This window comes from Anaerocolumna chitinilytica (assembly GCF_014218355.1).
Taxonomy (GTDB): domain Bacteria; phylum Bacillota; class Clostridia; order Lachnospirales; family Lachnospiraceae; genus Anaerocolumna; species Anaerocolumna chitinilytica.
The window spans coordinates 3,383,577-3,441,247 of sequence record NZ_AP023368.1 but is presented as its reverse complement, the minus strand read 5'-3'; the positions used below and the strand labels follow the sequence as shown (position 1 = coordinate 3,441,247).

The window sequence follows — 57,671 nt, the reverse complement described above, 5'->3', positions numbered from 1 at the left end:
AGGCGGTGGGGGTATCTCCTACCAATTACAACAGGGGAATTCTATAGAATAATATTTTCTTCTTTTAAGCAATTGCCTGTTACGGTAAGGACAGCGGCTCCTTCTTCCGGGACAACCGCATATACTAGGAGTTTTCCATTGTATACACGGCGCTCTGAGGAACTGTATTCCCTTAAATCCGACAGATTGCCATTGTCTAGGCCAAGGAGAGTACCACCTTTTATACTTACTGATAAAAGGGTGCTGTCAGAATGGCAAGGATATCCTTCTCCGTCCACAACCGTTATTTCGATCTGTTTTAATAGCAGACCGTCATAAGAAAGGATAGAAGAGATGTAATCCTTATTGAAAGTGAGAAGCTTTTCCTCCGGGGACCAGCACTTAAGCTCCAGTCCGCAGGGAGCACCGTTAGTATGTAAGAAATCGGAAGCGCTCTCCTTATGAGCCTCGGCATCTGTGTAGGCATAAGCTTTTAATTCACCTGCTTCAAAGGGAAGGGTAAATGGAATATATCCAAGGTTGTCATTATATGCCTTTCTTCCAAGACTCTTGTTGTTTACAAATAGTTCAGCAAAGGGCAGATTCGTATAACATCTGATTTCAATACTCTCACCGGGAATATAGTGGTAGCTGCGGTGCATTTCTTTCCATTCGCGTTCATGCTTATTGGCTTCGGAGAAAGGTTCCTTGTCTTCTCTGGCAGTGGAAATATATACAAAAGGCGTAAGTGACCAAAAACTTTTTCTTCTGAAATAAGAAGTTTTCTCAAAGCCTGCGGTTGTAAGTATTCCGGCGGAGGAACCTCTTACCGGCCAGCCATGAGCTTCGCCCAGATAATCAATTCCGGTCCAAAGATATTGACCGGATATATATTCCAGATCTCTGACAGCCTTCCATGCACTTAAGGAATGACTGTTTTCACTTCCAAGAAAGGGCTTATCAGGAAAGCGCTTATGGTCTTGTTCATACCATTGTTCTTTATAGTTATAGCCTACTACATCAAAAGGATCGATATAGCCAATATAGGTAGAAAGTTCCGGAAAAGCTACAGCAGCAGTAACAGGCCTTGTAGGATCTGATTGTTTTACAATTCCAGTCAGGTGTGCACTAAGGACGGACAGTCTTTCGGCATTTGGCTTGCTTGGGTTATACATTCTCTCGGCAGCAGGTTTGTTCTTATCATTGTTTCCTGTCATGCTTTCAAATAAAGGATGGCAGTAGGGGTCATTGGGATAATCTATTTCATTTCCGATACTCCACATAATGATGCTTGGGTGATTACGGTCCCTTAGAATCAGGTCGGTAAGGTCTTTTTCATGCCAAAGGGGAAAGTCCTCTGCATATCCCTGGTGTCTTGGCGGATAAACATTATGTCCGGTCCACCATTTGTTTTTGGGATTTTCCCATTCATCAAAGGCTTCATCCATGACCAGAAAGCCCATAGCGTCACAAAGGTCGTAGAGCTCCGGCATATGAGGGTTATGGCTCATACGGATGGAATTACAACCCATTTCCTTCAGGCGTTCCAGCCTTCTAAGCCATACGGAGGGCAGAACGGCAGCGCCAAGGCAGCCGGCATCATGATGTACACAGACACCCTTAAGCTTTAAGGATTCACCATTGAGAAAAAATCCCTTATCCGGTGTAAAGAGGATACTTCTTATACCTACCATAGTCTCATAACGCTGCAGGCTCTCATAGGAATCCTCTGCAGATATTGCCTTTATCTCCGTTACAAGCTGATAAAGACTGGGTTCTTCCACGGACCAGAGCTTTGGAGAAAGAAGATTGCCCTCTGAGGTTACCTGCTTTTTTTCACCGGCAGATAGACTATGAAAGGTATTAAGGGTAAGATAGGTCTTGCCGTCATACCTAAGGTGATGGCTTAAGGTAATTTCTGCTTTTTGAGAAGATTCATTTAACAGGGTAGTGTGAATAAGAATGTCCGCATTATCTTTATCCACTTTTGGAGCAGTAAAGAAAACTCCGTTATAGTCTGCATGAACGGATTCTTCTGCTGTTATGGTAACCTTTCTTGTAATTCCGGAGCCTGTAAACCATCTGGAATCGGAAATATCCCAGTGATCGACTTTTACGGAAATAACATTGACCTGATCTCCGAATACTGCTTGAGAAGTAATATCATACCGAAAAGTGGCATAACCGAAGGGACGTTTGCCAAGGTGATAACTGTTACACCAGACCTGGCTGTTTTTGTAAACACCGTCAAAGGTAATATAGATTCTCTTATTCTTTAGTTCTTCCGGCAGATAGAACTCTGTCCGATACCAGCCTATCCCCCCGGCCAGATATCCGGTTCCGCTGGAATATTCTTTGGAAAAGGGCATATGAACGGACCAATCGTGTGGAACAGTTACCTCTTCACAGCTGCAGTCGTCAAAATCCTTATACCAGGCATCAGGGCAGTCATTATAATGGAATTTCCATTTGCTTAAGCGTATATCATTCATTTTAACCTCTTTCCTGAATATCCAATCTTTGATTGGATATTCGTTGATCTGTAGTTGAAAAACAGCTTTTTGTTTTTTGTTTTTGTTGTTCAACCTTATAACCTTCATATAGCATTAATTAAAAATAAAATAAGCAATATTTGATTTATATCTTTTGAAACTATTATATAAAATTCATAGGTATATACAATGGCTTATAAAAGCAAAAGTTGTAATATAGCGACTTTTATGAAATTAATTTATTAAATTGAATATATGGTTACATAAAAGGAAAAAACCAATATTCTAAAACAATGAATTCGGTTTCAGAACTGTTCTGAGAAAGGGATTTCAGAACCAGGCTTAAAAAGGATAATTTGTCTATTTTGAATAATAATCGAAAGGGAAAGAAAGGGATAAATTTATAGACATATACTGTATTTTGCAATATAATTATCTGAGCATCAAAGCCTTGCTTCTCTAGATTACTGTTCCAACAAAAAGAATGACCCTTGATGCTTTTACCATGTCTTAATCAGAAGTTATACCATTTAGTAGAATATTATCAGATACAAACCGGGAGGAAGGAGTTATGACGGAAGAAACTAAAAGGGGAATGATTGGTTTTGTAACAGCGGAACTGCTGCTGTATCTGATATTTATGACAGGAGATATCTTCGGATATCCGGGTTTGGATACTGTGACCTTGGTAAAATATTGCTCCATTCTCTTATGCAATGTTTTTACATTAACTTATGCTCTAAAATACAGACGCAGGGAGAACTTTATTCTTTCCGGCGGATTGTTCTTTACCGCAGTATCCGATTATTTTCTACTATTTACAGATAATTTTACTTTTGGAATGCTTACCTTTTGTGCTGTACAGATTTTGTATCTGGTATACCTTTACTTCCTGGGTGAGAGAAGAAGGGGAGTCGCAGGAAGGCTTCTTGTGAATATTCTTTTGTGGGCAGCTGCGCTGCTTATCCTTTTAATCCTACAGCTACCGGTTAGTTTACTCTTAATAACTGCAGCCTTTTATTTTATCTCTATTCTCCATAATGTAATTACAGCAGTGGGGAATGTAAGACATAAGTTCAGCAATAGAAATCTTATATTTGCAGTGGGAATGATCTTGTTTCTCCTTTGCGATATCAATGTCGGAATCTATAATATGGACGGCTTTATAACGGTAGAAAGTATGACTTTTCAGAAGCTATATCATTTCTCGGAAATAGCCATGTGGATGTTTTATCTTCCGGCACAGGTATGTATTTCTATCAGTGGAATTTTCAAAGAGTAGGTGAAACAGATAAGACTGGCAAACTTCAGTTTCTCCTTTGGGTAAAAAAATACACTATTTCATCGTGACTTAGCGATAAAATAATGTATTTCTAATCGTAGAATTTTCTAAAATTAATTAAATTCATTTTTAAGGTTATAAGTATAGATTTCGGAGCTTGTTTCCCTCCCTTGCTACACAATTTCTAAAGAAAGTGAATCTACTACTTTATGTTAAAGGATTCCTGTTCTTTTTTATGATAGCATACATTATTGTAGGAAAGTCTGGCTCGATTGCTGTAATACCACTGTTGAACACAGTTAAGTTGTTTTCTCTAATCTCCTTTGACAGGGTATTAAAACCGACCACTCTACATGATGTTCCTGCAATAAATAGTTCTTTACCTGTTGCTTCATGTGTTCTTTTTTGTAAATCAAAAGCCTGAGATATATCAGTTTTTCTTTCTTCTATTCCATCACCTATAGAACATATTAAAGCAATTCCTGTTTCACTTAAATGGTTATAAATAAATTCGTAAAAGGATTGTCTATCTTCATCTTGTACCAACATATGAACAACTGCAATGGCATAGATAAAATCAAATTTAACTTGTAGGTTATCGGTCAAGCAATCTAACACTTTAAAACAATCTTCATTGTTTGGATGTTTTTTTTTGCAATAATCTATCGCTGTTGATGAAATATCAGTTGCTAACACCTCATAACCTTCTTTGAGTAAGTAATGAGCATCTCGACCTTCCCCACAGCCAATTTCAAGTATCTTAATTTTTTGATTGTTGAAATAATGGTTAATAGTATCAATTACAATTTTAGAATTGTTATCAGAAAACCATGTAATGGACTCTTTGTGGACTTGTTTGTATCTATCATCATATGCTTCATAATACTTCTTTGCTTTTTCCGTAACTATCCCTCCTGCTTGAAACATATATTATTACTACATTTTTGTAATAATAGCATACCAAATACATGGTAATATTATACATTATATAAATGCATAAAATCAATGTATTTGTCATTCACACCTAAATTAAGAGAGGATAGAAAATAAAGCCTTATTCATAAGGGGAGTGCTTATAAACACTGAAGTTGATGCCATCATCCAATATCACCTTTATATAAGATAGAAGTATAACTATTGAAATATCTGTAAGTATCTGTTATAATTACATAACAGTTCTAGTTTTTTTCTTCTAATTTAACACTTCACAAAACACATCACAAACAAAATCGAATTTATATCCAGTATTAATATCTAATCATCATTTCTTCCAAAGAATAAACTATCATAAAATGAGTCTTATATTTCCATGTATTCAATTGAATTCTTTATTTTCTTTGTCTCATTTATTACCCTATTGTAAACCTTATTATTTAGCTGAATTTTATCTTTTTTTCCATTAAGAAATATGTAGAAGTTACATAGTAGTAACTTTATAGCACCAGGTACAAACTTCATTTACGTTATAAGTATACGTAAAAATGAGGTGTAGTATAAAATAGCCATAGTGCAAAAAAGGAGTAAGTATGCGGATGAATCCCAAAATGAAAGGTAAGGAAAGAACAGATTCAAATTATTTTATGAGTTATGAGAAGGTAAAACAGAATATATTTTACCGCGTTGTGAATTATGAGAAGAACATAGGAACATTAGAAGGTAAACCTTTTCTACCTTTTTTTGATTTGGCAGTTACCTTTTACTGCCTTATAGAAAGTAAGGAGGAAAACATATATTCAATACATCTTACAAATGAACACTTAACACACATAGGAATTAATATTAAAACGTTAACCGATTGGGCGTCAGAAAACACTCCACGGTTATTTCCGGTTAAAATCAATACTATGGAAGAGGCTTTAGGTGGAATTGTCACCGGAACGAAGGATATAAATACTTCACTTGAGCTTAGTGAGTCCATCTATGTAATTACCAATGACAAGGGGATAAACGGAGCAAGCTGCCTTCTCTATCAGACTGCCGTCAAATATCTTGCCGATCAGATTGAAGCTAACCTCTACATTCTTCCCAGCAGTATCCACGAAATCATAGCTCTAAGAGATAATGGAAACATGGATAAAGCTGCGCTAAGAAGAATGGTAGCAGAAGTGAATTCCACTCAGGTAACAGAGGAGGAGTTTCTTTCTAATAATATTTATTTTTATAACCGAGAGGAGGAAAAAATCCTGGAGGTATTATAAAACTACTTTTTTACGATTAAAAGGAACGGCTATAAGGCCAAATACAGCAATGATACCTGATATAAAGAAACATTTATTAAAAACCTTATAGCTTTCTTTTGTCTTTACAGCCAGAGTATGTGCCAAAATAGAGTTTAATTCAGACTCCTGTTTTTGAAAGCTATCTTTAACTGCCGCCTGCTTATTTTGTGGATACGTAGATAGGACGCTCTTTTCTTTTTGCGCCAGAAGAGTATGGAGCATTTCTTTTGATGAGTCCAGGTTGGAAGACACCGCTGATCCGGCAGGTCCGCTGACAGCTTTGACAACCTCATCTTTTACATTTTGGTTCAGGACATCACTGTCATTTACTTCCTGAATCATAGCTGCTTTTGTGTGAGTCACTGCTTCAAGGGTATAGTGGCTGCTTAAAGTAGATACGAGAGCAATCGCTATGCAAGCGGTCAACTGGCGCAGACTGTTTTGAACTCCTGAGGCAATTCCATTCTTATCATTGGATACTTCTTCGTAAGCTGTCTGATATAATATCGTTGTCACTCTGACACCAATACCCATAATTACAAAGGAAATACAGATAATTACCATATAGTTGGAGCTGTTCATAAAAGCCAGCAGTAAATTTCCGGTTACTGCAATAAGAATACTAAGGAAGGAGATCATCCTGGATGACAATCTCTTAGACAGGAAAGGCATTAAAGGTGTTGCAAGTAATGCTGTAAGACTTGGAATGCCCATCATCAATCCTGCTTTTAAAACAGAATATCCCAGAGTATTTTCAAAGAAAAAGTTAATCAGATAAGAAATAGGCATATAAGCATAGAAAAATACGGCAATTAAAATGATGGAAGAGGAAAATGATTGAATATGAAAGAGCTTAAAATCAATCATTGGATTTTTTGATTTCATTTCCAATACTGTAAATAAAACGGCTGAAAGTACGCATAAGCAAATCAGACCAAGAATTCGCTTACTTCCCCAGCCATATTCATTTCCTTTCACTAGGAGAAAAGTCAGGCTGCCAAGTGACAGGAACAACAGAATACAGCCGAGGATATCAACTTTTTTCTCAATGGTTCCGTCATAGCACTCCTTTACATAAAGAGCTGCAAGAATTAAGGCAACAATTACAAATGGAATATTAACATAGAAGATTGCTCTGTATGTAAAGAATTCATTTAATAGACCTCCTATAACTGGACCGGAGGCGGCTGAAATGGATATGGTTAATCCGATAATCACAGATAATTTTCCCAAAGTTTCTTTCCCAAAAAGCTCAACGCCAAGAGGTATTGACAAGGGAGTAAGAATGGCTGCTCCGACACCTTGTAGGATCCGAAAGAGAATCAGTAAGGAAAGGGAATCAGCCAGGCCGCATAGAGCAGAAGAGATTCCGAATATAAAAAGACCAATCAGGAATAGTTTCTTTCTGCCGAAGATATCTGCGATTTTGGAAAAGTTTATCAGTAAGGATGAAAATGCTATCAAATAAGCAGTACTTACCCAGGAGATGCCGGTTGTAGTTGTGTTAAAATATCTTGCCATATTTGGCAAAGATACATTTACAATGGTGCTGTCAAGGACAGTAAGAAAGCATGCAATATCAATAGCGATAAATGCTAATAACCTTTTTTGTGAAGTAGTCATAAGTGTCTCCTTTAAATATTTATTAGGTTTCATTACTAAAAATTTATAAAGCTTGTTGCTATAAAATGTGAAATCAATTTCATGTTCATATAATAATTCGATTGAACTAAAATGTCAATACTAAATATGAAATTGATTTCATATTATTGACTTTCTCACTGAGAGATATTATAGTAATCTAAAGAAGCATTCATAAGGGAATTTAAAGAAAATACAGCAGGTTGACGTAGCCTGAAAATATATTATATGGAGGAGTAAATTGGATAGAAAAACAAGAATGCCATCCCAGAAACGATCGATTGAAAAATATGAGAATATATTAAAAGCCGCTTTTACACTTTTTAATGAAAGAGGCTATTATAATATTACAACCGCTGATATCGCAAAAGAGGCTGGAGTTGCTACGGGTTCTATATATTCTTATTTTGAGGACAAGAAGGATATCTTTATAGAAATCATGAAAAGGATTAATAATAAGTTCTTTAGTCCTACCCATGATTTCTGGACAGATAAGGGAACAATAGAACTAAAAGACGAAGAGAGCATAAAACAGATTTTTAAGATGTTCATCAAATTAATGATGGAATATCATAATTTCTCGAAACTTTTTCATGACGATATGATGGCTCTCGAGCTATTGGATGAGGATATTGCCGTTATCAGAAAGGAAAATCTAAAACAGCGGGAGCAAAATACAAGAGATGTATTTGAGATAATTCAAATTCCTTTTAAGAATGAAGAAGCATCAAAAGTATTTTTACACTACTGCAATCTTCTGATTGAAGATGTCTGTCATGAAATTCTCTATGATAAAACCATAAAAGATATTGATATTTATATCGAACAGACAGTTGATTTACTCTATAAGGCATTGCAGAATCTGACAGAGCTGTAACCTGTTTGATGGGATTAGACGGCCTCATAGTTTTTTGTATTTTTTAATAAAATAAAATTATAAATAATATTTAACAGACCTTTTTCATAAATTCCAGGCATTTGTACATCCTATAATTTGAATTCAATCCCCAGGAGGAATAAAGTTATGGAACTTGTGAAAATTGCAGTTTTATCCTTAAGCTCAGTCGTCGTTTTATTTATATTGACAAAACTAATGGGTGACCGTGAGATGTCGGAGCTTAGTATGTTTGACTATATAACCAGTATAACCATAGGCTCTATAGCAGCGGAGATGGCCACATCCCTGGAAGAAGATTATCGAAGACCGCTTTTAGCTATGGTGATTTATGCTGCCGTTTGCATCATTATATCCGTATTAACCTGCAAATCCATTAAGATGCGAAGGTTCTTTGAAGGGCACTCACTTATCTTGTATCAAAACGGTAAGATTTATGAAAAAAATATGTTGAAAGCTAAAATAGATGTGGACGAGTTTCTTTCCATGTGCAGAGTATGCGGTTATTTTGATTTAAGTGAAGTGCATACGGCTATTCTGGAGTCAAACGGTAAATTAAGCATTCTGCCTATGGTTAAGAACAGACCGCTAACACCGGAAGATATGAACCTGAATCCGCAGCAGAGCTTCCCCATGGCTAACGTTATTATAGACGGAAAAATAATGAAAGAAAACCTGAACTGGGCAGGCAAGAACGAAACCTGGCTGGAAAAGCAAATGCATGCCCAGGGAATCAAAGATATTAAAGAGGTTATGCTTGCAACCTGTGATAGCAGCGATAACCAGTTAAATATCTATGTAAAGGTTCAAACCGCCTCGAAAAATGATATGTTCCAGTAATACCTGCGTGTTCAGTTCTTACCTGCATGTTCTGCTTCATCTATATGTTTTGCTTATGTGCATACACTGCTTCACAAAGATTGATGCCGCTTGCATTATTATATACCAGTAGATATAATTAGGTAGTGTGCCTGAGAAATTCCACAGTACAAACTAGCGGTGTGCTTATCAGAGCATGAATATGTATGTAAATGATTGAAAACCATTTATATTATATAAGATAACAGGGAAAGCAGAGTGGAGGAAGTATGTCAAAATTATATTTTAAATATGGCTGTATGAACAGCAGTAAGTCAGCGAATCTGTTAATGATTAAGCACAATTATGAGGAGCAGGGGTTCCGGGTGCTGTTAATTAAGCCTAAGGTTGATGATAGGGATGGTGACTCCATTATTAGATCCAGAGTGGGAATTCAAAGTGATTGCATTACACTGGATGAATTCAGCTCCGTGTACTCCTGCTTTGATATAGAAAAAACAGATGTGGTAATGGTAGATGAAGCTCAATTCTTAAGTGTAGAACAGGTAAATGAATTATATCAGATATCTTTTAAAGTCCCTGTGATGTGTTTTGGACTATTAATAGATTTTACTCAACAACTTTTTCCGGGAAGTAAAAGGCTGGTGGAACTTGCAGAGAGTATACAGGAGATAAAAACTGTATGTAAATGCGGAAAAAAAGCCACAATTAATGCCAGGTTTGACCAGAACGGCAGGGTAATTACAGTGGGTGAACAGATAGACATCGGCGGAAATGAGAAATACAGGGCATTATGTAAAGAGTGTTACGAGAAATTAAAAGCATCTGCAAAAGAGTAATCTTCCTAAAAAAGGCAACAAAAAATGCACCTAAAGGGACTCGAACCCCCGACACGAAGCTTCGGAAGCTTCTGCTCTATCCACTGAGCTATAGATGCATAAACACATTTTACAATAAATTTTCTGTTTGAGCAAGTAATTTTTTATATTTTTCAGAAAATAGAGAAAATGCCATATTGTTCCAACAATTGTTACGTAATTATTAAATATGTTACAAAAAATAAAATTAATGTATTGCAAAATCCTTTAATGTCTGCTATTATATATCATAGTTGATATGTACTATTGATTGGGACTATTTAAAGGAGATTACAATGAAACTTAGATATAAAAAGATAATTGCCATGGTTACTGTATGTACGATGGGAATTGGAATGGTTACATTTTCCATAACCAGACAAGAACAGGATAAAACTACCGCAGTAGAAAGGCAGGTACAAACTTTAACTGCATTTGGTGCTACGGATGATTCCAAGGGGACTGATGAAAGTACTGACAAAGAAGCCGGAACTATGGCGAAAGCAGCAGTTTCTGATGCGTCTATACTTCCAACAGATACTCCGTCAGTAAATGGCGATGCTACTGGAAGCTATCCGGATGAAGCTAGTCTACTCACGGTAGATAAAAACCCTCTGGTAAAGAATACCAACACGGAGATAGATAAGCTTATATCCGATTATTTCAAAGCAAAATTAAGCGGTAAAATAGAAAAGTTTGAAAGTCTGGTAGACAATACAGATCTTTTAAATATCAAAGATATTAATCGTAAGACAAAATACATTGATAAGTATTCTGATATTGAGTGCTATACCAAAAAGGGATTAGAAGAAGGCTCTTATGTAGTTTATGTATCTTATGGACTGAAACTGTCCAGTATTGACACACCTGCACCTGGAATGAACAGTTATTATGTGAAGACTAACAGTGATGGAAAACTTTATATCTATCTTGGTGAAGGCGATAAAAAAACAGATGATTTCTTAACAAAGCTGAACAGCACTTCTGATGTGGAAGACCTTATATTTCAAGTGAATGAGAAGCTCAAAACTGCTATGAATAAGGATGCAGCTTTATCAGAATTCTATGCTAAGCTGGAAGAATCTGCCAAGAATGTTTCTATGAACGAATAACAGACATAGGATTAGAATATTATTTTGAATTTAATAAGCGAGATGCTTTGACAGAAGAGAATTCTTCAAAGTATCTCGCTATTTTTAGGTATAAAATAATATCAGGTGTATATTGCATTCACGAATGAGCTTTTCTTGATAAGCCGGAGTGTTTCCTTTAAGATGCTTGTACTTTTAGAGCGGCACTGTTATAATAATTAAACATAGGTTTTATTATCCAAGTTTAATAAAAATTTTAACAATAGCAAAAGATATTACTAATTTTAGAATAGAATGGAGCCAAGATGGCAAAAAGAACTAAGAAATTATTGCAATTAGATGAAAACATGGAAAACAGCGAGGAGAGCGTAAGGCTTAATCGTTTTTTAAGCGATTCGGGAGCGTGTTCCAGAAGAGAGGCTGATAAGCTGATAGAAGAAGGTCATGTAACCGTAGACGGAGAAAAGGCTACGGTGGGTATGAAAGTCTCTAAAGGCCAGGAAGTGCTGCTAAAGGGTAAGCCCGTGAACCGAGAGGAAAGCCTGGTATTTATTGCCTTAAATAAACCCAGAGGAATCGTATGTACCACGGACAGACGTGAGAAAGATAACATAATTGATTTTCTTAAATTTGATAAAAGAATATATCCAATAGGGAGACTTGACAAGGAATCCGAAGGTTTAATTTTACTGACAAATGACGGCAGTATCGTAAACAAAATACTGCGTGCCGGGAATTATCACGAAAAAGAATACATCGTCACTCTGGATAAACCCATAACAGCTGAATTTCTAAAAGGGATGGCAGAAGGTGTTCCAATATTGGACACTGTTACGAGGCCTTGCACAATAAAGGCGTTGGATAAATTCACCTTTCAGATAATCCTTACCCAGGGGTTGAACCGCCAGATAAGACGTATGTGTGAATATTTTGATTATAAGGTGCTAACGTTAAAAAGAATTCGTATTATGAATATTCAGCTTGGGTATCTGCAGTTAGGCGGATATAGGAATGTAACAGAGAGAGAAATTGCAACTCTGACAGAGGCAATAAAAGATTCTTCTAACGAAGCCTCAGTTGATGAAAACTACGTTGTAAAGCAGACTGCAACAAAGGACGCAAATAGCAGTTATAATAAGAATACTCGAAAAGGATCTCAAAACCTTAAAAGTCGTAGGATAACGGATAACAGAAAAAGCAAAAAGGAAACTTCTAATAGAAGTACCGCTGCTGATAACAAGGCAGTCTATGGTAAAAAGACCGGGTACGATACCAAATCCTATCGTGATAGGAAAACCGATCTTACGGAAAAATCAGACTTCAAAGAAAAATCAGATTTCAGAGGAAAGCCAGAAGCTAAGAACAGGAATGACTTCAAAGACAAATCAGACTTTAGAGGAAAGTCAGAAGCTATGCGCAGGAAAGACTTTCAAGAAAAGTCAGGTTTTAAAGAAAAGACTGACTTAAGAAACAAAGCAGATTCCAAAGACAGTTCAGAATTCAGAGGAAGGTCAGATAATAAAAATAAAACAGACTTTAAAAGCAAGCCAGATTTCAGAGATAAATCAGATTACAGGGGCAGGTCTGATACGAAAAGCAGGATTGATGATAGAGCCAAGCCTGATTTTAAGAGTAAGTCAGACTTTAGATCTAAGAGAGATTTCAAGGATAGTAGAAACTTTAAAGATAATTCAGACTTTAAAGCCGGAACTGATGTTAAAGGCAAGACGGGTTTTAAAGGTAAGACCGAATCTAAAGCCAGGACAGCCTTTCCTGCAAAAACAGATTATAATAAACGAACATCTGATAACCGCACCAAAGTATACAATCATAAAGAAAACACTGCCGCTACTGGAAAGATGCGGGGCAGAACCGCAAAATAAGAACGAACTTGAAAGGGTAATAAAGGGATATGAAGGAGAAACTGGAGAGACAAAAAGAACTGGTAAAGCTGTTAAGTGAAGCTGGAAGAGTATATGAGCAGGAAGACCGCGAAATTATGAGTAATTTCGAATATGATAAGCTTTATAATGAACTTCTTATGCTGGAGCAGGAGACAAAAACAGTATTAACCGGAAGCCCCACGATAAAAGTAGGATACGAAGTACTAAGCGAACTTCCCAAAATGAGGCATGAGTCACCAATGCTATCCCTTGACAAAACAAAGGAAGTAGAAACCCTAAAGGATTGGCTGGGGAATCAGAAAGGTCTTCTTTCCTGGAAAATGGATGGACTTACCATCGTTTTGACTTACAGAGATGGAAAGCTGTATCAGGCAGTCACAAGAGGAAATGGAGAGATCGGAGAGGTAGTAACCAACAATGCCAAGGTATTTAAAAATCTGCCTCATTCAATTCCTTATACCGGCGAGCTGGTATTGCGTGGAGAAGCAGTAATCCGTTATTCTGATTTTGAAAAAATGAATCAGGAAATCCCGGAAACAGAAGCCAAATATAAGAATCCCAGAAATCTTTGCAGTGGAAGTGTCAGACAGTTAAATAATGAAATAACAGCAAAGCGAAATGTACGCTACTATGCATTTACCCTTGTAAAAGCAGGTAGTTCTGAAGGTTTTGGAAATTCCAGAGAAGAGCAGCAGGCCTGGCTTCAAAGCCTTGGTTTTGAAACGGTGGAAAGCAAGGAGGTAACAAGAGAAACCCTTGAAGAGACAGTTGCCTGGTTTGCGGAACAGATACCCTCTATGGATGTGCCTTCCGATGGACTTGTTCTTACCTTTGATGATATTGCTTATGGAATCTCACTAGGTTCTACAGCAAAATTTCCAAGGGACTCTATTGCATTTAAATGGCGAGATGAAATCAAAGATACTACCTTAAAGGAAATTGAGTGGAGTGCTTCCAGAACGGGGCTTATTAATCCAATTGCTGTATTTGAACCGGTGGAATTAGAGGGTACAACCGTCAGTCGTGCCAGCCTCCACAACATCAGTATTATGGAGGGGCTAAAACTTGGTATCGGGGATACCATTCGTGTATATAAAGCAAATATGATTATACCCCAGGTGGCAGAGAATGTAACCCAGAGCGGAAATGTTACAATACCTGAGAGCTGTCCGGTATGCGGCGGTAAAACCAGCCTGAAAGAAGAAAATGATGTTAAGGTTCTTGTCTGTACCAACGAAGAATGTCTAGCCAAGAAAATTAAATCCCTTACTCATTTTGTAAGCAGGGATGCAATGAATATAGAAGGACTTTCAGAAGCCACCATTGAGAAATTCCTGGGAATGGGGATTATTCATGAGGTAGCCGATCTTTTTCATCTGGAGGGCTATAAGGAAACCATCACAGAGATGGAAGGGTTCGGAGAGAAATCCTATCAAAAGTTAATTGCATCTGTTAATAAAGCAAGAAATACCACAGTAGCCAGATTCTTATATAGCTTGGGAATACCGGGAATTGGGCTGTCAACAGCCAAATTAATCTGCCGTGAGTATCAGAACAATTTTGATAATATCAAGGCTGCGGCAACGGAACGTCTTACTGAGATAAGCGGAGTAGGAGATGTTATAGCAGCGGCTTTCATAGACTTTATGAATAAAGAGAGTAATCAAAAAATGATAGAAGACTTGCTGCCAGAGCTTGTCTTTGAAGTGACAGAAAGTGAGAGTGCTCCTTCTGTGCTTACCGGTAAAACCTTCGTAATTACAGGTTCTCTGGAACATTTTGAGAATCGAAACGCGCTGAAAGACTATCTGGAAGAGAGAGGAGCTAAGGTAACCGGTTCGGTAACTGCTAAAACCGATTACCTCATCAATAACGACAACCTATCCTCTTCTACAAAGAACAAAAAGGCAAAAGAGCTTGGAATTGAGATAATTACAGAAGAAATGTTATTAGATATGGTAAAACAGGGGGAATAGCATTCTGCTATTAATTTAGATATGCGCCAGAAAGCGCAGGGAGGGTTAGTATGCCAATTAAGGTACAAAGTGAGCTACCGGCTAAACGAGTGCTGGAAGATGAAAATATATTTATTATGGATGAGACCAGGGCTATCCATCAGGATATTCGTCCCTTACGCATAGCCATCCTTAATCTTATGCCATTAAAGGAAGATACGGAAGTACAAATTCTAAGAAGCTTATCCAATACGCCGCTTCAGGTTGATGTAACCCTACTGGCTACTGCATCCTATGTCGGCAAGAATACTGCCTCCAGCCATCTGGACCAGTTCTATCTTACCTTTGACGAGGTAAAACATTTAAAATTCGATGGTCTAATCATTACCGGAGCACCGGTGGAGCAAATGGAATTTGAAGAGGTCACATACTGGGAGGAACTTAAGATAATTATGGAATGGTCCAAAACCCATGTAACCTCAACCTTTCATATATGCTGGGGAGCCCAAGCAGGTCTCTATTACCATTTTGGTATTCCTAAGATAAACCTGAAGGACAAATTATTTGGTGTCTATCCCCATCATGTATTAAACCGCAAGATTCCTTTGGTAAGGGGGTTCGATGATGTGTTCTTAGCTCCTCACTCCAGGTATACCACCGTATCCAAAGAAGAGATTGTAAAGAATCCGGAGCTTACCATTCTTGCGGAATCCAAGGAAGCAGGTGTCTTTATTGTGATAGCAGGGGACGGCAAGCAGATCTTCGTTACCGGGCACCCTGAATATGACAGGATTACATTGGATAAAGAGTATAAGAGAGATGTGGATAAGGGCTTGGAAATTGAGCTGCCGGAGAATTACTATCCTGATGGGCTTACTTATGTAAGACCGGAACTTACCTGGCGAGCACATGCGAATGCTTTATATACGAATTGGTTGAATTATTATGTGTATCAGGTTACACCTTATGAACTCTAAAATGACTTTAAATACTAGGGTCAGAGGTACTTTGTGAAAAATCAAAAGTATCATAAATTATCACTATTTGACACCAATTATCATATCATTGGTGTCAGATTGGTGTCAGGTTTTTAAGAAACAGATTAATAAAATTAATGTGCAGTATAGTAAACAATTGACCTTTTAAATACCTTTTTAATCATAAATAAAGCATTTAATCATTAACGATTGAGTGTTTTATTTTTTTGTAATAAAAAATATTGGACATAAACGACTGTAGTAAAGGCTATATAAGATGTAGGTAATAGAAAAGAAACTTAAAATATTAAAAACAATGTAGTTCGAGGGAGTGATATTAAAAGAAGAACTCGCAGACAGTACCACTAACCATCTTTATGTCTAAGACAAGTTGGGTAGTCTGTATACAATGAGTTCAAAGCAACATTGAAATAAAATTAAGGAGGGGGAATATCAATATGATATTACAAGACTTATACACAAAAGTAGCTTCAAGAATGTTAAATATATATGGGTATCCTATAGACTGATTAAGAACGTGAAAATGAGTGATTTGGATGAAATCCTACCAAACCTAAGGATAACAGATTTTACTCATAATACTCTGAATGTTGTGATAGCGGGGCATATCTAAACGATATACCCCGCTATCTCTTTGAATAATCTGACGCAAGGGGTAATGATGAGCTTGTCTTCTTATTTTAGTAAAGCAAAAGCAAATCAAATTGTAATTATTCTTTAAATACTGGGTTTGATTATAGTTGTAAAATGTAAAATATAGTATTGTTAATAGGGTGGGTTAATTGTATACTGGAAGAAATAGGTCGAAGAATAGAGAAAGGTATTAAAGAATATGGGAAATGCAGAACATACTGAAATCAGAATACCTTGTGACAGCGAAGGTTTTATCTTGTTAAAATGTCCGATATGTGGGGCACTTTTCAAATTAGATGCTAATGTTTTGGATGATGATTCAATTTTTGATATATATTGTCCTGAGTGTGGTTTGGTGAGTGACAGCTATATAACGGAGGATGTTCTTGAATTAGCTTTGATAATGGCAGGAAATTATCTTGATGATATGATGATGAACGAATTTAGAAAACTAGAACGTGATACTAGAAATAGTCCGTTAAAATTCAAGGTTACTGGTAACTTACAGAAAGAAAAGGAACATCCAATTAAGCTGACTGTAGAAGCTCTTGAACGAAAAGTATATAGGTGTTGTAAAAAAGAAGCAAAGATTAAACCAATAATAAAAATGAGTGGCAGTTATTGCCCATATTGTGGGGTGCAAGATTATGGAATTGAATAGAAGAGAATTGAAAAAAATATCACATAGCTTTAATAGTATATCTAGTAGAATAATGAGGGCTCCTTTTGATGAGTATAAATATATTCTTAGGAAGTTCATTGATTTTATTGATGGTAACGAAATTATTATGGGTTATATTAATATGGGTTTATCTACTGAATATAATTCAGCTGAGGACTGGAATAGAATGGTACATGAAGATGGGTATTTATTTGATTTTGGTCCTACTGTAGAAGAGGAAAGTTATCAAATATATTCTGTTTTAAAGTACATATTAGATATAGATAGAGTCGAATATATGTTTTATAGAATTTATAATAAGCCAGATTATCAAGATGGTGTAAAAGAATTTAATGATAGAGTTGTATTAGTACTGATACAGAATATCGAAGGATATTTAACGAGAGTGGGGATAGATATGGGTTTAGATGAAGAAACAAAATTTGTTGTATATGGTGGACAAGTTAATGTATCAAATGGTAGTTCAACAATAAATGCAACTCAAAATAACGGTATCAATGTAAGTGAATTAAATTCTCTTATTTCTGAAATAAAGGGTAATCTATCAGGTCTGTCGCCAGAGGATGCGGCTACAATAAAGGATTCAGTAGAAATGATTCATGAGGAACTAGTTAAGCCTGAACCCAAGAAATCTATATTAAACAGTGGGGTAAAGTTAATCGCTCCTATGATTGGTATAGCTAATGGTATGCCAATCTTAGTTGGGAATTTACAAAAGCTGATAGATTTTGTAACACCTTTTATCCAGTAGTTATGTGAGGCCTTAATATGGAAGAAAAAACGAAAGTATATAATGGGTATGAAGAATTTTATATGACCGGTACCGAGATAAAAGGAGCATTTCATAGGGTATTATGAGTGCTTTGGCAGGCACCATGAGAAAGTATCAAGTAAACAGATTAATATGAATGCCTAATATAAAGATATAAAGGATATGTCACATACCGGGTATTCTTAAACGATAATTTTTGCAGAGTTATGCATTGTGAAACCGAGGCCCTGATATATTTCTTTGGTTACACAAGGGTAAAGCCAAAATGTGCGAAAGATTAATCTATATGTTAGGAGAGAATTAGGTATTAAGTATGAGAAAAGTAAAAGAATTCTTTTTTGGAGAATTGCTTGAGGATGAAGAAGATAAAAAGAAAAGGATTAAAAGAAATATTCTTTGTATATGTGTCCCAACTCTAGTAATCCTTTTATTAGTGAGTATACCTTTGATAAATAGGTATTTACATCAGATTAAGGGACAAATAGATAATGACGAAAGCAATATAATTCTTTCAATGGGTAGTACTGAGCTAACAGAACCAGTTAAAGTTCCAGTTGATAAGTATATAATTGCATATCATCAGGAATGGAGTATCTCAGATGCAGTAAGTGAAGTGTTTTCAGCGAACAAATACTACGAAATGATTAATACTTTGCATAGCCTTGCAACTGATATATCTTATGAAAATTCTTTAAAGAAAATAAATGAGATAATAATCCCTCAAGAAGCAACCTATGTATCAGTTAATAAAAAAGCCTCAAATGACTTTGAATATTATACAGATTTGGGTAGTGGGTTGAACTTTGATTTATTAAACTGGAATGTAGAAATGTATGGGTGGCATGAGGACTATATAAATAATATGAATACAGCCTTTGCAAATGAGTATATAGTTTTTATAGTGAATGAAGATATGCTGGTAGGCAGGATTTATAAAGTAGGAAATACAAAAAGAGGAATGGAAGTAATCATATATCACATCAGCAAATAAGGTAGACTAAACTTAATATACATTTTTAGATTGGTTATCGGAGGGTAAAATTGAAAATCAATTATGATAAAGAAAATAGGAAGTATTTAGATGTTATCAAAGGATATCGTGAAGTAACAGCAAAAGTAATTGCTAAGGAAACAGCCGAACAATTACAGCGCAAAGGTAATAAAAAACTACCTGAGGAAACTGAACATGAAGTACTCTTCATGGATGTTAAACTTAATAATTTGGATTGGAGTAAAGACCCATTAGAACTACCAAACAAAACATATTCTTTTGTAACCTTTACAGATACAAAACTGGGTAAGACTGCAGTTCTATCTGAAAATGAAATGTATGAGCAGAATGCTACATTTTGGAATGTCACATTTACTAATTGTGAATTCCAGAATATAAAATTTATAAATTGTAGATTTTTTGGATGCAAGTTTATTAACTGCAAGACAAAAGAGTTAGGTATCATCTTTGAGGATTGCTATTTTTGTAAAACTACTGTAGGTCATAACGGTAAGGGTGAGTTTGAAACAGAGATGGTATCTTCTCAGTTTATTGATTGTTGGATAACGGCAAAGTTCAAGAACTGTAAATTAGAATATGTACTATGGGAAAACTGTTCATTGATTCTTACTTCATTTAATGATTGTTCATTAATAAATAGTGTATTTACAGAATGCGGTTTTTATGATGTTGTATCCAATGATTCTGACATAGCTGGGGTTAGTATTCTAAAAATGAAGAAAGCAGATATTGAGTTTTATGGACAGTATGCAGATAGTGAATTTCATAGGAGCACATACATAGATTTAATGAGTTATAAGAACAAATCACCAAGAAAGAAAGAAAACTCACTTGATATTAAGAAGATGAATAGAGAAGACGCAGCAGATTTATCAAAGCTGTATTATACTCTAGTAAATAGCTTACATTCAAAAAATGGCGATATAGACTTTATAAGTGAATATAAATATCAATACCAAAAACATCATATGATAGCAAAAGAAAAATGGTATCTACAAATATGGGATAGAATAAGCTGGGCGCTATGTGGCTTTGGAGAAAAGATTTTTAGATTTATACTTTGGTTTGCTGGAATTATAATTGCTTTTGCAATTATCTATCTTTTCTCAGGTCTCCAGTTACCAAACAGGGAAATACAGTATGTAATAATTGGTGGTAATCCATTTGATTTAATGCAATTGCTAAAAGATTTTGGCTTAGGTATTCATTTTAGTGTTGTAACACTCTCGACAGTAGGGTATGGAAACATAACACCTTTGGGTTGGGTTAGTACAGCGTTATGTACTCTTCAAATATTATTGGGATTATTATTTGTAGCTACATTTACATCCATAATAATCAAGAAAATTATTCGCGAATAGTAAGTAAGAATCTAAGACAGGAGAGATATATGGAAAAGAAACCGAAGAAAGACAGGTCATTACTTATATTGCTGCTTTTTTGACAATTCGTCCTTCACTTCTTACATGAAAATGTATAGCATCCATGAATACCACTGCATAGATTTCTTCCAGTGGCCGTTCCTGCCATTCTTTCACGATAGGGAGTATTTTATCTGTGATTCGGCTGATAGTACTGTCTGAAATATCTACACCATAAAGTTCCTGCATATGGCTCTCAATATCTCCAGTTGTCATTCCTTTGGCATACATGGAAATGATTTTTTCCTCCATGTCCTGGGTCAGAGTATTTTGATATTTCTTAACGATTTTAGGCTCAAACTCCCCAATTCGGTCACGGGGAACGTCCAGTTCCCTGTCGCCATAACTGGTATGTTATGTTTTTGAGTTATAGCCATTTCTGCTGTTATCTGTTTCTTTGTTCCGGAAATCATACTTAGAGTAACCCAGTTCCTCATCCATTTCGCCATCTAGGCTTCCTTCTAGGATAACAGACATCATTTCTCTCATGAGAGCATTGACGTCTGTTCCATTCTTGACCGGATTTTCTTTCAGATACCCATTAACCATTTCTCGTAGTGCTTGTCTTTCGGGAGATTCGTCCCTTCTTCTCTTTGCCATAAAATAAAACCTCCAAACTGAGTAATTTTATTTTACATCAGTTTGGAGGTTTACACAAACTTTGGGTACTCCCTCTAAGCCCCGGCTCTCTCTGGGTCAATCGAGGCTTTTTTATCTATAGCAGTATAAAAAGAAGGATATTGGGAGTGGAAATTAAGATCGTGTATAATTCGTGTTGTATCCAATACCATATCACATGGGCTAAAACTTGGCCATCCTCCACTAGGAGGTACCTGTTCTGGAAAACGATTAAGTCTAAGAAGTTCGCCAATAGATATGGGAGCATCATCAGCAACGTTATATACTCTACTGTTAACATCTTGTGTAGTAGCCGCAAGCATTAATGCTTGACTCACATCCTCATGATGTACTAGCGACATTTGAAGGGATGGATTCCATTTACTCATAATTGGAGAAAATTCTTCAATATGAGGGTCATGATCGCCATAAACAAAGGCAAATCTTAAAATACGTAAATCCAAACCCTCTTCTCTATAGAGTTTAAGTAGAGCTTGTTCAGCAGCTACTTTTGTTCTTGGGTAGGGTAAAACTGGCTGAAGAACATCGTCTTCGCTACATGGGTTAATTCTACTGATACCTCCGTATACCAAACTTGTACTACTAAAAACAAACCTTGTAACCCCTGCATCAAGAGCTGCTTTTGCTAATATTATGCTGGCATCTATATTGGATACTCGTGCTATTTCTTCGCTGACACCACGAAACTGAGCAGCTAGATGCACCACGGCATCAACACCTCGTATAGCTTCAGCGAGATTCTCATTATCCAAAAGATCACCAACCACAACTTCTGCACCTTGTTCTTTCAAGGGAAGTGCCCTCTCAGTACTTCTTACAAGAATACGAACGTCATATCCTCGCTTAAGTAAATAGGGTACGAACCGACTCCCAACCTTTCCCGTTGCTCCAGTTACAAATATCTTCATAAATTAATTCACTCCTATTCAAATTGTTTGATTGTATTTTTTATATTGCAATAGTAATTATATCAGTGTTAAAATAACAGAGCCACACTGTGGTTATCGTAGGATTGAGAGTAGTAGGATAGGGGTGATAACATATGAATAATTTTATAACTCAGAATTCACTGGGTGAATTTTTGCGTGCCTGTAGACAACGACTTACACCAGAACAGGTTGGAATGTTCACAAATACCCGCCGCCGTACCCCCGGGCTTCGTCGCGAAGAGGTGGCTCAGCTTGCTAACATTGGTGTTTCTTGGTACACATCTATAGAGCAAGGTAAAGATGTACATCCCTCCAATCAAGTATTGGAGAGTTTGGCTAAAGCTTTAAAATTATCCGATGACGAGCGACGATATCTTTTTTTGTTATCTAAATCAGATGAAATGGAAGAATCAGAAGTATATAAAGAATTAAGTATTGGATTAGAAAGAACTGTTTTTGCATTAGAGCCTAATCCTGCATATGTAATAGATAAATACTGGGACCTACTAATATGGAATCCTGCAGCAGAATTTTTATTTAGATTCCCTTCATATTCCGCGGGCATAAATCCAAAACTAAATTTATTACATCAATTTTTAACAGATCCCTTTAAAAAAGAAATTAACTCAGATTGGGAAGAAAAAGCTAAAATCATGATTGCCAGATTTAGGGCCGACTGTGCCAGGTATCCTCAAGATGACAGGTTAAACGATATGATTGAAAAGTTTAAAGCGGAAAGTGAATTATTTCGTCTATGGTGGCCTCGTTATGAAGTTAAAACTATTACTGATTGTCACAAACTATGGAATTACCCTCAAATTGGAGAATTGGAGTTTGAACATGTAAATTTGCAGTTATCAGACTATCCCGATTTGAAATTAATGATATATACTGCCTCGCCTTCTACTGCAGAAAAAATTAGACAAAAAATATAACCATGTTTGACTGAAATCTTTTTCGTGAATATACAGATATACTGATTTCTGAAGATCCAAATATCGAGAAAATATTACAATTTATTAAATAATATATAACTAATTCCTAAAATTAACAGGGCTTCTTAAAGCTACCCTGTTTTTTTAATACCCTTCTTTAGAGATTCATACAGTAGGAAAGGGTAGGTAAAGTTTGCAGTACTTACCCTTTTCTATTTACATATATTATCTGACTGACAATCTATCTTTTTTATTGTATTGGCAAAGAATTTAAGACAATTCCGCAGGAGTTCTATTTAAAAAGGATGATACGATAGGATATGAAAGGGATAAATTTAAATATCTTTTGTAGAATTAGGCAATGATTTGCTACGAATAGGCTACCGGGTTTTTAAATATATAATATATAATAGTGGAGTGATATAGTAATCGGAAAGCTCCTATAAGGGCAGATATGGTTACTTAAGATGTTAATTAGATACAAGTTGATTTTATCATTTATACAAGGAGATTTTTATTATGGAAAGTATTCACAAACAGAGAGTTGCTATTGTTACAGGTGGATCACGTGGCATTGGACGGGCAATTGCAGAAAGACTGGCGGCAGATGGACAGGCTATAGTGATTGCTTATTCAAGCAACAGTGATGAAGCAAATAAAACGGTGCAGGAAATTACTGAAAAAAAAGGTTGTGCCATTGCGTTTCAGGCTGATGTTGCCGATGAGGCTGCGGTGAGCCGTCTGTTCGATAAGGCGGAGGAAGTATTCGGAGGTATTGATGTTGTAGTTAATTCTGCAGGCATCATGATTCTGGATACGGTGGCCAATTTCGATCTGGATAAGTTGGATCGTATGCATCGCACGAATATTCGAGGAACTTTTGTGGTCAACCAGCAGGCAGCCAGACGAGTTCGTTCCGGTGGTGCTATTATCAATCTTTCGACATCGGTAAAAAAGATTGCATTGCCTACCTATGCGGCGTATGCTGCCAGTAAGGGAGCTGTTGATGCTATCAGCCTCATCCTGGCAAAGGAACTTCGGGGACGCGATATTACTGTAAATGCCGTGGCTCCCGGGCCTACGGCGACAGAATTGTTTTTACAGGGAAAGGATACTGAAACTATTGAACATATGTCTAAGATGAATCCAATTGAGCGATTAGGTAGACCGGAGGATATTTCAGAAGTTGTTTCATTTCTTGCGGGACCGGCAAGATGGATTAACGGCCAGACGATTTATGCAAATGGTGGTATGGTTTAAAGTTGCTAGCACAGGAATATTCCGCCATGAGTTTTAAATTGAATCGGTTTGGCGATCTGCTTATTGTTAATCGGATACCTGCCGGTGCTTGTGTATTGGTTTTAAGCAGATATTTTTATTTTGTACTTATGCAGACAGGAGTGGAATTCCGATGAATAATGAAATTTTAGAGAATAAAATGAAAGAGTGTCAGAAGGATTTAATACTATTATTGAATCGCCTTGTAAAGACAGATGGTATACATTCCACAGCAATACCGGCATTGGATATCATACGTGCATCAGGTGAATCGGAACCGCTGCCTGTTATTTATGAGCCTTCCTTATTGGTTATTGTACAAGGTGCTAAAATGGTAACATTAGCGAATGAGAGTTATAGGTATGATCCGACGTCTTATCTGGTAACCTCTGTTCATCTGCCGGTTTACAGCCGAATCATACAGGCGGATGCTCAGGAACCTTATTTGTGTATCAAATTAAGCTTTCATATAAATCAAATAATTGATATTGTTGCAGAATCAAATAAATACTTAAAGGAAGGAAAAGATTCTAAACGAAGTTTGGTGATTAAAAGGACAAATTACGATTTACTTGATGCTATGTTAAGGCTTGTGCGTCTTTTAGAAACCGATGAGGATATTAAAGTGATTTCGCCTCTTATTATACGGGAAATACTATACCGGATTTTAAAAGAGGATCAAGGAGCGGTCACACAGTTTGCAATGATTGGGAACAATGCAAGTCGTATTTCAAAGGTGATTGGATGGATTAATGAAGAATTTGCAAAGCCGATGAAAATAGAAAACATGGCAGCTAAAGTAAATATGAGTACCTCTGCATTGTATAATCAATTTAAAAAGGTTACATCAATGAGTCCTCTCCAATATCAAAAACTAATCAGATTACAGGCGGCAAGACGCTTGCTGCTGGCAGAAGAATCAGAAGCGGCTACTGTCTGCTTTCAGGTTGGTTATGAAAGCCCATCGCAATTCAGCCGGGAATATACCCGTTTATTTGGACTTCCACCGATCAGTGATATGAAACGCCTGCGTTCTTCTACGGGTATAAATTCTTATAATATAGACCAAATCTGATGCAAACAAGATTTACAATAGCATAATCTAAAAGTAAATTTAGGAAAAGTATCCGAATACTATCAACGAAGCCTATTACTTAGTGATACAAATCTTTTCGAGGTATTGTATCTAGCTGCTTATGAGGCAGCCAAGAAATGAACTATGCCAATACAAAACTGGAAAAAATTTTACGAGAGTTAATTATCATGCATGATGGACGATTAAGATATCCTTAATATTTAATTCTATCAGATAAATATATTGCTGTTATACAAGTACATAATGTATAATATTACCATATAAAGGCTTCGCAATAATATCCATTGTGAAGCAATGTCGAGGGTAAGGTGTGTAATGTTCCAGTTTATTAAAAAAATTATCTATCAGAAAAAAGGTTGATAATAAATATTATGGATATTTTTAAGTTCTACAGCGTTTGCGATATTTTTTTGCCGCTTAGGACTTAATTCGCGTATAAGTTTATGTGTAATTATCTTAGTTGTAAGTCTGTTCATTGTTAGAGCGGCTATGTCAGTCTATTGTATAATTAAATTTACTTTAGGAAATAACCCGAAATGATTCATCTTCGTTATCAAATTCGGTCTGAAGATTATTTATATACTGTTCAGGATATCAAAGAAAGAAAAGGTATTTTAATGAAAAATATAAAAAAGATTTTATTGTTTACCTTGATACCAATTCTATTTATAGGTATTTTAGTATATATACATTTTATTTTTAGAGAAAAACCGATTATAAGTAGCCCTTATACTGTTGCAGAAGTTACTAGAACCGTAACAGAAGGCGGTTCTACATGTGAGGTTAAATCTACAAGCGATAATTGGGTGGCTCTAACGGATGTTTCATACGAAGGCAAAGATATTACAGATAAAGTAGATGCAAACGAGTTTATCAAACTTTTAAGCACAAGTATGTGTAAACGCACATTGAAAACATATTCGCCTTACAATGGTTCTGATGTAACATGGGAAATTGATTTGATTTGGAACAATAACCCTATGCATATTCTTTTAGGTAATATTAATATTTGGTATGAGTCCGCCAATAAAGGTTATTATGAAATATTAAATGCAGATTTATTAAAACAGGTTCTTGAAAAAATGGTTTCTCAAAACTAACACTGCGTTATATCATAGTGTTTCAAAGTATACAACGCAGGATGGGGCAGTTCTACTTCACAGTTTTGAAATACCAATGAAATAATTTTAAATATTGTCACTTGTTTTCATTAGATGTGTACTTTGTGAGTATAATAAACTAAACGATATCTGATGAGGAACCTTACTTATGGGATACTATATTACCGTTGCAGATGATGTAAATATATATGTAGAAGATCTTAATCCTCAGTGTAAAAAAACGATTCTGTTCGTACATGGCTGGCCAGGAGATCACAATTTGTTTGAATATCAGTTTAACCAGCTTCCTAAACTGGGTTATAGGTGTATTGGAATTGATGTCAGAGGATTCGGTAAATCAGACAGACCTTTTTACGGCTATGATTTTGGTACCATGGCAGATGATGTGAGGTCTGTGGTTGAAGCATTGCATTTATATGACTTTACGTTAGCCGGACATTCCAATGGAGGTGCAATATCAGTAAAATACATGGGGCGCCATAAAGGCTACGGAGTATCTAAACTGGCACTTTTTGCAGCAGCAGCTCCCAGCCTGATAAAACTTCCTGATTTTCCATATGGGGTGGATAAAGAGGATGTTATACAAATGATTGAAGAAACCTATAATGACCGTCCACAAATGCTTCGGGATTTTGGAAACAGGTTTTTCTTTCAGCACATTACGGAAGCTCTTTCCGATTGGTTTTTTCAATTGGGGCTGGCAGCTGCGGGCTGGGCGACTGCTTCCGTAGAAGAAACATGGATTAAAGAAGTATTATTCACTGATTTGGAAGCCATCCACGTGCCCACTTTAATCATTCATGGAATACATGATAAAGTGGTTCCATTCCAACTAGGCGAAATACAAAATAAAATGATTCCAGGTTCTAAGCTTATTCCATTTGAGTTCTCCGGTCATGCAGCCTTTTATGACCAAAAGGATTAATTCAATGAAGTATTAGTGAATTTCATTGAGAATGCATAGTAGTAAAAACAACATACCTTTCGCACGGCACTATGCAATTGATAATCGGATGGAAGCATTACAAGCTAAGCGTTTGATTAAAGAATCTTCCTGCGTGTTTCTTATGGGCGGTCACCCCGGATTACAATTTCAACTAATACGAGATAAGGGCTTGGATGCTGCGATTTGTGATTCTGCCGCAGCGGTGTTGGGAGTCAGTGTCGGTGCAATCAACATGGCCAAACGCTCCCTTGACACGAAGGAATCTCCAGTCCCATATGATGGACTGGGTCTGGCTGACATTATCGTCAAGCCACACTTTAAGCTTGAAGATCAGCAGGTATTATCAACCTTATTGCAAATCTCCATGGAGCTGCCCATTTATGCAATAGAAGACGACAGCGCTATTTTCGTGACCGGCGACCGAATCTCATACACAGGACGAATTCATTGGGTATGCAATGGCAAAATCTGCTCTCTTAGCTTACCTTAAGTGGTTCGGCATGGGGTGTTATGAATGAAATTTCAAAGAGGATAAAAATGATTGATTCAAAGCTAATTATGTTAGAGGGGTTACCCTCAACAGGCAAAACCACAAATGCACGGTATATACATATACAGCTTGAACGTAATAATATAAATGCGAAGTGGATACATGAAGTGGCTATGCCACATCCTGTTCTGTTTTTTGATGAGGTCGGCATGACCTACGATGAATATGCCAGATTCATAGAAACATATCCGGAAACGGCTGACATCCTCAATCAGATTGCCGTATTTAAGAAAAGCACTATAGGGATTCATTTACCCGAAATCCAGTGGAATTATAGGGATAAAATCAGCGAGAATGTATACCAGGAGCTGTTGAAATTTGATGTTTGGAGCTTTCCTCTTGATGTGTACAAAAAATTCGCATTGGAGAAATGGGCGTATTTCATTGAAAAAGCAATGAAAAATCAGGATGAAGTCTATGTCATCGACAGTGCGATATTCCAGTTCCAGATTTTCACTTTTTTGTTTCAGAATCGGCCGTATGAGGAATTGAAAAATTTTATTGACCAAATTATAGAGATAATACAACCATTAAACCCATGTCTAATCTATTTATACAGAGATAACACGGAGGCGACGATTGATTATCTCGAAAAAGACCGAGGCACTTCCTATTTGGATTATTTATGGAACAGGGATAAAGACCAGCCATACTATTCTGGCAAGCCGGCCGGGGCGGAGAGCTTTAAGCAGTTCTTGCGGGATTATGCGAGTATGGCTGATATGTTGTTTCAATCATTTCCAATGAATAAAATATCCCTTGAAATATCAGATGGAGACTGGGCTTGCCGAGAAAATGAGATGCTATCATTTTTAAATGTTAATTGCATACAAAGCCCCAATTCCTTTCCTAAAAACGGTGTTTACGCAAATGAAGAATTGGGATTTGTTATAAGAGTTGACGGTTTGTCATTTATAGACCCCACTGGACAAACAAGAAAACTATTCCCAAAATCCCAAAATGAATTTTATGTAGATTGGTTGCCAACAGTCCTGCAATTTGAAGATAATAAAATCATTATTTCGGGTTCGCAAATATGCGAGCGTTGGACAACAACAGGAATGATATATACAGAGATTTTTTCACAGGCTCTCGCAAACTCATAATTTAAATAATTTTTTTAGTGCTTCTATATAATTTTGAGGGTACTTTAAGCTTAATTCACCATGCTTCATACCAGGAACAATATATAATTCGCTGCCAGGAATTATTTGATGTAATTTTTGAGCTGATTTTTTCATGACCGGAATCTCATTTTCACCTACAATTATCAGCACTTTAGCTTTTGTATTTGAAGTAGTTTCTTTTAAATCATAGGTTCCATTGCTCAATGTTATATTGATTAACGATTGCTTCGACATTTTTATACTGTCATTATAGTATATTTCAAGCATATTAGAAGGGACGCACAGGGATTTTGCCTGCAGTTTTGAAAACCACCTTTGCTTAATTAGTCCGTAGCACATCTGATATGCAGGCACTGTGAATGTGACAATACCCTTGATTGGATAAACTAATGCACTCTCAATAATAGCATATTGCGTAATATCATCTCTTTGAGAGATTACTTCTGTTACGATTTGTGCTCCTATTGATAAACCTGCAATTGCAAAAACCCGCCCATTACATTGTGTATCAATGTAATGAATCAATTTTGCAGCAGAATTCGAAATGCTGATAAAGGTTTCTGCGGCAGCTTCTCCATGTCCATCAATAATAGGCGCAATTACATGAAATTTCTTTTGAAATTCAGCTACGATAGGCATTAATGACCAGTCAGACAGACCGCCACCATGGATAAAAATCATTGTTGGAAAATTGATATTTCCAAATTCTTTAAATATCATATGAATCCTTTCCCTGAATAAAATGTTCTATTTCCAGGTTAACCTGTTCCGGATTGTCTCCATTGGAGAAATGCGCTGCATGCTGAATGAGATGCAGAGGATAGCCGGTCTCTTTGGCCCAGGCTTTATTATATTGTTTTACTTTTCCGGTAGTATCCTTGTCACCTAGTAAAAGTAATACTGGAAAATCAAAGTGTACATCTTTATTTTCTTTCGCAAATTTTCCATAGGCAATATCCATTTGCTGGATAATCTCTGCTTTTGATAAAGGATTTAGCATTTCTTTCATTTTTTTATAAGAATAGTCTGTTTTGGAAACAGATTTTGCCATACTCTCTCGAAGCATATGGTCAGTAAACCATTTTCCAAGAGGTGCAACTTGTTTCAACCACCATAGATCTGTTTTGGAATAATACTTAAGCCCAAAGGGTGTGGTATCAAGCATTACCATCCTATCCACCTTTTTTGGATATCGATAAGCGAATTCCTGACTTGGATAACCGCCCATTGACATACCAACTAAAATAACTTTAATGATTCTCTCGTTATCTAAGATAGCCTTTAATTCTTTCGCAGTATTCTCATAAGAAAAATTTTTATAAGGCCTTGATAATCCGTGTAACGGTACATCCCATGTAATCACCGTATAGGATTCCTTAAAATACTCAACCTGTTTTTCGAACATGGTATGATTTGCAGTTAGCCCATGTGTAAATAGGATGCATTTTGCATTTGGATTACAATTTCTTGAAATCCAGTAGTGTACACATCCATTCATAGCTTCTAGTTGTTTGTGTTCTGTACTCATGATTCCCCCCTACTATTTTTGATATACCTTTTCCCACATATGGATTAATTTCTCAAAATCTGATTTCAATTTATCGACGTTGATATCGCCCTGTATAAGGGCCATATGCAAATAACCATCAGAAGCCCAAACCATCTCCTGATACATTTGATGTATATCAATGCCATCGCGTAACTTTGTAATATCTATGATTTCAAAGGCTTTTTTCTCACTTTCCAGATTGATTTTATGAAAACTATCCTGGATTTCTTTCTTAACCTCAATATTTTCTTCATAATAAGCTCGTAATGAGAATTCACTTACATAAGGGTATTCTCTCAGCAAATTACATTTTCCTATAAGAGAGCGCCTCAGCATTTCAAAATAGTTGCTTGTTCCTAAGACATCTTGCTCCTTCATTGCATTACTCGTCAATTCTATTGATTTGTTCCATAAAAATAAGTAAAATTCTTTTTTGTTTTTGAAATGGTAAAAAAGTAGAGCTTTCGAAATATCTGCTTTTGAGGCTATTTCTGCTACAGGAGCTTTTTTATACGTATTCTGGGAAAAAACTTGAAATCCCATATTAATTATCTTTCGTTGTTTGTCTGCAGGCAAACTGAAAAAACCTTCATTCATGAAAACCTCCTGACCGATTTGGTTAGTATATAGTATATGCTAATATGACTGACCAAAATTGTAAAGACCCTGAAAGAAAATAGCAGAAGACAGGTCTCTGCTAAAAAAATCATTACATTTGTATAAAGATTTGATTAGTGATATGGAGCGGTATATAATGGAAGCTGTATATAGGCAGTTTCTATGGTTTTAAATCAAAAATAACAGAACAAGTAACCCATAAATCTTTGATAAAATTTAATATCTGTATACAATAATTATTTTATAAGAAAGATAGAAATTTCAATATGGTATACAGAATGAAAGGTGGTTTATCAATGAAAATACTTATAGTAGGCTATTTTACAGAGAACTCAATATCAAATATTATAAGGCACTTTCCGGAAGAATGGGATGTTGTAATTGTACCCCCAGGAGAAGAGATGCTGCATCATTTGAAAGATTGTCAGATTATCATACCAGAACATATTAAAGTGGATAGTAACCTGCTATCAAATACAAGTAAATTAAAATTAGTACAGACAGGCGCAGGTTATGATAATGTAGATATTGATGCCTGCACGCAGGCAGGAATATGGGTTGCCAATGCTGCGGGAGTGAATGCACAGGCAGTAGCCGAGCATGTAATGGCTCTATTACTATCTTATTATAAAAACATACCCTTTCTTGATGATTTCATGAAAAATCGGATGGATGAGAATCAATTGAATTATACAGGGAGTGAATTAAGGGGCAAAACGATTGGCATTATCGGTTTGGGCTCCGTTGGAAAAAAGGTAGCTGAGTTTTGCAGGGTTTTTGATATGAATGTGCTGGGTTATGCTAGAAATGAGGCAGTTCATTCTGACAGTTTTGGTGAAATAACGGATTTCGATACCCTTGTAAGCGTTTCAGACATCATAAGTGTGCATGTATCTTTAAATCAGCAGACCAAACACTTGATCAACAAGGATGTATTCAAAAAAATGAAAAATACTGCACTATTTATCAATACCGCCCGGGGTGGGATTGTAAATGAAAAAGACTTGATAGATGCGTTAAAAAACAAAGAAATTTCAGGTGCATGCCTGGATGTGTTTGAATCGGAACCTCTCCCTATTACCAGTGAGCTTCGGAACCTTAGTAATGTGATACTTACCCCCCATACGGCAGGAATGCCTGACGGCCTCAAATTCCACAAAAAAAGATATGAGTTCTTCGTGAATAATATAAAACGCATAGAGAATGGTAAAGAGCCTGAGCACAAGTTAAATCAACTATAAAAGCATGATTCGTATTAATGAAAGCATTGTCATACAAAAGACAGTGCTTTTATATTTTGCTATTGACTCTCACATTATGTTATACTTTATAGTAAAGATGAGCTCAAAAAACACATATATGTGAGGAAATTTAAATGTTAAAAATTGGTGATTTTTCAAAACTTTCAAGGATAAGTATACGGATGCTGAGACATTATGATGAAATGGGACTTTTAATACCCAAACAAACAGATCATTATACCAACTATCGTTATTATAACGAAGAGCAACTTGCTGATGCGGGTAGAATTATTTCCTTAAAGGACATGGGTTTTAGCTTATCGACCATGAAAGAAATAATGAAGAAATATGATGACCCGAAAGCGTTGTCTGACTTTTTAGTGGTAAAACATACAGAAATGCAGGCAGAAGAAACTGAAATTAAGCAACGTCTACTTCTCCTTGAGACAGCTATTAAAAGGCTGAGAGAGGATGATAAGGTTATGAATTATAATGTTATTTTAAAAGCAATTCCCAAACGGTATGTAGCAAGTGTCAGAAAAACGATACCATCATACAATCAGGAAGAAATTCTTTGGAAGATTCTAATGTCAGAGACAGCGTCTCTGGAGATGACACCAGAAGATAATTGCTGTAGTTTAGCTATTTTTCATGATGAAGGCTATAAAGACAGCGATGTGGATATTGAAATCCAGATGTCGGTTAAAGGAATTTATGAAAATACAGAGAATGTAATTTTTAAAACAGTTCCTGAAGTACAGACAGCTTCTGCAACCTATAAAGGAAGTTACGAACAAATCACGGAAGTGAATCAAACAGTAGCTAACTGGGTCAGAGATAATGGTTATGAATTCAATGGAGCAATGTTTTGTATTTATCATGTCAGTCCGGCACAAACTATGAATCCGGATGATCTGGTTACTGAGATTTGTTATCCAATCAAAAAGAAATAGCAGTTTAAGACAAAACCATTAAAGGAGGGCATTGTGATGTGCGGAAGATATTATGTAGATGATGAAACCTCAAGAGAAATCAAAAAAATAATAGAAGAGCTAGATAGAAAATTAGGAAATGTAAAAGCCAAAACCGGGGAAATCTACCCCACAGACAATGTACCAATCTTAGTGGCAAAAGGGAATAAAATCGAGCCAGAGGTATTAAAATGGGGTTTTCCTAATTTCAAGGGAAGCGGAGTGATTATCAATGCCCGTTCGGAAACCGCCTTTGAAAAGAAGACATTTAGAGATTGTCTGAATTTTAGAAGGTGTATTATTCCGGCCTGCGGCTTCTATGAATGGAACAAAAAGAAAGAGAAAATCTACTTTACCCCTAAGAGTGAATCGATAATGTATATGGCAGGAATCTATAATATGTATCAAAACGAATCCAGATTTGTAATATTAACAACGGCTGCCAATTCCTCCATCGAGGATGTTCATGACCGGATGCCGTTGTTGTTAACGGAAAATCAAAAAGAAGAATGGATATTTGATACCATGCAAACCTCCCTAATCCTAAAACAAACACCTTATATGCTTAATAGAAAGAGTGATTACGAGCAGCAAACTTTAAATTTATTCTGACATTTGCTGAAAGTTTGTTCCTATGTTATTAATTGGTTACTCAAACCACAAACTTAATACTGCTGCAAATAAATCCTCTCTTTGGTCGGTTATCGAAGGAACCAAAGAGGGGATTTTTTGTGGCTTTTGAAAAATCCTACACGAAATCAAAAAATAGTAAGTTCTTTGAGAAATCATTCATCTTTATAATAGGATATGGAACATTATGTTCATGGAATAAGGGAATCAGAAGGAGGATATTTTTCATGAAAACATTAATTGTAGATGCAAAAGGAAAGCTTTCTGTAGAAGAAATTGAGAAACCGGAGTATGGCCCATGCCAGGCATTAGTTAAGATGCTTAGCTGTGGCGTATGTAACGGAACGGACACAAAGTTAATACACGGTGAATTTAAGAATTTTGATACATATCCGGCGATACTCGGACACGAAGGTGTTGGAAGAGTTGTTGAAGTCGGTGAGAAGGTGGAGAGCCTAAAAATCGGAGATATGGTCCTGCTTCCATTTCTGGAAGCAAAGGTGAAGGATTATACCCCAGGGTGGGGAGCTTACTCCGAATTTGCAATTGTAGGCGATGCACAAGCATATATAGCAAATGGCATGGGAGAAGGAACTCCTTCTTGGAACGAAAGTTATTTGGCGCAATCCGTTATCAAGGAGACAGATAAAGTTGATGCTGTGGGGGCTGCCATGATAGTAACCTTTAGAGAAGTTCTAAGTGCCATCAGAAGATTTGGCTTTAAATCAAATGAATCGGTCCTGATTATTGGTGCCGGTCCGGTTGGCCTTTGTTTTACGAAATTTGCAAAGCTTCTGGGAATGAAAACCGTGATTACCGCTGATGTATTAGAGGAAAAAGTACAGGAGGCTTTGAAGATGGGGGCTGACTATGCTTTTAACAGTTCGGTTTGTGATCTGATAAAAGAGGTGAAGGAATTATTCCCGGAGGGAATCGATTATGTGGTGGATGCAGTAGGAATCAATGCGCTCATTAATCAAGCAATGGAACTGGTAAAATATAATGGCAAAATCTGCTGTTACGGAATATCTGCAAAGCCATATGCCGAGATTGACTGGAGAAAAGCCCCTTATAACTGGACCCTTCAATTTGTGCAATGGCCGAGTAAAAAAGAAGAAGGGGAAGCCCACTCTCAGATTATGTCCTGGATTAATCAAGGGGTATTAAATCCGTTGGATTTTATATCAGATGTATTCAATTTTGAGAATATTACGGATGCTTTTTCTTTAATAGAAGAAAGGCGGCAAACCACAAAAAAAATAGTGATTCAATATGAGTAGAGGAGAAAAGAGATGAAAGAGAGCAGGTTGTTTTCAATATTACCGGATTATGTGTGTACTCCCGATGGTATGGAAATAGACAGGAACGGAAATCTGATACTTTCCTGTCCGAACTACGCAGAGGATTCCATGTCCGGCTGTGTTGTAAGAATTGATAAGGACGGCTGTGCCGCGAAATGGTTTGACGTGCCTGTCCACCCGGAAACCGGAGTGGCCAGAAATATGGGAATTGCCTTTGATAAAGAATGGAATATCTATATTTGTGATAACCAGGGTTGGAGTGAAAGAGAAGACCTTTTGTACAAAGGCAGAATTTTAAAAATGAAAGTGGATGAGGATGGAAATATCTTAAAAAGTACAGTGGTTGCGGAACACATGGAACATCCCAACGGGATACGAATTAAGGGAAATTATATGTATGTAACACAAAGTTATCTGCATCCGGTAAAACACCCGGATAACAAATTAGTAAGCTGTGTTTACCGATTTGGTCTGGAGGAAGAGAACATTCAGATAACAAATACATTGGAAGATAAGCATATCCTGACTACCTTTGTTACAGAAAACCCGGATTGTCAATACGGAGCAGATGGAATAGCCTTTGATAAAGAGGGAAATCTGTATGTCGGAAATTTTGGTGATGGAGAAATTCATAAAATCAGTTTTACAGAGGACGGGCAAGTAAAAGAGGATATTATCTTTGCAAAAGACAGAGAAAATCTGCAAAGTACGGATGGAATGGTATTTGATGAGGCAGGAAACCTGTATGTGGCAGATTTTTGTGCCAATGCAATCGCTAAGATAGATCCTGACGGGAAAGTTGAGCGGATCGCTCAAAGCCCTGACTGTACAGGGGTAGACGGTGGTTTAGACCAGCCGGGTGAACCGATAGTATGGAATGGCAGGATTGTTGTTTCCTGCTTCGATCTGGTAACCGGACCGGATAAAGTGAATTTAAAACATGAAATGCCGGCAACCTTGGTAGAATTGTCACTTTAGAGAAGAAGGGGAATAGCATGGGAAACTATATTATTGCTCATGATCTGGGCACTAGTGGGAATAAAGCAGTTTTGTATGAACAAAGCGGCAGTCTGAAAGGGAGTGCACAATATTCTTATTCTACCCTATACCCTCATCCGGGTTTTGTAGAGCAAAAAGCGGAGGATTGGTGGAAGGCTGTATGTGTAACAACAAAGGAATTGCTTGAAACAGCAGGGATCTCAGCTGGAGATGTCGCAGCAGTATCCTTTAGCGCTCAAATGATGGGGTGCCTTCCGGTTGATATACATGGAAATCCTCTTCGCAATATGATTATATGGGCAGATACCAGAGCAGTAAAGCAGGAAGCCTGGATGAAAGAACAAGTTGCAATGGAGAAGGCCTATCAGATTACGGGACACCGTATCAGTGCGTCCTATACAGCAGCAAAGATACTTTGGATCAGGGAAAACGAACCGGAGATATATCATAAGTGCTTCAAGATATTACAAGCAAAGGATTATCTAAATTACTGTCTGACGGGTAACTTTACAACAGATTACAGTGATGCGTCAGGTACTAATTTATTTGATATTATACACAAATGTTGGTGTAAGGAGCTATTGGGGGCATGGGATATCAGAGAGGATTTATTACCGGATGCCTTTCCGTCCACAGCTCAAGCAGGAACAGTTACAGCAAAGGCTGCAAGAGAAACCGGTTTACTCCCCGGAACACCGGTAATCATAGGCGGAGGTGACGGCAGTTGTGCTTGCGTTGGAGCCGGCGTAGTCGAAGAAGGAAGTGCTTATAATGTACTGGGTACTTCCTCTTGGCTCTCAAAAGCTTCAGCCAGACCACTATTTGATAAGGAAATGCGTACCTTTAACTGGGTGCATTTAGATCCTGCATTATTTACCCCCTGTGGTACCATGCAAGCTGCAGGCTATTCCTATAGCTGGTACCGAGATACCTTTTTCAAGGAATTAAGTCAGAATGACAGAATTCTGAATGAAAAGGTGCTGCAGTCCGAACCCGGAGCAGGGGGACTTCTGTTTTTGCCATATTTGCTGGGAGAACGGTCCCCTAGATGGGATGCTAATGCCAGAGGAGCTTTTATTGGAATTAATGGGAATACCTCTGAAGGTGACATGACAAGAGCGGTGATGGAAGGTGTCGGCTTTAATTTGCGTCTGATTCTGGAAGCATTAGAGCAGGATTCTCCTATACGTGATATTGTAATGATTGGCGGAGGTGCCAATGGAAGAGCATGGACAAAAATCCTGGCTGATATCTGGAATAAATCGGTTAAGATACCTCAATATCTCTCAGAGGCTACCAGCCTTGGAGCTGCAGTCTGTGCCGGTGTTGGAATAGGGTTGTATCCTGATTTTAAAGTCATCTGTAAAATGAATCAGATAAAGGAAACAATTCAGCCGGATCAAAAATTTAGCGAAACATATCGGCTGCTATATGATGCATTTAACCGCTCCTATGAAGCACTGCAGCCTATCTATCAACAATTACAGAAAGTAAGGGGCTAAGAGTATGACTGAAAAAATGAAAATAGCAACAGGAATGTTGCTCGCGATGCAAAGGCATTCCTGGGAACAAGGGGTAGCCATGCAGGCAATGCTTGAAACCGAGCAATTCGAGATCCTAATTCAAATGGCGCATGAAGCAGTATACAGAAGTCTTCCGGACGGCAGGACAGCAGTTATAGGAGTGACAGACGGTGCAACGGATTCCTGTGCGGTTGGAGAAGGACTTTTAAAGGCGTGCCAGCTTACTGACAGCACCTTCTTAAGAGAGGGATATGAAAAATTATTACAATGGACCATAGATAAAGCTCCCCGCAACGAACAGGGAATTTTATATCATCTTACGACAGGGAAACAATTCTGGGCAGACTCACTTTATATGCTGCCTGTATTTCTGGCCTCTGCCGGTTATTACAAGGAAGCAGTCACTGCGATTAATGGTTATTGGGATAAGCTCTATGACAACAGTACTCATCTGCTCTGCCACATGTGGGATGAAAGGGAACCGGAAGCAAAAGATTGCTGTGACAAATCACACTGGGGAGTTGGAAACGGATGGGCACTTGCAGGAATCGGTAAGGTAATTGCAATGCTGCCAAAAGAGAAGTTTCAAACAGAACTCCATCAGCTGATACAGAAGGAGTTGGAACTGCTGGACAGTGTATTAGGATATGTGAGAGAGGATAATTTATTTCACAATGTCTTAGATGATTCGGGGACTTTTGTTGAGACAAATATGTCACAGATGACCGCTTATACAATATATAGGGGACTAACAGATGGATGGATGCCAATGAAATATCTGACTCAGGCAGAAAAATTGAGAGAAGCTGCCGATTCCCAGGTGGATTATGTAGGATTGGTTCATGGCGTATGTGGAGCACCTACGTTTGACAAACCCGGCTTTGCACCGGAGGGACAGGCATTCTACATTATGATGGAGCAGGCCAGAGCTAATGTATGGGCTTCCGATATCATTAAAACCCGTTAAGGAAATAATTGTGAAGATGACACGGATAGGCAGATATCATATAATAAAGAGGAGAATGAACGAATATGAGGCAATTTACAGCTTATACTCCTACGAAGATTATTTTGGGAGCAGATGCTCACAGAAACGTTGGAGCACAGGTTTTAGAATATGGAAGGAAAGTATTATTAGTATATGGCGGACAAAGTCTGAAATCAAACGGTACCTATCAGGATATTGTAGACTCGTTGGAACAAAGTAATCTCTCTTTTGTTGAACTTGGCGGTGTACAGCCGAACCCTAAACTATCTTTGGTATACCAGGGAATACAATTATGCAGAAAAGAGAAGATTGATTTCATTCTGGCTGCCGGCGGCGGAAGCGTAATTGATACGGCAAAGGCAATAGCTGCCGGAGTTTGTTATGAGGGAGATGTATGGGACTTTTTTGTGGAAGGGAAAGCTCCTAAGAAGATGTTACCGGTAGGTGTTATTCTTACGATTCCGGCAGCCGGTAGTGAAGCAGGCTGTGCCAGTGTGATTACGAAGGAAGATACAAAAGAAAAAAGAACTTTAGTGAATGAACTGGCTTTTCCCAAATTTGCGATATTAAATCCCAGCCTCTGTTTTACCCTTCCAAAGAAACAGATAGCAGCAGGCGGCACGGATATTTTTGCACATGTAATGGAGCGCTACTTTGAACCGGTAGGTGGGAATGAATTCTCTGACAGGTTATGTGAAGCTACTATGATTACGGTTCTGGAACTGCTTCCCAGAGTGATGAATAATCCGAGGGACTATGATGCCTGGGCCAATCTTATGTGGGCGGGAAGCATTGCCCATAATGGTATTCTGGGTGCAGGAAGACAGGAAGACTGGGCCAGCCACAATATTGAACATGAACTTAGTGCGGAATATGATATTGCTCATGGAGCAGGACTTGCAATTATTATTCCTGCATGGATGCGTTATGTTTATAAGAAGCATCCGGAACGTTTCTTACAATTTGCAGAGAGAGTGTTTGGGACTAAAACATCTGAAAATACATACTTAAACAGTGAGGCATATAAGGAAGAAATCATTCAGACCACCATTGATGGGCTGGAAGAATTCTTTCGTTCTCTTGGACAGGCAACAAGGCTGTCAGAAGCTGGAATCGATGACAGCCGTTTTGATATCATGGCTAAGCGGGCGACCCAAAAGGGGAGCCTTGGCAGTTTTATGAAACTGGAGACAGAAGATGTCCTGAATATTTATCGAATGGCATTGTAATTTTAATAGATTGTTTTATATCAGAAGTGAAAGGATGATTAAATTATGAATAAAACCCAACTTACACCACAGGAACTGGCGCAGTATTTCGATCATACACAGTTAAAGGCTTATGCTGAAGCAAGTGACTTTATGAAACTTTGTGAGGAAAGCATGGAAAATGGCTTTAAAATGGTTGCGATTAATTCAGCTCCCGTAAAATTATGCAAAGCACTTTTAAAAGGAAGCAAGGTTCATGTAGGAGCTGCAATTGGCTTTCCTCTAGGGCAGACCAATATCTCTGTCAAAAAGTATGAAACACTTGAAGCAATAGCAGATGGAGCAGATGAAATTGATTATGTAATTAATATTTCGCAATTAAAGGGAAAGAATTATGATTACATCGAGAAAGAAATGGATGAAATCGTAAAGGCTTGCCGTAACACCGGGCGTATCAGCAAAGTGATTTTTGAAAATTGTTATTTGACCAACCAGGAAAAAGAAGAGCTATGCAGAATTGCGCTAAACATTAAGCCTGATTTTATCAAAACCTCAACCGGTTTTGGTACGGGAGGTGCTACAAAAGAGGATATTAAGCTTATGAAGAGCATCGTTAAAGATAAAATACAGATTAAAGCAGCCGGTGGTATCCGAACCCTGGCAGATGCTTTGACAATGATTGATCTGGGCGTTAACCGGATAGGTTCAACAGCTAGTGTAAGTATTATTGAGGAGTTAAAAGACAGTCTGTAGAAAGCAATTGAAAAAAAGTACACTATTTCTAAAATCTATGAGTTCAAGTAAACCAAGGCAACTGGTATAGTGAAGATACAACGAAATGTACTTTTTAAAAAAGACATTTTAGTAACAGGTTAAGGAGAGAAGGATATGATGAAAAAGGTTTTGGCAGTTATACTGGCTGTGGCTATGATGGTATCAATGGCAGCATGCGGTTCAAAAGGTAATACTGAAAATTCATCCGGTAATTCTACAACAAAGGAACAGGCAGACGGAAAAAGTTCAGGGGATAATGCGAAGTCTGTTACAATTAAAGTATTCTCAAATCTTCCGGATCGTAATTCCGGTCAGGGATTTGTTGAGCAGACATTGTTTGATTCTTATATGAAGGAAAATCCCAATGTTAAAATCGAAGTTGAAACACTGGATGATGAGGCCTATAAGACTAAATTCAAAGCCTATGCAGCAGGCAGTAAAATGCCTGATCTGGTAAGTGTATGGGGACAGCCGGGTTTTATTGATGAAGTTATTGATGCTGGTATATTGGAGCCTTTGAATAAGGACGATTACAAGGACTATGGTTTTATCAATGGTTCTTTGGATGGCTTTAGCAAAGATGGAGTTTTATATGGACTGCCAAGAAATACCGACGTACTTAGTTTTTATTACAACGAAAAAATGTTTAAGGATCACGGGTGGAGTGTTCCAAAGACCTATGATGAACTGCTGGCACTTGCTGATAAAATCAATGGAGAAGGTATCATTCCTGTAGCAATGGATGGCGGTGATAAGTGGCCGTTATACATATATATCACCGATTTGATGATGAGAATAGATGGCTCCGGAATTCTTGAGAAGACGAAGCAGGCAATTGCCAATAAGGATTTTTCTGATCCTACTTTCAAGAAAGCTGCTGAAATGCTGTATGATTCTGCTGAAAGAGGCCTGTTTGAAAAAGGCTTTGAAACTACAGATTATGGTACTGCACAGAATCTGTTTACCAATGCTCAGTCAGCAATGTACTATATGGGAAGCTGGGATATGAACATGGCTACAAATAAGGATATTCCAGCTGATGTACGTGATAATATCCGTGTTTTCTCAATGCCGTTAGTAGAAGGCGGAAAAGCTACCGCTACAGATATTACAGCATGGAACGGCGGCGGATACTCCATTACTTCCAGTGGAGCAGAAAAAGAAGAAGCAAGAAAACTTCTGAACTATATGTTCAAGCCGGAAGGATGGACCAAACTTGCATGGGAAAACGGTGTTTGTATGTCAGCCCAGGATTTTGCAAAATATAAGACCGGAAATGAGACAGAGATTCAGAAACAGTTTATGCAGATTGTTCAAACAGCAACGAATATCTCAGGTTCACCAATTGGGGATTTAGGTACCACAGAATTTAAGACCATAACAGAAGACTCCGTACAGGATCTTTCAATTGGGAAAATGTCTGCAGAGGAATTTGTATCCACATTAGCAAAAGCATGTAAATAAAATATTTGATTGAAGCATCATGCTGCAATAGAATGATGGGCTTTGAAGAATAGAAAGGGCGCTGGCATGGAACAGACATGCAGCGCCCTTTTTCCGAAAAAAGTGAAAGAAGGTTATTTATGCGAAAAGCGTACAGCAATAAATTCGTTATATTATCTTTGGTGCTGCCAGGCATTCTGACATTTTTATTTGCGATATTGGCACCGATATGTCTGAGTATTTATTATGCTCTAACTGATTTTACAGGGTTGGGAAGCTATAGTTTTATTGGAATAGAGAATTTTAAGCGGCTGGTAGGTGACGAGGTATTCTGGCTGTCATTAAGGGATTCGCTGTTATTGGCAGCAGGTTTTATTCTAATTCAACATCCGTTAGCCATTATTACTGCAGCCCTTTTAGACCGTATGGGAAAACATGCGGAAGGGTTCTTCCGGTGCGTTTATTTTCTGCCGAACGTTATTTCTGTAGCTATCATAGCCTACTTGTGGAAATTTATCTATAACCCCAACTTTGGTTTACTCAACAATGTTATCAAAGTTTTTGGTGGTAAAGGGGATGTTAACTGGCTAGGTACCGGAACGGCTATCTGGGCAGTGCTGATTGTCTTAATTTGGCATGGATTTGGATGGGGTATGCTTATTTATTATACCGGTATCAAAAATATTGACCCAACACTGTATGAAGCAGCGGCAATTGATGGTGCAGATAATAAAAAAGTATTTTTAAGAATTACATTACCCCTGATGAAGCCGGTTATCCAGGTAAATGTGACACTGGCGGTAATCACTGCGCTAAAACAAATGGAAACAGTATATTTGCTGACGAACGGGGGTCCCGGAAATGAGACACAGTTTATGGCAAACTATCTCTATAAACAAGCCTTTAGTTCTTTTCAATACGGATACGGAAACTCCATAAGTGTTGCTTTTGTTTCTATCTGTATTATCGCAACTATTATACTGAATCGTATATTCAAAGAAAAAGCGGAGGCTTAGACAATGAACAATGACATGATAAACATAAAAAAGCAAAATCCCGTTGGCAAGGTTTTCATGTGGAGTGTATTGATTATATTTTCAGTGGTTCAAATTTTTCCGCTTATCTGGCTTGTGAATTTTTCCCTTGTAAGTAACAACGAAATGTTTACCAATGGACTGCTGGTATGGCCGAAAAAGTTTCGTTTTGACAATTATGTAAAAGCTTTTATCGACGGTCACTTTTTGCTGTATTTAAAGAACAGTGTAGTAATTAATATACTTGCGGTAGTATTTGTGCTGCTGATTTCGGTTTGTATGGCATTTGCCTGTTCAAGAATGTACTGGAAATTATCGAAACTGGTAAAAGGGATGATCTTACTTGGTATGATGGTTCCGATTCACGCGACGCTTTTGCCGAATTATATTATCTACGACAGACTTCATCTCATTGATTCCATCTGGGCATTATTAATTCCTTATATCGCCTTTTCCTTACCGCAAGGTTTGTTTTTAACCTGCAGCTTTATGGAAAGCATACCAAAAGAAATAGAGGAAGCGGCTTTAATAGATGGGTGCGGCATATATCGTGTGATCTTTATTATCATAGCTCCCTTGCTTAAGACTTCGCTGGTAACCGTATCCATTATGACTTTCCTGAATAACTGGAATGAATTTATGATGGCGAGTACCTACTTAAATAGTGCGAAATGGAAGACACTTCCTTTCTCGGTGCTGGAATTTACTGGTTTATATTCCTCGAATTATGCGGTGCAATTTGCAGTTATGTCCTTAACCGCAGCTCCAATGGTAATAATGTATATAATTCTGAACAAACATATCACAAAGGGAGTTGCAATGGGGGCAGTCAAAGGATAAAATGAATTTGGACATGTATTAAGAATAGAAAGTGGTGAGACGTTGAAGAAATTCAGGTATTATTATTCGAAAATGCAAATACGGTATAAAATTATTTTATCCATATATGCAATCCTATTGCCTGTTATCATCACAATTTCTGTTTTCTTATACATAAATGAGAACCGGCAGATAAAAAAAGAGATGATTCAGTTGTATGAGCGCTTTAGCCAGTCTATAAGAGATGACATTAGCTATATGCAGCAGGATATACTGGATATTGAAGATTATTATGCAGTAAACAGTGAGATACATAAAGTATTGATTGCTGATAAAGCAAGCTTTGAAGGCGATGACTTATTCTGGTACAGCAATACGCCTATTTCCTTTCAACAAGATATGCTGGCAATAAAAAGCCATGTAAAAACCTTAATTCTCTATCCTGAGAATGGGTTGGATCCATATTACCAGAGCAGAGATGCCAGTGTTCATAATACCTCATTAAATAAGATTCGAAAGTTACCTATCTATGAGAAGGCATTGCAGGCAAAAGGAGATGTAATCTGGGAAAAAGTTCATTCCGGTAATTCCGGTCTATATCTAAAGAACACGAAAGATAAAGTTGTTGCCTGCCGGATGCTATATGACTTGTCAAAGAAGGATAAAATCGGCTTTTTGGTATTAGGTGTGGATGTACTTAACTACAGTGAAATCTGTAAGAAACTGCTTCAGAATAAAAACGAAGGAATTGCTGTAATAACCGGCAGCGGGGAAATCTTTACAGAAGTGGGAAAGGTAGATGAGACACTTTTATCAGAAATAGTAAAGAAAAAATATCTGGATGAATCTTGTGTCGATAGGCCTAAGTTTATTATTAGGAATGAGAATTATATCTTTATCAGTAAATGCAAAGATACAGATGTTGGTGTCTGTTATATGCTGCCTGTAAAAAATGTGAGGTCGAAGATGAGAGAGGGATTGATACTGCCCATTGCTCTCGTTGTGGTTCTGTTGATTGGCTCAGGACCATTCTCACTGTTGATATCAAAGGCATTATCAAGACCGACAAAGCAGCTTTATGATTCGATGGAACAGTTCAGTAATGGAGATTTTAATACGTATATTACTGTGGAAAGTGAAGATGAAATCGGAAGGCTTTCCGTATCTTTTAATCGAATGGTAAAGGATATCAGGGAGTTAATCAATACAAACTATGTCATGGAATTGAAAGAGCGTGAAAGTGAGCTGAATGCATTACAAGCTCAGATAAATCCGCATTTCTTATATAATGTCCTCGATTCCCTGTACTGGCAGGCTGAGGAGGAGCAAAATGAAAAAATAGCCGATAATATATTGGCCTTGTCCACCTTATTCCGATTAGTCTTAAGCCAGGGAAATTCAGAAATACCGGTAAAGAAAGAAGTTGAACTGATAGGCTGTTATCTTCATATACAGAAAATGAGATTTTCAAAAAGATTGTCTTACGAGATTCAGGTGGAGGAGTCCATCGGAAATTATATGATTGGTAAGCTGACCTTGCAGCCTTTTGTAGAAAATGCCGTTGTACATGGTCTGGAATTCATAGACAGAGGCGGCAGCGTGAGTATTGTAGGAAGAAAGGAAGATGATTTCCTGGTATTTACAATAAGTGATAATGGCGTTGGTATGGAACAAAATGAAGCAGATGAGATTTTGTATGGAAAAGTTGATGACACGAAGAACAATGAACATGTTGGCGGTTATGCTATCAGGAATGTGCGTGAACGTTTGAAATTAAGGTATGGGGCCGATTTCAAACTTGAGATTATTAGCAGACCGCAGGAAGGAACGATAGTTTCAATCAGGATACCTATTGTAACGGAGTGAGAAAACAACTATGGGGTGCTTTATGGAGAAGGAAGGTTTACATTTATTAATAGCTGATGATGAGGAGAATATCCTTACAGCTATGGTTAATTATATTCGAAAAAATACAACTGTTTTTACCAGAATTGATTCTGTCAGCAATGGACAGGAGGCATTGGATTTAATTTACCGAAATCGGCCGGATGTTATGCTTTTGGATGTTCAGATGCCGGTGAAAACCGGTATTGAGGTCATGGAGGAATCCAGGGTGGCAGGAATCTGTCCGGAGACTATTATTCTATCCGGATATGATACATTTTCCTATGCCCAGCAGGCAATTCGACTGGGGGCCAGAGATTATTTATTAAAGCCCTGCAAAGCAATAGAGATTCTTACCAAGCTGGAAAGTTTTGCAGTACAAAAAATAAAAAAGAATACGGCTTTAGAGTCAGAAAAAAATTACCAGGTTAAAATGGCAAAAAAATACATCAAGGAACATCTGACAGAGGAGTTAAGCCTTGCATTGGTAGCTGAGAGAGTCGGTTTGTCTATGGCATATCTTTCAACTTTATTTACCCAGAACCTGGGCTGTGGTTTTGTTGATTATCTGAATCAGGAGAGAATAAACAGAGCCTGTGCCTATATGCACGACGGGAAAATGAAAGTCTATGAAATAGCCTTTAAGGTAGGATTTCATGATGATAAATATTTCTCCAGAGTGTTTAAAAAGGTAACCGGAATGAGTCCTTCGGTGTATCGGCAAAATATCGGTATTTATGAAGAGGAGAGTATGATTACCTTTTAGGAAGAGGAGAATTACATGATTAAGATTGCATTATATAATAAAGAAGATGAATGCTTCATGGAGCAAGAAGATAATGAACACATTCATCATTTGTTATTTCACAAGTATAAGGATGGAGATCGTATTGTTATTGATACGGATAACCCCCAATTTCTTAGCGTAAAGCTGGATGCTAGTATTGAAAAGGCGGATGTTTATAGTATTGGCGGAAGATTTGAATTCCCGATTCCTTTTGGCGAAGATAGAATGCCATATCCTGCAGGGGCATTTGAAGGAGAATATCATATTCTGGATATTTCAGTGCAACCGTCTGAGTTATGGAAGGAAGAGAGGGATATCAGCACAAATCCCTTGGATGTGCGTTATGAATCTACGGTATTTCCTCATTGCAAAGCAAGTGTAGAAACAAGGGATGAATCTATCTTTGCCGCAAGGAATACCATTGATGGTCTGAAAGAAACCTGCGGACATGGTGTATGGCCCTTTACCTCATGGGGAGATAACGAGGACCCGGATGCTGAAATTCAGATTGATTTTGGCCGTCTTGTTGTAATGAATAAGCTGATAATAAATCTAAGGTCAGATTTTCCCCATGATAATTACTGGAAGCAGCTTGATGTTATTTTTGGAAATGGCTGTACAATGACACTGCAATTAAATAAGACAGGCAGGGATCAGATATATGATTTGAACGGAATGATTGCAGAAAGTGTGAAATTGTGCAAACTTATAAAAGATGAGAAGGATCCTTCCCCATTTCCTGCTTTGACACATTGGCGGGTACTTGGTAAAGAATATCTCAAATAAAGCCATGGCTTTAAAGGGACTGTAATGATAGTCCCTTTTTTATTTCTCTCTCCATACAATCTGCATATTCCACTGATAAAATAAAAGCATTATTTTAAATACCATAAAAGTAAAAATAATAAAAAAGGGGTATCAATGAATGACGAACAAACAGAATAAAAAATCAAATACGACGAGATACTTAATTCTTACAATCTCTGTTCTCGCAATACTGGCAATTGCCTTTGGCTTCAATAGCTTTGGAAAACCAGCCGGAAGCGGAGGAGATTCGGATAAATTAAGGGCAGCTAAAGTAACAGACAGTGATATTGTTATACCGGTTAAGGACATTACGGAAACAGCTAAGTTCTTTCCTGCAAAGATTGACGGTACTGAATTGGAAGTGCTGGCGGTAAAAGCTCCGGATGGTACAATTAGGACAGCCTTTAATACCTGCCAGGTCTGCTATTCTTCCGGAAAAGGCTATTACAAGCAAGAGGGAGACGAGCTGGTGTGCCAGAACTGCGGAAATCATTTCTCAATGGATCAGGTAGAAGTTGTAAAAGGCGGCTGTAATCCGGTTCCGATTACCGATGAATATAAAACAGCAGATGACACTTCGATTACAATCAGCAAAGATTATCTAACCGAAGCTACGGTGATTTTTCAAAATTGGAAATAAATTGTACAAAATGAGGGAGGTTTTTATTAAGCCTCCTTCTTTTTTATTTCCGTTATGTAACGGAAAATGAAGGTAAGTCAGGTGAAATATGTAATATTATGGTACATGATTTGAATTGCAAAATTCCACGAATTATAGTACAATGGACCTATGTTTATAGGGGCAAACTCATTGAAAGATGAGGACGCAAAGCTTAGGGTCTAAATCTGTATGCAGATATGACAGCCAGTTGCACGAAATAGGATATATTTCAGTCTAAGCTCGATTTTAAGAACGAGCTTTTTTTGTGTGTATCCTTCTATTTCGTATTGTGAAAGAAACAGATTTGGGTATTAGGTAAGCAGTAGTTTATCAAACAAATCTGGAAGGGTGATGAGGAATATGCAAGAAAATAAAACCGATTATATTCTGAAAAAAGGAATTCCCAGATTAAATAACACCATAGGAATTTCTCTTGGCTTGGCTGCATTGACAGGTGTTTTATTGATTTTCAATCTGGTAATTAATAATGATCAATCTCTATATGAAGTGGTAAAAACAGATGGAGGAGTGGTATTGATTCTTATTCTGTTGCTTTTTTTGACTGTAAGTTTTGTTTCCAGTATAATCTGTAATCATCAGGTTAGAAAAGCTACCGCTGAATTGTCCTATATTACCAAAAGTGTTCATACAGGATTCCTTAATATTTTGCTGGAACCAGGATATCAGGTCACGTATGCTAATCCAAAGTTTTATGAGATTTTTGGTTATAAAAGGTATGAGTTTGAAACAGAATATGATAATTGTTTTTTATCCTTTGTTTGTGATGAGGATCAGGAGAAAATAAAAGTGCTGAAAGAGCAGTTTGTAAACGGCTCCTATCGGCAGATAGAAGTTAAAATGATTACCCGGAGCGGTGATATTATTAATGTACTTTTGGATGGCAATTTTACCTTAACCCGCGAAGGTGAAAAGGCCTTTTCTGCGGTTTTATTAAACATTACTAATTTTAAAGAAATGCAGAATAAGCTTTCCCTGGAGGAGGAAAGATATCGAATTGCTGCCGAGATATCCAATGATATTCTTTTTGAATATAAGGTTGACAAAGATGTTATGAAATTTGCGGACAAATATACGGAAGTTTATGGACGAACACCTGTAATTGAAGATTTTTCAGTGGTAGAGCTGTACAATAAGAATATGGTTCATCCGGAGGACTGCCAGGACCTCAAACTTTTTGCAAGAACTCTTAAAAGCGGAAAAGAAATGATGGAAGCGGAGTTTCGTATAAAAAATGCAAATAATGAGTATGTCTGGTGTCATATCAGGGGAAAGACTATCTATGATGAGAATAAGGAACCAATCAGTGTCATTGGTAAAGTGGTAAATATTGACCTGCATAAAAAGGAACTGCAAAAACTGGAATATAAGGCTAAGAGAGATTTGCTGACAGGTGTGTATAATAAAGTTACAACAAAAGAAATTATTGATGAATACTTAAAACGCAATCGAAATTCCAAGCATATTTTAATGATGATAGATATTGACGATTTTAAACATGTCAATGATAATTACGGACATTTAACCGGGGACAATATATTAGTATATATTATGGACAAAATTAAAAGTATTTTCTTCGGAGAGATTATCGGTCGTATCGGAGGGGATGAATTCATCGTATTCGTCGGGAACATTGATAGCCTTGATGGAATTATCACCAAGGCCAATCTGCTTAGAGAAGCCCTTAGTACCGCCTATGAGGTGGAAGACCAGGCGGTATACATATCCGGAAGTATCGGTATTTCTGTATATCCGGAAGATGGCGCAACCTATACGGAATTAATTAATTGTGCAGATAAAGCTCTTTATTCCGTAAAAGATGAAGGCAAGGGCAGTTATAAACTTTTTACTTAAAGTCTTCTGATTTTATGGTTTTTGTAAGGTACATAAGCAACATACTGGCACAGAGTATTAAGAAACACAATAACAATACCGATTTCAGACTTTGACTGGCATGAGGCAGCCCTAAGTAAAAGCGATGGATGAGATAGCAGCATAAGGTAACGATAATCCCTGGCTTAGCCACGTCATCCATGGTCTGAAAGCCTGGATTGATATATTTCGCCACAAGATAGGCACCAAACAAGGTCATAACAAGCTGACTGACCAAAAGACTTAACAGATATCCGTTAATCCCTTGCAGCGGGACGAGTATGACTATGATAATGATACGTAAAACAAGGCCAATAACAGAACCTGCAAAGGTAAGATGCACAAGTCCAAGTCCATTGATAATACTGTTAAGTGTAGTTGTAATGAATAGAAAAGGGCAAAGCCAGGCTAAGATAGTTAAAAAATTTCCTGAAAGGCTATTGTGATATACAAGGGTACCTAGCTCACTGCCGAAGGTTATAAAAATACCGGTGCTGATGATACCGATAATCAGACTATACTTGATTGTAATGGCTGATGTCTTTTTAATCAGACTTTCTTGACCTGCAGACTGGGCTTCGGAGATAGTTGGCAGTAAGAGGACGGAAAGGGAATTGGTTATGGCGGACGGAAATAATATAAAGGGCAGGGACATACCGGTCAGTACACCAAAGATACTTAAGGCTTCCTCACTGCTTAAGCCATATTTTTTCAACATTGCAGGAATTAAGATGGCTTCAATGCTGTGAAGAATACTGATCAACAGACGGTTAGCGGTCAGTGGAATACTCATTTTAACCAGACTTTTTGTTAAACCATCACCTTTGGTATTCATAGATCCGGGACCGGTGGTGTTAAGAGCTGAATAGGAGGCGGACAAATGGCGGATGTTTCTTGAAGTCTTATGAAGGAACATGGAGCCGACATTAAATAACTGGGAAGCGATTTCTCCAAATACAAGACCAAGAACAGCCAGGTCACAGGTCACTGCTAAATTACCTCCGCCGGCAGAGGCAGCAAGAAAGTATACAGCCATTACTCGGATAAGCTGCTCCAAGAGCTGTGTAATAGCAGGTATTCCGGCTTTTTTTAAACCATAATAGTAACCGTTGATACAGGAGGTTATTCCGCAGAAGGGAAAACATATAGCAAGAATTTTAAGGGAGGAGGCAGTGGCCGGCTCCCTTATTATATGTACAGCAAGAAAGGTGGAGTAACGATAAGTAAAAAAAGAAAGAAGCATTGCAAGTACAAAAGATATAATTCCACCATTTCGAAGGACCTTCATGATTCCTGTATATCTTTGCTTACCCAGCTCATTGGCTACCAAAGTTGAGATAGCAGTTTGTATACCGGATGCAAATATCGTAAAACATATACCGTATATAGGAAATACAAGCTGATAGACACCAAGTGCTTCAGCGCCCATTGCATTGGATAAGAAGATACGGTAGAAGAAGCCGACAATTCTGGTTAAAAAACCTGCCAGAGTCAGGATGAGAGTACCTTTAATCAAACTACTTTTGCTTTTTGACATAAATTATTTAACCTTTGAACATCCTTTGATTCATATTAATATATTCAGGAAAACAATGAGAAAGAATATTGACTTTTAACTTGTGCAATGCTATTATGTGTGTAATGTACACTATTTTACTAGGAAATAAAATAGTAGGATTTTGGCAGTCAATAGAGAGGTGGTACAATGAAATTATCTACGAAAGGAAGATATGGCTTAAGAGCAGTTGTTGACCTTGCTTTAAACAGCGAGGAAGATGCAGTTGCTTTAAGCTCCGTTGCTGAAAGACAAGGTATCTCAATCAGTTATCTGGAACAATTAATAGCTAAGCTGAAAAAAGCCGGAATAGTTAATAGTATTCGAGGTGCTCAGGGTGGCTATATCCTGGCAAAAAAGCCGGAAGAGATAACAGTAGGAGATATCCTAAGAGCCCTTGAGGGAGACTTAAATCCAGTAGACTGCTCAGAGATTGAAGGAAGCAGCAGTACTTGTGATGGGGCCAATTCATGTGTAACAAAATATGTCTGGATGCGTATTAGTGATAGTATAAACAATACGGTGGATACTATGCTCCTCTCTGAACTGCTAAAGGAGGGCAGGCGTATTACGAATGAAAATACGTCCGAGAGCAGAGAGACTCGTATTAAGCCTTCATGCGGGCAATAAGATATCAATTTAGGAGAAAAATCAGATGGAAAAGAAGATTTATTTGGACAATGCAGCTACAACCAAGACACGTCCTGCTGTAGTGGAGGCTATGTTACCTTATTTTACAGAGTTTTTTGGAAACCCCTCCAGCGTATATGAGCTTGCTACACAGAATAAAAAGGCAGTGGATGAAGCAAGAAATACCATAGCAAAGGCTTTGAATACAGAAAGTAATGAGATTTACTTTACTGCCGGCGGAACAGAGGCTGACAACTGGGCTTTAAAAGCCACAGCAGAAAGCTATAGTGATAAAGGAAACCATATTATTACCTCTAAGATTGAACACCATGCAATTCTTCATACATGTGAGTATCTGGAGAAAAAGGGATTCGAAGTTACCTATGTGGATGTGGATGAATATGGTGTGGTAAAATTAGAGGAATTAAAGAAAGCTATCAGACCTACCACAATTTTAATTTCAATCATGGCTGCGAATAATGAAATCGGAACAATACAGCCTATAAAAGAAATTGGTGAAATTGCCAAAGCAAACAACATTCTTTTCCACACGGATGCAGTGCAGGCTTTTGGACAGATAAATCTTGATGTGAAAGATATGAATATCGATATGCTTAGTGCCAGCGGACATAAGCTTAATGGTCCTAAGGGAATTGGATTTTTATATATCAGAAAAGGTCTGAAGTTAAGATCTTTTGTACACGGCGGTGCTCAGGAGAGACAAAGAAGAGCAGGAACCGAAAATGTACCTGGAATAGTAGGTTTTGGCAAAGCAGTTGAAATTGCTATGAGTACTTTGGAGGAACGTCAGAAAAAGGAAATTGAACTAAGAGACTATCTGATCGAGAGAGTTTCAAAGGAAATTCCCTATGTAAGGCTGAATGGTCATAGAACAAAGAGACTTCCAAACAATGCAAATTTTGCTTTCCAATTCATTGAAGGAGAATCACTCCTGATTATGTTAGATATGCAAAATATTTGTGCTTCCAGTGGTTCTGCCTGTACATCAGGGTCTTTGGATCCTTCCCATGTACTTTTAGCCATCGGACTGCCTCACGAAATTGCTCATGGGTCTCTGAGACTTACACTTTGTGAAGATAATACCAAAGAAGAGATGGATTATGTAGTAGATACCATTAAAGAAATCGTAGCAAAACTGCGTTCTATGTCTCCTTTGTATGAGGATTTCGTAAAAGCTATGAGCAGAGAGTAATATGTAATTCTTCGGTACAAAAACAGACTAAGAGTAACGAGAAACACTTGTTAATATTAAAACAAATAAGAACAGAAATTAATAGGAAAGCTTTCTGTGTATGGAATTATGCCAGGATACAGGAGTTCAGAGATAGCGGAGGAAATAAGATGTACAGCGAGAAAGTAATGGATCATTTCACAAATCCCAGAAATGTAGGAGAAATTGAAAATGCAAGCGGTGTAGGTACGGTAGGAAATGCAAAATGCGGCGATATTATGCGTATCTATCTTGATATTGATGAAGCTGGTATTATAAATGATGTAAAATTCAAAACCTTTGGCTGTGGTGCGGCAGTAGCAACCAGCAGTATGGCAACAGAGCTTGTTAAGGGTAAAAACATCAATGAAGCACTAAAGATTACCAATAAAGCAGTTATGGACGCACTGGATGGTCTTCCACCGGTAAAAGTTCACTGTTCCTTGCTGGCAGAAGAAGCAATTCATGCAGCTCTTTGGGATTATGCAGAAAAACACGGTATTGTAATCGATGGTCTGGAAAAACCCAAGTCAGATATCAGTGAAGAAGAGCCAAGTGAAGAGTATTAATTTGAAGTTTTAGGCAGGAGGAACAGTTTGGATAAGAAGAAAGTAGTAGTTGGGATGTCAGGAGGTGTTGATTCTTCTGTAGCTGCTTATTTGTTAAAGGAAGCCGGATATGATGTTATCGGAGTTACTATGCAGATATGGCAGGATGAAGATAGAGACATACAGGAAGAAAGCGGAGGCTGCTGTGGCTTAAGTGCTGTAGATGATGCCCGAAGAGTTGCTTTTGCTCTTGAGATTCCCTACTATGTAATGAATTTTAAACAGGAATTTAAGTGTGCTGTTATGGATTATTTCGTAAAAGAATACCAAAATGGAAACACACCGAACCCTTGTATTGCTTGTAACCGATATGTAAAATGGGAATCACTGCTAAAGCGTTCGCTGGATATCGGAGCTGATTATATAGCTACAGGACATTATGCCAAGGTAGTACAGCTTGAGAATGGAAGATATACTCTTCAAAAATCTGTAACCATGGAAAAGGATCAGACATATGCATTGTATAACCTGACCCAGTATCAGTTATCACATACTTTGATGCCGGTTGGTAATTATAAGAAACCAGAAGTAAGAGAAATCGCCGGGAAGATTAACCTTCGGATTGCCTCGAAACCGGACAGCCAGGAAATCTGCTTCGTACCGGATAAGGATTATGCTAAATTCATAGAAGAGTATACCGGAGAGGTGCCATCGGAAGGTAACTTTGTAACCACAGACGGCAGGGTTATTGGTAAGCATAAAGGAATTATACATTATACTATCGGGCAGAGGAAAGGCTTAAATCTTGCACTTGGTTACCCGGTATTTGTTGTTGATATTCGTCCGGAAACCAATGAAGTAGTAATAGGCACCGGAGATGAGGTCTTTTCAGAAAAACTTTATGCGAATAAACTTAATTTCATGGCTGTGGAAGATTTACAGGGTGAGATGGAAGTAGATGTTAAGATCAGGTATAATCACAAAGGTACAAAGGCGCTTATCCGCAAGGTAAACGATGATTTGGTAGAATGTATATTTAACGAACCTCAGCGAGCTGTAACACCTGGACAGGCAGTAGTATTCTATGATGGCGATTATGTGCTGGGTGGGGGAACGATTATCAGAAGTTAAGTTTAATAATATACGGTATCAAAAATTTGTATAAATAGTTATTATGCAGATTAGATAGAGCCGAAATTGCATGATTTATAAAGCAGTTTCGGCTTTTTATATAATACATGAATTTAGAACAAAAGAAGCAAATGAGGTGAAACTTTCTTTGGAATTACTCTAAGAGAAGGAAAGGATAAGTAAGTCACTGATAAAAATACGAAAAGGATGAGTTTATAATGAATATCCGAAAGATAAAAAGCAGAGGAACTCTGTTTACCTTTGATGAGCCGGGATGGGGCTTGAATATTTATCTGATACATGGAAAAAACTATAATTATCTGATAGATACAGGCCTTGGATCTCTTTGCACGGACCCAATAAAAGAGTATCTGAAAGAAAAGAAAACCATTGTAATAAACACACATTATCATTGGGACCATATATGGGGAAATGGAGCTTTTCAAGAAGAAACAATAATTGCCCATAAGTTATGTTATGACAGGATTCAAGACAATTGGGATGAAATGCTTCGTAAAAAGGGGAATTACCAGATGGGAGAGGTTTATAAAAGGCTTCCTGATCTGTTGTTTGATAATGAGTTGTATTTTAAGGAAGACCATATAAGACTATTTTATACACCCGGGCATACAATTGATTCTATCAGTGTTTTGGATGAGGAAGATAAAATACTGCTTGCAAGTGATAACATCGGGGACGATGAAGAGGATATCTTACCCAATATATTTAACAAGGAAATATATCTGAATACTATCCAGAAATACAAAGAGTTAGAATTTGATTTCTGCCTGTCCGGACATAATACCGTTCTAAGAAAAGATGTATTTGATAAAATATCGGAGTTATGTGGTACTCTTTCATAAATAAAATCAATAGTTGCAGAGGATTAAGGGGTTCACAGGACTTTACATTGGGGGATTGTATCGGTACCATTGTAAAGTCCTGTTTGTTAGTGTGGTTTTGTTGAGCCAGTTGTTAAGAATTATTTTCCCAGAGGCAGGAGAATGGGTTTTCTTTCTTCATAAACCGCGTAATAACGGAAGCCTAAATCTAACAGAAGCTTTTCTGCCCGGTCAAAGTCGAAGGCCAGATGTTCCGGTTTATGAGCATCGGAACCTATTGTTATCAATTCTCCGCCAAGTTCCTTATACCGCTTTAGAATATCTGTATGGGGATGTGGAACGGATAGACCGTATTTAAAGCCCGAGGTATTAACTTCAATACCTTTGCCGCTTTCAATAATGGAACGGAGCATTGTGTCAATAGTCTCTGCATAATCCTTATAAGTAAAGTCCTTATTTGTATTTGGAGCATACCGTATCATATAATCCAAATGCCCGTTTATTAAAAAGCAGGGATTATTTTTCAGATTCTTAGTAATTTCTTCAAAATAGGCACGTACCCCTTCCTCCTTGGAACGGTTTTCCCAATATTCTGAAAGATATGGGTCAAGTCTTTCCACCAGATGGGTGGAACCAATTATAAAGTCAAAAGGGTAATGCTCCACCAGCTTCTGGAACTGTTCGCCCAGATGAGGCTGCAAGCCTAATTCTATACCCATAAGTACCTTAATTCTACCCTCGTACTGTTCCTTTAAGCTGCTAAGCTTATGAAAATAATCCTCTGGATCAAATAGAAAGGTATATCCGGAAGTCACCGGGAAATCGTAATCCATATGATCGGTAAAACAAATTCTTGAAAGTCCCAGTTCAATTGCCTTTTCTATCATATCCTCCATGGGAGCGGTAGAATCGCTGGAAAAGGCTGAATGTAAATGATAATCGGCTCGAATCATGAGTCTGCCTCCTTAATCTGCAATTTTTAATCCGTCAATAGTGGGAGCTGCAACCATGGAATAGTTCGTATAATATACTACAAATCCGGGTTTTGCGCCACCTGGCTTTTTCACATTCTTTTTCTCGGTGTAATCGATTTCCACTTTATCATTCTCACGTCCTTTGGAATAATAGGCAGCAAGGCTTGCAGCTTCTTCAAAAGTACGGTCGGGAATAGGTGAACCACCGGTTTTTACAATGACATGGGAACCGGGAATCTTTTTCGTATGGAACCACCAGTCACCACCGGTAGCAAATTTGAATGTCAGTTCATCGTTCTGGTAATTATTCTTACCAACATACATATGAAAACCATCGGAAGAGATATAATGGAACGGCTT

53 protein-coding genes, 1 tRNA gene, 2 pseudogenes and 1 riboswitch (2 of these 57 cut by a window edge) are annotated in these 57,671 nt (G+C 37.5%); of the genes and pseudogenes, 44 read left to right on the top strand and 12 right to left on the bottom strand.

Annotated elements, in window-relative coordinates; genetic code table 11:
* Window positions 1–47 carry the end of an AraC family transcriptional regulator gene (locus tag bsdcttw_RS15060; RefSeq protein ID WP_185255668.1) on the top strand. Its footprint begins 865 nt before the window's first position, so the window shows 47 of its 912 coding nt (coding positions 866–912); its start codon lies beyond the left edge, outside the window; its stop codon occupies window positions 45–47.
* On the opposite strand, the gene bsdcttw_RS15055 is transcribed toward bsdcttw_RS15060, so the two are convergent.
* Entirely contained in the window at window positions 42–2,471 is a 2,430-nt protein-coding gene (locus bsdcttw_RS15055) for a glycoside hydrolase family 2 TIM barrel-domain containing protein (RefSeq protein ID WP_185255667.1), read from the bottom strand. The genes bsdcttw_RS15060 and bsdcttw_RS15055 overlap by 6 nt on opposite strands.
* 571 nt (window positions 2,472–3,042) lie before the next feature.
* Here bsdcttw_RS15055 and bsdcttw_RS15050 point away from each other — a divergent pair.
* Window positions 3,043–3,753 (top strand): lysoplasmalogenase family protein, encoded by a 711-nt coding sequence (locus tag bsdcttw_RS15050; RefSeq protein ID WP_185255666.1) that lies wholly within the window; start codon window positions 3,043–3,045, stop codon window positions 3,751–3,753.
* 207 nt (window positions 3,754–3,960) lie between these two features.
* On the opposite strand, the gene bsdcttw_RS15045 is transcribed toward bsdcttw_RS15050, so the two are convergent.
* On the bottom strand, window positions 3,961–4,680 hold the full coding sequence (locus bsdcttw_RS15045) for a class I SAM-dependent methyltransferase (RefSeq protein ID WP_185255665.1): 720 nt from the start codon (window positions 4,678–4,680) through the stop codon (window positions 3,961–3,963).
* Window positions 4,681–5,285: 605 nt separating this feature from the next.
* Here bsdcttw_RS15045 and bsdcttw_RS15040 point away from each other — a divergent pair.
* Window positions 5,286–5,951: a DUF5688 family protein gene (locus bsdcttw_RS15040; protein WP_207726416.1), complete on the top strand. Its 666-nt coding sequence runs from the start codon at window positions 5,286–5,288 to the stop codon at window positions 5,949–5,951.
* On the opposite strand, the gene bsdcttw_RS15035 is transcribed toward bsdcttw_RS15040, so the two are convergent.
* The gene (locus bsdcttw_RS15035) at window positions 5,946–7,595 is read right to left on the bottom strand and encodes a DHA2 family efflux MFS transporter permease subunit (RefSeq protein WP_185255663.1); all 1,650 of its coding nucleotides are present in this window, start codon (window positions 7,593–7,595) and stop codon (window positions 5,946–5,948) included. The two genes, bsdcttw_RS15040 and bsdcttw_RS15035, sit on opposite strands and share 6 nt — an antisense overlap.
* A 259-nt stretch (window positions 7,596–7,854) precedes the next feature.
* Here bsdcttw_RS15035 and bsdcttw_RS15030 point away from each other — a divergent pair, with 259 nt between their 5' ends.
* The 3 genes from bsdcttw_RS15030 (at window position 7,855) to bsdcttw_RS15020 (ending at window position 10,166) form a co-directional block, all read left to right on the top strand.
* The gene (locus bsdcttw_RS15030) at window positions 7,855–8,490 is read left to right on the top strand and encodes a TetR/AcrR family transcriptional regulator (RefSeq protein ID WP_185255662.1); all 636 of its coding nucleotides are present in this window, start codon (window positions 7,855–7,857) and stop codon (window positions 8,488–8,490) included.
* Window positions 8,491–8,637: 147 nt separating this feature from the next.
* On the top strand, window positions 8,638–9,348 hold the full coding sequence (locus bsdcttw_RS15025) for a DUF421 domain-containing protein (protein WP_185255661.1): 711 nt from the start codon (window positions 8,638–8,640) through the stop codon (window positions 9,346–9,348).
* A 248-nt stretch (window positions 9,349–9,596) separates the two neighbouring features.
* Window positions 9,597–10,166 carry a thymidine kinase gene (locus bsdcttw_RS15020; RefSeq protein ID WP_185255660.1) on the top strand — a complete coding sequence of 190 codons (570 nt, stop codon included), beginning with the start codon at window positions 9,597–9,599 and terminating at the stop codon, window positions 10,164–10,166.
* Window positions 10,167–10,191: 25 nt separating this feature from the next.
* Here the strand turns inward: bsdcttw_RS15020 and bsdcttw_RS15015 are convergent.
* Window positions 10,192–10,264, bottom strand: a tRNA-Arg gene (locus bsdcttw_RS15015).
* A 216-nt stretch (window positions 10,265–10,480) separates the two neighbouring features.
* On the opposite strand from bsdcttw_RS15015, the gene bsdcttw_RS15010 reads away from it, so the two are divergent.
* From bsdcttw_RS15010 to bsdcttw_RS14975, 8 genes and pseudogenes are all read left to right on the top strand, one after another.
* A complete protein-coding gene (locus bsdcttw_RS15010) occupies window positions 10,481–11,296 on the top strand; it encodes a hypothetical protein (RefSeq protein WP_185255659.1) in 816 nt (271 codons plus the stop codon).
* A 326-nt stretch (window positions 11,297–11,622) separates the two neighbouring features.
* Window positions 11,623–12,450 (top strand): annotated as a pseudogene (gene rluF / locus bsdcttw_RS25540) (23S rRNA pseudouridine(2604) synthase RluF); the annotation flags it as partial.
* Window positions 12,451–13,187: 737 nt separating this feature from the next.
* Window positions 13,188–15,155, top strand: coding sequence for an NAD-dependent DNA ligase LigA (gene ligA / locus bsdcttw_RS15000; protein WP_185255658.1), 1,968 nt, complete (start codon window positions 13,188–13,190; stop codon window positions 15,153–15,155).
* A 50-nt stretch (window positions 15,156–15,205) separates the two neighbouring features.
* Window positions 15,206–16,111 (top strand): homoserine O-acetyltransferase MetA, encoded by a 906-nt coding sequence (metA, locus tag bsdcttw_RS14995; RefSeq protein ID WP_185255657.1) that lies wholly within the window; start codon window positions 15,206–15,208, stop codon window positions 16,109–16,111.
* 853 nt (window positions 16,112–16,964) lie between these two features.
* Window positions 16,965–17,426 carry a TFIIB-type zinc ribbon-containing protein gene (locus tag bsdcttw_RS14990; protein WP_185255656.1) on the top strand — a complete coding sequence of 154 codons (462 nt, stop codon included), beginning with the start codon at window positions 16,965–16,967 and terminating at the stop codon, window positions 17,424–17,426.
* On the top strand, window positions 17,413–18,198 hold the full coding sequence (locus tag bsdcttw_RS14985; RefSeq protein WP_207726415.1) for a hypothetical protein: 786 nt from the start codon (window positions 17,413–17,415) through the stop codon (window positions 18,196–18,198). The genes bsdcttw_RS14990 and bsdcttw_RS14985 overlap by 14 nt, the downstream gene beginning before the upstream one ends.
* 334 nt (window positions 18,199–18,532) lie before the next feature.
* Window positions 18,533–19,210: a hypothetical protein gene (locus bsdcttw_RS14980; protein ID WP_185255654.1), complete on the top strand. Its 678-nt coding sequence runs from the start codon at window positions 18,533–18,535 to the stop codon at window positions 19,208–19,210.
* A gap of 50 nt (window positions 19,211–19,260) precedes the next feature.
* Window positions 19,261–20,592 carry an ion channel gene (locus bsdcttw_RS14975; RefSeq protein ID WP_185255653.1) on the top strand — a complete coding sequence of 444 codons (1,332 nt, stop codon included), beginning with the start codon at window positions 19,261–19,263 and terminating at the stop codon, window positions 20,590–20,592.
* Window positions 20,593–20,664: 72 nt separating this feature from the next.
* Here bsdcttw_RS14975 and bsdcttw_RS14970 read toward each other — a convergent pair.
* A pseudogene (locus bsdcttw_RS14970) lies at window positions 20,665–21,252 on the bottom strand (IS256 family transposase); the annotation flags it as partial.
* A gap of 74 nt (window positions 21,253–21,326) precedes the next feature.
* Entirely contained in the window at window positions 21,327–22,199 is an 873-nt protein-coding gene (locus bsdcttw_RS14965) for an NAD-dependent epimerase/dehydratase family protein (RefSeq protein ID WP_185255652.1), read from the bottom strand.
* A 134-nt stretch (window positions 22,200–22,333) separates the two neighbouring features.
* On the opposite strand from bsdcttw_RS14965, the gene bsdcttw_RS14960 reads away from it, so the two are divergent.
* The 8 genes from bsdcttw_RS14960 to bsdcttw_RS14930 all read left to right on the top strand — a co-directional run bounded on the left by bsdcttw_RS14960 (window position 22,334) and on the right by bsdcttw_RS14930 (window position 29,252).
* Window positions 22,334–23,155: a helix-turn-helix transcriptional regulator gene (locus tag bsdcttw_RS14960; protein ID WP_185255651.1), complete on the top strand. Its 822-nt coding sequence runs from the start codon at window positions 22,334–22,336 to the stop codon at window positions 23,153–23,155.
* A 519-nt stretch (window positions 23,156–23,674) separates the two neighbouring features.
* Entirely contained in the window at window positions 23,675–24,415 is a 741-nt protein-coding gene (locus tag bsdcttw_RS14955; RefSeq protein ID WP_185255650.1) for an SDR family oxidoreductase, read from the top strand.
* 26 nt (window positions 24,416–24,441) lie between these two features.
* Window positions 24,442–24,570 (top strand): hypothetical protein, encoded by a 129-nt coding sequence (locus bsdcttw_RS25240; protein WP_269140603.1) that lies wholly within the window; start codon window positions 24,442–24,444, stop codon window positions 24,568–24,570.
* Window positions 24,567–25,508, top strand: coding sequence for an AraC family transcriptional regulator (locus bsdcttw_RS14950; RefSeq protein WP_185255649.1), 942 nt, complete (start codon window positions 24,567–24,569; stop codon window positions 25,506–25,508). The genes bsdcttw_RS25240 and bsdcttw_RS14950 overlap by 4 nt, the downstream gene beginning before the upstream one ends.
* A 557-nt stretch (window positions 25,509–26,065) precedes the next feature.
* Entirely contained in the window at window positions 26,066–26,629 is a 564-nt protein-coding gene (locus tag bsdcttw_RS14945) for a hypothetical protein (RefSeq protein ID WP_185255648.1), read from the top strand.
* Between the two features lie 169 nt (window positions 26,630–26,798).
* Window positions 26,799–27,575 (top strand): alpha/beta fold hydrolase, encoded by a 777-nt coding sequence (locus bsdcttw_RS14940; protein ID WP_185255647.1) that lies wholly within the window; start codon window positions 26,799–26,801, stop codon window positions 27,573–27,575.
* Window positions 27,576–27,663: 88 nt separating this feature from the next.
* Window positions 27,664–28,086 carry a Type 1 glutamine amidotransferase-like domain-containing protein gene (locus tag bsdcttw_RS14935; RefSeq protein WP_185255646.1) on the top strand — a complete coding sequence of 141 codons (423 nt, stop codon included), beginning with the start codon at window positions 27,664–27,666 and terminating at the stop codon, window positions 28,084–28,086.
* A gap of 47 nt (window positions 28,087–28,133) precedes the next feature.
* The gene (locus bsdcttw_RS14930; protein ID WP_185255645.1) at window positions 28,134–29,252 is read left to right on the top strand and encodes a P-loop NTPase family protein; all 1,119 of its coding nucleotides are present in this window, start codon (window positions 28,134–28,136) and stop codon (window positions 29,250–29,252) included.
* On the opposite strand, the gene bsdcttw_RS14925 is transcribed toward bsdcttw_RS14930, so the two are convergent.
* From bsdcttw_RS14925 to bsdcttw_RS14915, 3 genes are read right to left on the bottom strand one after another with little or no spacing between them, the layout of a single operon-like run.
* The gene (locus tag bsdcttw_RS14925) at window positions 29,247–29,993 is read right to left on the bottom strand and encodes an alpha/beta fold hydrolase (RefSeq protein WP_185255644.1); all 747 of its coding nucleotides are present in this window, start codon (window positions 29,991–29,993) and stop codon (window positions 29,247–29,249) included. The two genes, bsdcttw_RS14930 and bsdcttw_RS14925, sit on opposite strands and share 6 nt — an antisense overlap.
* Entirely contained in the window at window positions 29,983–30,801 is an 819-nt protein-coding gene (locus bsdcttw_RS14920; RefSeq protein ID WP_185255643.1) for an alpha/beta fold hydrolase, read from the bottom strand. Before bsdcttw_RS14920 ends, bsdcttw_RS14925 begins: the two co-directional genes overlap by 11 nt.
* A 12-nt stretch (window positions 30,802–30,813) precedes the next feature.
* A complete protein-coding gene (locus tag bsdcttw_RS14915; protein WP_185255642.1) occupies window positions 30,814–31,419 on the bottom strand; it encodes a TetR/AcrR family transcriptional regulator in 606 nt (201 codons plus the stop codon).
* Between the two features lie 317 nt (window positions 31,420–31,736).
* Here bsdcttw_RS14915 and bsdcttw_RS14910 point away from each other — a divergent pair, with 317 nt between their 5' ends.
* The 17 genes from bsdcttw_RS14910 (at window position 31,737) to bsdcttw_RS14830 (ending at window position 50,382) form a co-directional block, all read left to right on the top strand.
* A complete protein-coding gene (locus bsdcttw_RS14910; protein ID WP_185255641.1) occupies window positions 31,737–32,681 on the top strand; it encodes an NAD(P)-dependent oxidoreductase in 945 nt (314 codons plus the stop codon).
* 134 nt (window positions 32,682–32,815) lie between these two features.
* Window positions 32,816–33,634, top strand: coding sequence for a MerR family transcriptional regulator (locus bsdcttw_RS14905; protein ID WP_185255640.1), 819 nt, complete (start codon window positions 32,816–32,818; stop codon window positions 33,632–33,634).
* A 36-nt stretch (window positions 33,635–33,670) separates the two neighbouring features.
* Entirely contained in the window at window positions 33,671–34,264 is a 594-nt protein-coding gene (locus tag bsdcttw_RS14900; RefSeq protein ID WP_185255639.1) for an SOS response-associated peptidase, read from the top strand.
* Between the two features lie 245 nt (window positions 34,265–34,509).
* Window positions 34,510–35,562 (top strand): zinc-dependent alcohol dehydrogenase, encoded by a 1,053-nt coding sequence (locus tag bsdcttw_RS14895; RefSeq protein ID WP_185255638.1) that lies wholly within the window; start codon window positions 34,510–34,512, stop codon window positions 35,560–35,562.
* Between the two features lie 12 nt (window positions 35,563–35,574).
* The gene (locus bsdcttw_RS14890; protein ID WP_185255637.1) at window positions 35,575–36,561 is read left to right on the top strand and encodes an SMP-30/gluconolactonase/LRE family protein; all 987 of its coding nucleotides are present in this window, start codon (window positions 35,575–35,577) and stop codon (window positions 36,559–36,561) included.
* A 17-nt stretch (window positions 36,562–36,578) separates the two neighbouring features.
* On the top strand, window positions 36,579–38,084 hold the full coding sequence (gene xylB / locus bsdcttw_RS14885; RefSeq protein ID WP_185255636.1) for a xylulokinase: 1,506 nt from the start codon (window positions 36,579–36,581) through the stop codon (window positions 38,082–38,084).
* A 4-nt stretch (window positions 38,085–38,088) separates the two neighbouring features.
* Entirely contained in the window at window positions 38,089–39,072 is a 984-nt protein-coding gene (locus bsdcttw_RS14880) for a glycoside hydrolase family 88 protein (RefSeq protein WP_185255635.1), read from the top strand.
* 65 nt (window positions 39,073–39,137) lie between these two features.
* Window positions 39,138–40,322: an iron-containing alcohol dehydrogenase gene (locus tag bsdcttw_RS14875; RefSeq protein ID WP_185255634.1), complete on the top strand. Its 1,185-nt coding sequence runs from the start codon at window positions 39,138–39,140 to the stop codon at window positions 40,320–40,322.
* A gap of 45 nt (window positions 40,323–40,367) precedes the next feature.
* Window positions 40,368–41,054, top strand: coding sequence for a deoxyribose-phosphate aldolase (gene deoC, locus bsdcttw_RS14870; protein WP_185255633.1), 687 nt, complete (start codon window positions 40,368–40,370; stop codon window positions 41,052–41,054).
* A 135-nt stretch (window positions 41,055–41,189) separates the two neighbouring features.
* On the top strand, window positions 41,190–42,539 hold the full coding sequence (locus tag bsdcttw_RS14865) for an ABC transporter substrate-binding protein (RefSeq protein WP_185255632.1): 1,350 nt from the start codon (window positions 41,190–41,192) through the stop codon (window positions 42,537–42,539).
* A gap of 119 nt (window positions 42,540–42,658) precedes the next feature.
* On the top strand, window positions 42,659–43,534 hold the full coding sequence (locus tag bsdcttw_RS14860; protein ID WP_185255631.1) for a carbohydrate ABC transporter permease: 876 nt from the start codon (window positions 42,659–42,661) through the stop codon (window positions 43,532–43,534).
* 3 nt (window positions 43,535–43,537) lie between these two features.
* On the top strand, window positions 43,538–44,392 hold the full coding sequence (locus bsdcttw_RS14855) for a carbohydrate ABC transporter permease (RefSeq protein WP_330602204.1): 855 nt from the start codon (window positions 43,538–43,540) through the stop codon (window positions 44,390–44,392).
* A 42-nt stretch (window positions 44,393–44,434) separates the two neighbouring features.
* Window positions 44,435–46,237, top strand: a complete 1,803-nt coding sequence (locus tag bsdcttw_RS14850; RefSeq protein WP_207726414.1) for a sensor histidine kinase — start codon at window positions 44,435–44,437, stop codon at window positions 46,235–46,237.
* A gap of 22 nt (window positions 46,238–46,259) precedes the next feature.
* A complete protein-coding gene (locus bsdcttw_RS14845) occupies window positions 46,260–47,021 on the top strand; it encodes a response regulator transcription factor (RefSeq protein WP_185255629.1) in 762 nt (253 codons plus the stop codon).
* Window positions 47,022–47,036: 15 nt separating this feature from the next.
* Window positions 47,037–47,828 carry a carbohydrate-binding protein gene (locus tag bsdcttw_RS14840; RefSeq protein WP_185255628.1) on the top strand — a complete coding sequence of 264 codons (792 nt, stop codon included), beginning with the start codon at window positions 47,037–47,039 and terminating at the stop codon, window positions 47,826–47,828.
* Between the two features lie 139 nt (window positions 47,829–47,967).
* Window positions 47,968–48,489, top strand: a complete 522-nt coding sequence (locus bsdcttw_RS14835) for a DUF2318 domain-containing protein (RefSeq protein ID WP_185255627.1) — start codon at window positions 47,968–47,970, stop codon at window positions 48,487–48,489.
* A 151-nt stretch (window positions 48,490–48,640) separates the two neighbouring features.
* A riboswitch (cyclic di-GMP riboswitch) is annotated at window positions 48,641–48,726 on the top strand.
* A 144-nt stretch (window positions 48,727–48,870) separates the two neighbouring features.
* Window positions 48,871–50,382 carry a sensor domain-containing diguanylate cyclase gene (locus bsdcttw_RS14830; protein WP_185255626.1) on the top strand — a complete coding sequence of 504 codons (1,512 nt, stop codon included), beginning with the start codon at window positions 48,871–48,873 and terminating at the stop codon, window positions 50,380–50,382.
* Here bsdcttw_RS14830 and bsdcttw_RS14825 read toward each other — a convergent pair.
* Complete coding sequence (locus tag bsdcttw_RS14825; protein ID WP_185255625.1) at window positions 50,375–51,937, bottom strand: putative polysaccharide biosynthesis protein; 1,563 nt, start codon at window positions 51,935–51,937, stop codon at window positions 50,375–50,377. The two genes, bsdcttw_RS14830 and bsdcttw_RS14825, sit on opposite strands and share 8 nt — an antisense overlap.
* Window positions 51,938–52,105: 168 nt before the next feature.
* Between bsdcttw_RS14825 and bsdcttw_RS14820 the strand changes: the two genes are divergently transcribed.
* From bsdcttw_RS14820 to bsdcttw_RS14800, 5 genes are all read left to right on the top strand, one after another.
* Complete coding sequence (locus tag bsdcttw_RS14820; RefSeq protein WP_185255624.1) at window positions 52,106–52,585, top strand: RrF2 family transcriptional regulator; 480 nt, start codon at window positions 52,106–52,108, stop codon at window positions 52,583–52,585.
* Between the two features lie 25 nt (window positions 52,586–52,610).
* Window positions 52,611–53,798: a cysteine desulfurase NifS gene (nifS, locus tag bsdcttw_RS14815; RefSeq protein ID WP_185255623.1), complete on the top strand. Its 1,188-nt coding sequence runs from the start codon at window positions 52,611–52,613 to the stop codon at window positions 53,796–53,798.
* A 149-nt stretch (window positions 53,799–53,947) separates the two neighbouring features.
* Window positions 53,948–54,385: a Fe-S cluster assembly scaffold protein NifU gene (gene nifU / locus bsdcttw_RS14810; RefSeq protein ID WP_185255622.1), complete on the top strand. Its 438-nt coding sequence runs from the start codon at window positions 53,948–53,950 to the stop codon at window positions 54,383–54,385.
* 54 nt (window positions 54,386–54,439) lie between these two features.
* Window positions 54,440–55,495, top strand: coding sequence for a tRNA 2-thiouridine(34) synthase MnmA (gene mnmA, locus bsdcttw_RS14805; RefSeq protein WP_230989142.1), 1,056 nt, complete (start codon window positions 54,440–54,442; stop codon window positions 55,493–55,495).
* A 218-nt stretch (window positions 55,496–55,713) separates the two neighbouring features.
* Window positions 55,714–56,358: an MBL fold metallo-hydrolase gene (locus bsdcttw_RS14800; protein WP_185255620.1), complete on the top strand. Its 645-nt coding sequence runs from the start codon at window positions 55,714–55,716 to the stop codon at window positions 56,356–56,358.
* A gap of 119 nt (window positions 56,359–56,477) precedes the next feature.
* On the opposite strand, the gene bsdcttw_RS14795 is transcribed toward bsdcttw_RS14800, so the two are convergent.
* A complete protein-coding gene (locus tag bsdcttw_RS14795) occupies window positions 56,478–57,290 on the bottom strand; it encodes a histidinol-phosphatase HisJ family protein (protein WP_185255619.1) in 813 nt (270 codons plus the stop codon).
* 12 nt (window positions 57,291–57,302) lie between these two features.
* Window positions 57,303–57,671: the final stretch of an Rqc2 family fibronectin-binding protein gene (locus tag bsdcttw_RS14790; RefSeq protein WP_185255618.1), read on the bottom strand. Its footprint extends 1,401 nt past the window's final position; the window shows 369 of its 1,770 coding nt (coding positions 1,402–1,770); its start codon lies beyond the right edge, outside the window — the gene reads right to left on this strand; the stop codon is at window positions 57,303–57,305.

Coding starts and splice junctions, on each gene's coding strand:
- bsdcttw_RS15055 (WP_185255667.1), bottom strand. CDS start 2,471: ATGAATGATATACGCTTAAGCAAATGGAAATTCCATTATAATGACTGC.
- bsdcttw_RS15050 (WP_185255666.1), top strand. CDS start 3,043: ATGACGGAAGAAACTAAAAGGGGAATGATTGGTTTTGTAACAGCGGAA.
- bsdcttw_RS15045 (WP_185255665.1), bottom strand. CDS start 4,680: ATGTTTCAAGCAGGAGGGATAGTTACGGAAAAAGCAAAGAAGTATTAT.
- bsdcttw_RS15040 (WP_207726416.1), top strand. CDS start 5,286: ATGAATCCCAAAATGAAAGGTAAGGAAAGAACAGATTCAAATTATTTT.
- bsdcttw_RS15035 (WP_185255663.1), bottom strand. CDS start 7,595: ATGACTACTTCACAAAAAAGGTTATTAGCATTTATCGCTATTGATATT.
- bsdcttw_RS15025 (WP_185255661.1), top strand. CDS start 8,638: ATGGAACTTGTGAAAATTGCAGTTTTATCCTTAAGCTCAGTCGTCGTT.
- bsdcttw_RS15020 (WP_185255660.1), top strand. CDS start 9,597: ATGTCAAAATTATATTTTAAATATGGCTGTATGAACAGCAGTAAGTCA.
- bsdcttw_RS15010 (WP_185255659.1), top strand. CDS start 10,481: ATGAAACTTAGATATAAAAAGATAATTGCCATGGTTACTGTATGTACG.
- ligA (WP_185255658.1), top strand. CDS start 13,188: ATGAAGGAGAAACTGGAGAGACAAAAAGAACTGGTAAAGCTGTTAAGT.
- metA (WP_185255657.1), top strand. CDS start 15,206: ATGCCAATTAAGGTACAAAGTGAGCTACCGGCTAAACGAGTGCTGGAA.
- bsdcttw_RS14990 (WP_185255656.1), top strand. CDS start 16,965: ATGGGAAATGCAGAACATACTGAAATCAGAATACCTTGTGACAGCGAA.
- bsdcttw_RS14985 (WP_207726415.1), top strand. CDS start 17,413: ATGGAATTGAATAGAAGAGAATTGAAAAAAATATCACATAGCTTTAAT.
- bsdcttw_RS14980 (WP_185255654.1), top strand. CDS start 18,533: ATGAGAAAAGTAAAAGAATTCTTTTTTGGAGAATTGCTTGAGGATGAA.
- bsdcttw_RS14965 (WP_185255652.1), bottom strand. CDS start 22,199: ATGAAGATATTTGTAACTGGAGCAACGGGAAAGGTTGGGAGTCGGTTC.
- bsdcttw_RS14960 (WP_185255651.1), top strand. CDS start 22,334: ATGAATAATTTTATAACTCAGAATTCACTGGGTGAATTTTTGCGTGCC.
- bsdcttw_RS14955 (WP_185255650.1), top strand. CDS start 23,675: ATGGAAAGTATTCACAAACAGAGAGTTGCTATTGTTACAGGTGGATCA.
- bsdcttw_RS25240 (WP_269140603.1), top strand. CDS start 24,442: ATGAGTTTTAAATTGAATCGGTTTGGCGATCTGCTTATTGTTAATCGG.
- bsdcttw_RS14950 (WP_185255649.1), top strand. CDS start 24,567: ATGAATAATGAAATTTTAGAGAATAAAATGAAAGAGTGTCAGAAGGAT.
- bsdcttw_RS14945 (WP_185255648.1), top strand. CDS start 26,066: ATGATTCATCTTCGTTATCAAATTCGGTCTGAAGATTATTTATATACT.
- bsdcttw_RS14940 (WP_185255647.1), top strand. CDS start 26,799: ATGGGATACTATATTACCGTTGCAGATGATGTAAATATATATGTAGAA.
- bsdcttw_RS14935 (WP_185255646.1), top strand. CDS start 27,664: ATGGAAGCATTACAAGCTAAGCGTTTGATTAAAGAATCTTCCTGCGTG.
- bsdcttw_RS14930 (WP_185255645.1), top strand. CDS start 28,134: ATGATTGATTCAAAGCTAATTATGTTAGAGGGGTTACCCTCAACAGGC.
- bsdcttw_RS14925 (WP_185255644.1), bottom strand. CDS start 29,993: ATGATATTTAAAGAATTTGGAAATATCAATTTTCCAACAATGATTTTT.
- bsdcttw_RS14920 (WP_185255643.1), bottom strand. CDS start 30,801: ATGAGTACAGAACACAAACAACTAGAAGCTATGAATGGATGTGTACAC.
- bsdcttw_RS14915 (WP_185255642.1), bottom strand. CDS start 31,419: ATGAATGAAGGTTTTTTCAGTTTGCCTGCAGACAAACAACGAAAGATA.
- bsdcttw_RS14910 (WP_185255641.1), top strand. CDS start 31,737: ATGAAAATACTTATAGTAGGCTATTTTACAGAGAACTCAATATCAAAT.
- bsdcttw_RS14905 (WP_185255640.1), top strand. CDS start 32,816: ATGTTAAAAATTGGTGATTTTTCAAAACTTTCAAGGATAAGTATACGG.
- bsdcttw_RS14900 (WP_185255639.1), top strand. CDS start 33,671: ATGTGCGGAAGATATTATGTAGATGATGAAACCTCAAGAGAAATCAAA.
- bsdcttw_RS14895 (WP_185255638.1), top strand. CDS start 34,510: ATGAAAACATTAATTGTAGATGCAAAAGGAAAGCTTTCTGTAGAAGAA.
- bsdcttw_RS14890 (WP_185255637.1), top strand. CDS start 35,575: ATGAAAGAGAGCAGGTTGTTTTCAATATTACCGGATTATGTGTGTACT.
- xylB (WP_185255636.1), top strand. CDS start 36,579: ATGGGAAACTATATTATTGCTCATGATCTGGGCACTAGTGGGAATAAA.
- bsdcttw_RS14880 (WP_185255635.1), top strand. CDS start 38,089: ATGACTGAAAAAATGAAAATAGCAACAGGAATGTTGCTCGCGATGCAA.
- bsdcttw_RS14875 (WP_185255634.1), top strand. CDS start 39,138: ATGAGGCAATTTACAGCTTATACTCCTACGAAGATTATTTTGGGAGCA.
- deoC (WP_185255633.1), top strand. CDS start 40,368: ATGAATAAAACCCAACTTACACCACAGGAACTGGCGCAGTATTTCGAT.
- bsdcttw_RS14865 (WP_185255632.1), top strand. CDS start 41,190: ATGATGAAAAAGGTTTTGGCAGTTATACTGGCTGTGGCTATGATGGTA.
- bsdcttw_RS14860 (WP_185255631.1), top strand. CDS start 42,659: ATGCGAAAAGCGTACAGCAATAAATTCGTTATATTATCTTTGGTGCTG.
- bsdcttw_RS14855 (WP_330602204.1), top strand. CDS start 43,538: ATGAACAATGACATGATAAACATAAAAAAGCAAAATCCCGTTGGCAAG.
- bsdcttw_RS14845 (WP_185255629.1), top strand. CDS start 46,260: ATGGAGAAGGAAGGTTTACATTTATTAATAGCTGATGATGAGGAGAAT.
- bsdcttw_RS14840 (WP_185255628.1), top strand. CDS start 47,037: ATGATTAAGATTGCATTATATAATAAAGAAGATGAATGCTTCATGGAG.
- bsdcttw_RS14835 (WP_185255627.1), top strand. CDS start 47,968: ATGACGAACAAACAGAATAAAAAATCAAATACGACGAGATACTTAATT.
- bsdcttw_RS14830 (WP_185255626.1), top strand. CDS start 48,871: ATGCAAGAAAATAAAACCGATTATATTCTGAAAAAAGGAATTCCCAGA.
- bsdcttw_RS14825 (WP_185255625.1), bottom strand. CDS start 51,937: ATGTCAAAAAGCAAAAGTAGTTTGATTAAAGGTACTCTCATCCTGACT.
- bsdcttw_RS14820 (WP_185255624.1), top strand. CDS start 52,106: ATGAAATTATCTACGAAAGGAAGATATGGCTTAAGAGCAGTTGTTGAC.
- nifS (WP_185255623.1), top strand. CDS start 52,611: ATGGAAAAGAAGATTTATTTGGACAATGCAGCTACAACCAAGACACGT.
- nifU (WP_185255622.1), top strand. CDS start 53,948: ATGTACAGCGAGAAAGTAATGGATCATTTCACAAATCCCAGAAATGTA.
- mnmA (WP_230989142.1), top strand. CDS start 54,440: ATGTCAGGAGGTGTTGATTCTTCTGTAGCTGCTTATTTGTTAAAGGAA.
- bsdcttw_RS14800 (WP_185255620.1), top strand. CDS start 55,714: ATGAATATCCGAAAGATAAAAAGCAGAGGAACTCTGTTTACCTTTGAT.
- bsdcttw_RS14795 (WP_185255619.1), bottom strand. CDS start 57,290: ATGATTCGAGCCGATTATCATTTACATTCAGCCTTTTCCAGCGATTCT.